Annotated in this window: 52 protein-coding genes and 1 pseudogene (1 of these 53 only partly in view); 26 read left to right on the top strand and 27 right to left on the bottom strand. The window is 72.4% G+C overall.

Annotation, left to right across the window (positions count from 1 at the left end; all coding sequences use genetic code 11):
• Nucleotides 1-156: the start of a DUF2252 domain-containing protein gene (locus ACH4N1_RS32485; protein ID WP_398103495.1), read on the bottom strand. It extends 1260 nt beyond the left edge of the window; 156 of the gene's 1416 nt are visible here — the first part of the coding sequence; it begins with the start codon at nt 154-156; its stop codon lies off the left edge, out of view.
• 213 nt (nt 157-369) lie between these two features.
• Nucleotides 370-1710 (bottom strand): hypothetical protein, encoded by a 1341-nt coding sequence (locus ACH4N1_RS32480; RefSeq protein ID WP_398103492.1) that lies wholly within the window; start codon nt 1708-1710, stop codon nt 370-372.
• A gap of 155 nt (nt 1711-1865) precedes the next feature.
• Between ACH4N1_RS32480 and ACH4N1_RS32475 the strand changes: the two genes are divergently transcribed.
• On the top strand, nt 1866-2309 hold the full coding sequence (locus ACH4N1_RS32475) for a DUF6325 family protein (RefSeq protein ID WP_398103489.1): 444 nt from the start codon (nt 1866-1868) through the stop codon (nt 2307-2309).
• 38 nt (nt 2310-2347) lie between these two features.
• Complete coding sequence (locus ACH4N1_RS32470; protein WP_398103486.1) at nt 2348-2620, top strand: SHOCT domain-containing protein; 273 nt, start codon at nt 2348-2350, stop codon at nt 2618-2620.
• A gap of 160 nt (nt 2621-2780) precedes the next feature.
• On the opposite strand, the gene ACH4N1_RS32465 is transcribed toward ACH4N1_RS32470, so the two are convergent.
• Nucleotides 2781-3509 carry an ABC transporter ATP-binding protein gene (locus tag ACH4N1_RS32465; RefSeq protein ID WP_398103483.1) on the bottom strand — a complete coding sequence of 243 codons (729 nt, stop codon included), beginning with the start codon at nt 3507-3509 and terminating at the stop codon, nt 2781-2783.
• Nucleotides 3506-4594 (bottom strand): ABC transporter permease, encoded by a 1089-nt coding sequence (locus ACH4N1_RS32460; protein WP_398103480.1) that lies wholly within the window; start codon nt 4592-4594, stop codon nt 3506-3508. Before ACH4N1_RS32460 ends, ACH4N1_RS32465 begins: the two co-directional genes overlap by 4 nt.
• A 172-nt stretch (nt 4595-4766) precedes the next feature.
• Here ACH4N1_RS32460 and ACH4N1_RS32455 point away from each other — a divergent pair, with 172 nt between their 5' ends.
• Both ACH4N1_RS32455 and ACH4N1_RS32450 read left to right on the top strand, forming a co-directional pair.
• Complete coding sequence (locus ACH4N1_RS32455) at nt 4767-5981, top strand: sensor histidine kinase (RefSeq protein WP_398103477.1); 1215 nt, start codon at nt 4767-4769, stop codon at nt 5979-5981.
• Nucleotides 5978-6613 carry a response regulator gene (locus tag ACH4N1_RS32450; RefSeq protein WP_398103474.1) on the top strand — a complete coding sequence of 212 codons (636 nt, stop codon included), beginning with the start codon at nt 5978-5980 and terminating at the stop codon, nt 6611-6613. The genes ACH4N1_RS32455 and ACH4N1_RS32450 overlap by 4 nt, the downstream gene beginning before the upstream one ends.
• A 28-nt stretch (nt 6614-6641) precedes the next feature.
• Here the strand turns inward: ACH4N1_RS32450 and pntB are convergent, their stop codons facing one another.
• Both pntB and ACH4N1_RS32440 read right to left on the bottom strand, forming a co-directional pair.
• Nucleotides 6642-8108 (bottom strand): Re/Si-specific NAD(P)(+) transhydrogenase subunit beta, encoded by a 1467-nt coding sequence (gene pntB / locus ACH4N1_RS32445; protein WP_398103471.1) that lies wholly within the window; start codon nt 8106-8108, stop codon nt 6642-6644.
• Between the two features lie 6 nt (nt 8109-8114).
• The gene (locus tag ACH4N1_RS32440; RefSeq protein ID WP_398103468.1) at nt 8115-9671 is read right to left on the bottom strand and encodes a Re/Si-specific NAD(P)(+) transhydrogenase subunit alpha; all 1557 of its coding nucleotides are present in this window, start codon (nt 9669-9671) and stop codon (nt 8115-8117) included.
• 694 nt (nt 9672-10365) lie between these two features.
• On the opposite strand from ACH4N1_RS32440, the gene ACH4N1_RS32435 reads away from it, so the two are divergent.
• From ACH4N1_RS32435 to ACH4N1_RS32425, 3 genes are all read left to right on the top strand, one after another.
• Nucleotides 10366-10941, top strand: coding sequence for a DUF5994 family protein (locus tag ACH4N1_RS32435; RefSeq protein ID WP_398103465.1), 576 nt, complete (start codon nt 10366-10368; stop codon nt 10939-10941).
• A gap of 5 nt (nt 10942-10946) precedes the next feature.
• Nucleotides 10947-11135 carry a hypothetical protein gene (locus tag ACH4N1_RS32430; protein ID WP_398103462.1) on the top strand — a complete coding sequence of 63 codons (189 nt, stop codon included), beginning with the start codon at nt 10947-10949 and terminating at the stop codon, nt 11133-11135.
• Between the two features lie 241 nt (nt 11136-11376).
• Nucleotides 11377-12771 carry a hypothetical protein gene (locus tag ACH4N1_RS32425; RefSeq protein WP_398103459.1) on the top strand — a complete coding sequence of 465 codons (1395 nt, stop codon included), beginning with the start codon at nt 11377-11379 and terminating at the stop codon, nt 12769-12771.
• A gap of 131 nt (nt 12772-12902) precedes the next feature.
• Here the strand turns inward: ACH4N1_RS32425 and ACH4N1_RS32420 are convergent, their stop codons facing one another.
• Nucleotides 12903-13103, bottom strand: a complete 201-nt coding sequence (locus ACH4N1_RS32420) for a hypothetical protein (RefSeq protein WP_398103457.1) — start codon at nt 13101-13103, stop codon at nt 12903-12905.
• 308 nt (nt 13104-13411) lie between these two features.
• Between ACH4N1_RS32420 and ACH4N1_RS32415 the strand changes: the two genes are divergently transcribed.
• Nucleotides 13412-14266: a family 16 glycosylhydrolase gene (locus ACH4N1_RS32415; RefSeq protein ID WP_398103454.1), complete on the top strand. Its 855-nt coding sequence runs from the start codon at nt 13412-13414 to the stop codon at nt 14264-14266.
• Nucleotides 14267-14332: 66 nt separating this feature from the next.
• On the opposite strand, the gene ACH4N1_RS32410 is transcribed toward ACH4N1_RS32415, so the two are convergent.
• Nucleotides 14333-15088, bottom strand: a complete 756-nt coding sequence (locus ACH4N1_RS32410; protein WP_398103451.1) for a tetratricopeptide repeat protein — start codon at nt 15086-15088, stop codon at nt 14333-14335.
• Nucleotides 15089-15482: 394 nt separating this feature from the next.
• Nucleotides 15483-16715 carry an amidohydrolase family protein gene (locus tag ACH4N1_RS32405; RefSeq protein ID WP_398103448.1) on the bottom strand — a complete coding sequence of 411 codons (1233 nt, stop codon included), beginning with the start codon at nt 16713-16715 and terminating at the stop codon, nt 15483-15485.
• A 115-nt stretch (nt 16716-16830) separates the two neighbouring features.
• Between ACH4N1_RS32405 and ACH4N1_RS32400 the strand changes: the two genes are divergently transcribed.
• Nucleotides 16831-17289, top strand: coding sequence for a MarR family winged helix-turn-helix transcriptional regulator (locus ACH4N1_RS32400; protein WP_398103446.1), 459 nt, complete (start codon nt 16831-16833; stop codon nt 17287-17289).
• A 281-nt stretch (nt 17290-17570) separates the two neighbouring features.
• Complete coding sequence (locus ACH4N1_RS32395) at nt 17571-17924, top strand: VOC family protein (protein ID WP_398103443.1); 354 nt, start codon at nt 17571-17573, stop codon at nt 17922-17924.
• 210 nt (nt 17925-18134) lie between these two features.
• Here the strand turns inward: ACH4N1_RS32395 and ACH4N1_RS32390 are convergent, their stop codons facing one another.
• From ACH4N1_RS32390 to ACH4N1_RS32380, 3 genes are read right to left on the bottom strand one after another with little or no spacing between them, the layout of a single operon-like run.
• Complete coding sequence (locus ACH4N1_RS32390) at nt 18135-18473, bottom strand: STAS domain-containing protein (RefSeq protein ID WP_398103440.1); 339 nt, start codon at nt 18471-18473, stop codon at nt 18135-18137.
• Nucleotides 18474-18523: 50 nt separating this feature from the next.
• Nucleotides 18524-19630, bottom strand: coding sequence for a B12-binding domain-containing protein (locus ACH4N1_RS32385; RefSeq protein WP_398103437.1), 1107 nt, complete (start codon nt 19628-19630; stop codon nt 18524-18526).
• The gene (locus ACH4N1_RS32380) at nt 19627-21246 is read right to left on the bottom strand and encodes a PP2C family protein-serine/threonine phosphatase (protein ID WP_398103434.1); all 1620 of its coding nucleotides are present in this window, start codon (nt 21244-21246) and stop codon (nt 19627-19629) included. Before ACH4N1_RS32380 ends, ACH4N1_RS32385 begins: the two co-directional genes overlap by 4 nt.
• Before the next feature lie 457 nt (nt 21247-21703).
• On the opposite strand from ACH4N1_RS32380, the gene ACH4N1_RS32375 reads away from it, so the two are divergent.
• Nucleotides 21704-22210, top strand: coding sequence for a MarR family winged helix-turn-helix transcriptional regulator (locus tag ACH4N1_RS32375; RefSeq protein ID WP_398103431.1), 507 nt, complete (start codon nt 21704-21706; stop codon nt 22208-22210).
• A 6-nt stretch (nt 22211-22216) separates the two neighbouring features.
• Here the strand turns inward: ACH4N1_RS32375 and ACH4N1_RS32370 are convergent, their stop codons facing one another.
• The 4 genes from ACH4N1_RS32370 to ACH4N1_RS32355 form a co-directional block, all read right to left on the bottom strand.
• Nucleotides 22217-23437, bottom strand: coding sequence for a PP2C family protein-serine/threonine phosphatase (locus ACH4N1_RS32370; protein WP_398103429.1), 1221 nt, complete (start codon nt 23435-23437; stop codon nt 22217-22219).
• Nucleotides 23438-23692: 255 nt separating this feature from the next.
• Nucleotides 23693-24112: an ATP-binding protein gene (locus tag ACH4N1_RS32365; RefSeq protein ID WP_398103543.1), complete on the bottom strand. Its 420-nt coding sequence runs from the start codon at nt 24110-24112 to the stop codon at nt 23693-23695.
• A gap of 26 nt (nt 24113-24138) precedes the next feature.
• The gene (locus ACH4N1_RS32360) at nt 24139-24435 is read right to left on the bottom strand and encodes a hypothetical protein (protein WP_398103427.1); all 297 of its coding nucleotides are present in this window, start codon (nt 24433-24435) and stop codon (nt 24139-24141) included.
• Nucleotides 24436-24584: 149 nt separating this feature from the next.
• Nucleotides 24585-25751 carry a PP2C family protein-serine/threonine phosphatase gene (locus ACH4N1_RS32355; RefSeq protein ID WP_398103424.1) on the bottom strand — a complete coding sequence of 389 codons (1167 nt, stop codon included), beginning with the start codon at nt 25749-25751 and terminating at the stop codon, nt 24585-24587.
• A 282-nt stretch (nt 25752-26033) separates the two neighbouring features.
• Between ACH4N1_RS32355 and ACH4N1_RS32350 the strand changes: the two genes are divergently transcribed.
• The 5 genes from ACH4N1_RS32350 (at nt 26034) to ACH4N1_RS32330 (ending at nt 29889) form a co-directional block, all read left to right on the top strand.
• On the top strand, nt 26034-26468 hold the full coding sequence (locus ACH4N1_RS32350; RefSeq protein WP_398103421.1) for a MarR family transcriptional regulator: 435 nt from the start codon (nt 26034-26036) through the stop codon (nt 26466-26468).
• Between the two features lie 401 nt (nt 26469-26869).
• Nucleotides 26870-27697 (top strand): DUF4397 domain-containing protein, encoded by an 828-nt coding sequence (locus ACH4N1_RS32345; protein ID WP_398103418.1) that lies wholly within the window; start codon nt 26870-26872, stop codon nt 27695-27697.
• An 86-nt stretch (nt 27698-27783) separates the two neighbouring features.
• Nucleotides 27784-28476: a class F sortase gene (locus tag ACH4N1_RS32340; RefSeq protein WP_398103415.1), complete on the top strand. Its 693-nt coding sequence runs from the start codon at nt 27784-27786 to the stop codon at nt 28474-28476.
• Nucleotides 28473-29084, top strand: coding sequence for an RNA polymerase sigma factor (locus ACH4N1_RS32335; RefSeq protein WP_398103412.1), 612 nt, complete (start codon nt 28473-28475; stop codon nt 29082-29084). Before ACH4N1_RS32340 ends, ACH4N1_RS32335 begins: the two co-directional genes overlap by 4 nt.
• Nucleotides 29068-29889, top strand: a complete 822-nt coding sequence (locus ACH4N1_RS32330; RefSeq protein WP_398103409.1) for an anti-sigma factor — start codon at nt 29068-29070, stop codon at nt 29887-29889. Before ACH4N1_RS32335 ends, ACH4N1_RS32330 begins: the two co-directional genes overlap by 17 nt.
• Before the next feature lie 103 nt (nt 29890-29992).
• Here the strand turns inward: ACH4N1_RS32330 and ACH4N1_RS32325 are convergent, their stop codons facing one another.
• The 3 genes from ACH4N1_RS32325 to ACH4N1_RS32315 all read right to left on the bottom strand — a co-directional run bounded on the left by ACH4N1_RS32325 (nt 29993) and on the right by ACH4N1_RS32315 (nt 32658).
• Nucleotides 29993-30619, bottom strand: a complete 627-nt coding sequence (locus tag ACH4N1_RS32325) for an RNA polymerase sigma factor (protein ID WP_398103406.1) — start codon at nt 30617-30619, stop codon at nt 29993-29995.
• Between the two features lie 274 nt (nt 30620-30893).
• Nucleotides 30894-31142, bottom strand: a complete 249-nt coding sequence (locus tag ACH4N1_RS32320) for a WhiB family transcriptional regulator (protein WP_398103403.1) — start codon at nt 31140-31142, stop codon at nt 30894-30896.
• Between the two features lie 322 nt (nt 31143-31464).
• A complete protein-coding gene (locus ACH4N1_RS32315) occupies nt 31465-32658 on the bottom strand; it encodes an acyl-CoA dehydrogenase family protein (RefSeq protein ID WP_398103400.1) in 1194 nt (397 codons plus the stop codon).
• A gap of 409 nt (nt 32659-33067) precedes the next feature.
• On the opposite strand from ACH4N1_RS32315, the gene ACH4N1_RS32310 reads away from it, so the two are divergent.
• The 3 genes from ACH4N1_RS32310 to ACH4N1_RS32300 all read left to right on the top strand — a co-directional run bounded on the left by ACH4N1_RS32310 (nt 33068) and on the right by ACH4N1_RS32300 (nt 35396).
• Nucleotides 33068-34126, top strand: a complete 1059-nt coding sequence (locus ACH4N1_RS32310; RefSeq protein WP_398103397.1) for a MerR family transcriptional regulator — start codon at nt 33068-33070, stop codon at nt 34124-34126.
• Nucleotides 34127-34246: 120 nt separating this feature from the next.
• Nucleotides 34247-34828, top strand: coding sequence for a sugar O-acetyltransferase (locus ACH4N1_RS32305; RefSeq protein WP_398103394.1), 582 nt, complete (start codon nt 34247-34249; stop codon nt 34826-34828).
• A 10-nt stretch (nt 34829-34838) separates the two neighbouring features.
• Nucleotides 34839-35396, top strand: coding sequence for a TetR/AcrR family transcriptional regulator (locus ACH4N1_RS32300; protein ID WP_398103392.1), 558 nt, complete (start codon nt 34839-34841; stop codon nt 35394-35396).
• 15 nt (nt 35397-35411) lie between these two features.
• Here the strand turns inward: ACH4N1_RS32300 and ACH4N1_RS32295 are convergent.
• Nucleotides 35412-35944 (bottom strand): annotated as a pseudogene (locus tag ACH4N1_RS32295) (NAD(P)-dependent alcohol dehydrogenase); the annotation flags it as partial.
• Nucleotides 35945-36174: 230 nt separating this feature from the next.
• Nucleotides 36175-36417, bottom strand: a complete 243-nt coding sequence (locus ACH4N1_RS32290) for a DUF5302 domain-containing protein (RefSeq protein ID WP_398103390.1) — start codon at nt 36415-36417, stop codon at nt 36175-36177.
• 664 nt (nt 36418-37081) lie between these two features.
• Here ACH4N1_RS32290 and ACH4N1_RS32285 point away from each other — a divergent pair.
• Together ACH4N1_RS32285 and ACH4N1_RS32280 are read left to right on the top strand one after the other, a co-directional pair.
• Nucleotides 37082-37450, top strand: a complete 369-nt coding sequence (locus tag ACH4N1_RS32285) for a YbjQ family protein (RefSeq protein WP_382785778.1) — start codon at nt 37082-37084, stop codon at nt 37448-37450.
• Between the two features lie 864 nt (nt 37451-38314).
• Nucleotides 38315-38740, top strand: coding sequence for a cupin domain-containing protein (locus tag ACH4N1_RS32280; protein ID WP_398103387.1), 426 nt, complete (start codon nt 38315-38317; stop codon nt 38738-38740).
• 42 nt (nt 38741-38782) lie between these two features.
• On the opposite strand, the gene ACH4N1_RS32275 is transcribed toward ACH4N1_RS32280, so the two are convergent.
• From ACH4N1_RS32275 to ACH4N1_RS32265, 3 genes are all read right to left on the bottom strand, one after another.
• Entirely contained in the window at nt 38783-39010 is a 228-nt protein-coding gene (locus tag ACH4N1_RS32275) for a hypothetical protein (RefSeq protein ID WP_398103385.1), read from the bottom strand.
• 1 nt (nt 39011) lies between these two features.
• Complete coding sequence (locus ACH4N1_RS32270) at nt 39012-39185, bottom strand: hypothetical protein (protein ID WP_398103382.1); 174 nt, start codon at nt 39183-39185, stop codon at nt 39012-39014.
• 62 nt (nt 39186-39247) lie between these two features.
• Nucleotides 39248-39565, bottom strand: a complete 318-nt coding sequence (locus tag ACH4N1_RS32265; protein WP_398103379.1) for a UBP-type zinc finger domain-containing protein — start codon at nt 39563-39565, stop codon at nt 39248-39250.
• 197 nt (nt 39566-39762) lie between these two features.
• Here ACH4N1_RS32265 and ACH4N1_RS32260 point away from each other — a divergent pair, with 197 nt between their 5' ends.
• Nucleotides 39763-40272, top strand: coding sequence for a DinB family protein (locus tag ACH4N1_RS32260; protein WP_398103376.1), 510 nt, complete (start codon nt 39763-39765; stop codon nt 40270-40272).
• Between the two features lie 204 nt (nt 40273-40476).
• Nucleotides 40477-41160 (top strand): DUF5701 family protein, encoded by a 684-nt coding sequence (locus ACH4N1_RS32255; RefSeq protein ID WP_398103373.1) that lies wholly within the window; start codon nt 40477-40479, stop codon nt 41158-41160.
• 680 nt (nt 41161-41840) lie between these two features.
• Here the strand turns inward: ACH4N1_RS32255 and ACH4N1_RS32250 are convergent.
• Entirely contained in the window at nt 41841-42473 is a 633-nt protein-coding gene (locus ACH4N1_RS32250) for a TetR/AcrR family transcriptional regulator (RefSeq protein WP_398103370.1), read from the bottom strand.
• A 169-nt stretch (nt 42474-42642) separates the two neighbouring features.
• Between ACH4N1_RS32250 and ACH4N1_RS32245 the strand changes: the two genes are divergently transcribed.
• The 3 genes from ACH4N1_RS32245 (at nt 42643) to ACH4N1_RS32235 (ending at nt 47857) form a co-directional block, all read left to right on the top strand.
• On the top strand, nt 42643-44196 hold the full coding sequence (locus ACH4N1_RS32245) for an MFS transporter (RefSeq protein WP_398103368.1): 1554 nt from the start codon (nt 42643-42645) through the stop codon (nt 44194-44196).
• Nucleotides 44197-44241: 45 nt separating this feature from the next.
• Nucleotides 44242-46929 (top strand): family 78 glycoside hydrolase catalytic domain, encoded by a 2688-nt coding sequence (locus ACH4N1_RS32240; RefSeq protein ID WP_398103365.1) that lies wholly within the window; start codon nt 44242-44244, stop codon nt 46927-46929.
• Between the two features lie 148 nt (nt 46930-47077).
• Nucleotides 47078-47857: a DUF4097 family beta strand repeat-containing protein gene (locus tag ACH4N1_RS32235; protein ID WP_398103362.1), complete on the top strand. Its 780-nt coding sequence runs from the start codon at nt 47078-47080 to the stop codon at nt 47855-47857.
• Nucleotides 47858-48100: 243 nt separating this feature from the next.
• Here the strand turns inward: ACH4N1_RS32235 and ACH4N1_RS32230 are convergent, their stop codons facing one another.
• Both ACH4N1_RS32230 and ACH4N1_RS32225 read right to left on the bottom strand, forming a co-directional pair.
• Nucleotides 48101-52714: a peptidoglycan-binding domain-containing protein gene (locus tag ACH4N1_RS32230; protein ID WP_398103360.1), complete on the bottom strand. Its 4614-nt coding sequence runs from the start codon at nt 52712-52714 to the stop codon at nt 48101-48103.
• A 28-nt stretch (nt 52715-52742) separates the two neighbouring features.
• Nucleotides 52743-55625, bottom strand: a complete 2883-nt coding sequence (locus ACH4N1_RS32225; RefSeq protein ID WP_398103358.1) for a hypothetical protein — start codon at nt 55623-55625, stop codon at nt 52743-52745.
• Between the last annotated feature and the right edge of the window lie 754 nt (nt 55626-56379).

The following is a 56379-nucleotide window of genomic DNA, read 5'->3' as shown; positions in this document are numbered from 1 at the left end:
CCGTCCGATGATCTCCAACGGGTCGGGGCGTTTGCGCCCGGGCTCGAACTCCGCGTGGCTGGAGCGGGGTACGGTGGCCCGCGCCGTCCTGCCGAGCGCGGCTCGCTCCTGCGGGGTGCGGTGCACCGCGTGTGCGTCCAGGTGGCTCTCGGTCATGGCAGTGGCTCCAGTGCGAGGTCGCCTCCGGGCAGGGCGGTTGTGAGGCGCTCTGCCGCGCGGGGGAACGGCCGGTCCCGGCAGACCGCCGGGACGGGTTCTCGGAGCGGACTCCGCGCCCACCGTGCCGAGGGATCGGCGCCGCGCGGCACGGCCGGCTCACAGGGCTCCCGCACCCAACGTATCCCCGGCGGGGGAACCCGGCGAGCCGGGTCACAGGGCGGTGGCCCGGCCCGCAGGCCGGGTGGAGGGGTCAGCGTGGTCGTCGTCCAGGAACTCGCGGATCGCGAGGCCCACCAGTGTGACGACCGCCGTCCACACCACGACCGCGGTGGTCGGGTAGCTCCAGGTGAACAGGACGACGGCCGCGATCGCCAGGATGGCCACCCCGATCCAGCGCTTGAAACGGTGGACGAACCGTCCGACCGCACCCAGACGCAGCCCCGCCGAGGTCGCCGTGCCGCGCAGGGCGCCGATGCTCCTGCGGCAGCCGGTCCGGGTGAGGACGGCGATCCGGGACGGCCCGGCCAGGAAGGCGCCCGCGGCGGTGAAGAGGGCGACCGCGGCGAGCGCCCGCACGCCGGCCCGCAGGAACCTGACCAGCGCGTCGTACACGGACCCCGCGGCGGCCTGGGACACACCGGCCGGCAGACGGTCGAGGTAGACGTCCCGGGTCACGGTGAGGGCGACGCCGAGAACCAGCATGGCCACGAACACGGCCAGCGCGGTCCCGATCAGCGCGTGCCGGCGGTTGAACGCCACGTACACCCCGGCGGCGGCGACCAGCAGGGCGACGAGGGGCAGCCAGCCGCCGAGGATCTCCAGCACGCGCACATAGGTCCTGATCTCGCCGATGTCCTGCGACGCGAACACCACGAAGTCGGTACGGACGTCCGGGATCTTCGCGGCGGGCGAGAAGCCGGCGGCGACCAGCCGGTCCTTGACCTCGGCGACGATCGGCCCGAGGTCGACGACGACCTGGTCGTTCTTCAGCTCGACCGGTCCGTCGGCCTGTCCTGTCAGGGCCTTGTCGAGTGCCGAGTGCGCCCTGCGGTTGGCGTTCACCCAGACGGTCTCGAAGGCGCTGCTGGTGACCACCCGCTCCACGGTGCTGCCGACCAGCTGTTTGAGCCCGTTCTCGATCGGGCCGTCCAGATCGCCCAGCAACCGGGTCACCCGGGGCGGGACCCCCTGCTGCGCGGCCGCGTCGGTGAGCTGTTTGACCAGCGCGTCCACGTCGACCTGCGCCAGCACCGCGTCGGTGACCCGGTCGGTGACCGCCTTCTGCACATCGGGATCGCTCGCCAACGGTGCGACGGTGGCGACGTAGCGGTCCGTGTCCTGCACGATGCTGTTCGCCCACACCGCCACGACGGACAGCAGCGCCAGCAGGGCCGCGACGAGGATCAGCAGGGCCGAGCCGAGGGAGCGCAGCGGATGGTGCCGGTGGGCCCCCGCGGGCCCGGCGGCTTCCAGTGCCCTGACCCGGCGGCGCAGCTCGCCGAGCTCACCGCGCTCCCCTGCCGAGAGCTGTTCGCCACCGCTGTCGCTCATGGTCACCAGCAGATCCGTCCGACGCGGAACGTGCGACCTGGGCGAACCAGGCGGGTGAACGGCGTACCGAGGTGCGGGGCCGGTGGGGCGGTGCTGCAATGGGGGCGGGGGCGGGCGACCGGGGGGAGCGAGCCGCACACCTCGGAGATGACGCCATGAGCGACGATTTCGAAGAAGTGGGACCCATCGACTACCTGGTCGTCGAGTTCCCCGGGAACCGCATGACCGGCGAGGGTCTCCCTCTCCTGGTCGACCTGGTGGACCGCGGCATCATCCGGATCCTGGACCTGACGTTCGTCAGGAAGGACGACGACGGATCCGTGACCGGAATGGAGGTCGCCGACCTCACCGGCGACGGCGAACTCGACCTGGCCGTCTTCAAGGGCGCGTCCTCGGGGCTGCTGGGCCAGGACGACATCGAGGAGGCGGCCACCGCGCTGGAACCCGGCTGTTCCGCCGGCATCCTGGTCTACGAGAACGTGTGGGCCGCGCCCTTCGCCGCCGCCCTGCGCCGCGGCGGAGCCAGGCTGGTCGCCTCCGGGCGCGTCCCCGTCCAGGCCCTCGTCGCCGCCCTCGACGAGACCGAAGCCGCGCACTGACCGGCCACCGAGGTCCCCGACGCAGAAGGGAACCAGTCATGCCAGGACTCATCCGCGGGGTCGCCCGCACCGCCGTCGTCGCCGGAACGGCGACCGCCGTGTCGAACCGCGTGTCCCGACGTCAGCAGGGGCGATGGGCGGCACAGCAGGGATACGGGACGACGCCCCAGCCGCAGGCCCACGCCGAACCGCCGGCGACCGACATGACGAGCAAGATCGAACAGCTGAAGCAGCTCGGTGACCTCAAGGCCCAGGGGGTGCTCACGGAGAGCGAGTTCGAGGAGCAGAAGCGCCGGCTCCTGGCGTCGTGAGGCGGACCTCGCACTCGCGGTGCCCCCGCGACAGCAGGGCGTGACGCGTGTTCACGTGACGCGTGTTCACGTGACGCATGTTCACGTGACGCGTGTTCATCGGCCCTCCAGCCAGCCGGTGCACCGGGTCGGTCGGTGCACCGGGTGCGGAAGTCGGGGCTCACCGGCGCGAAGCCGCTCCGGTGGGCGGGCCTCCTCCCACCCATCGGCCGGCCGCCGCCGGGAAGGTGAGCCTTCCGTCGCGGACTTCGGCGATCCGGTCGGCGGAGGTGAGGTGGGCGGGGTCGTGGGTGACCAGGACGGTGGCGGTGGCCCGCTCGTGGGTGAGACGGGTGATCAGGTCGATGACGGCGGCGCCGCGTTCGTGGTCGAGGGCGCTGGTGGGTTCGTCGACCAGCAGGACGGTGGGGTCGTTCATGAGGGCGCGTGCGATGTTGACGCGTTGGCGCTGGCCGCCGGAGAGCTGGTGGGGGCGTCGGCGGGCCTGGTCGGCCAGGCCGACCGCGTCCAGGAGTTCCCTGGCCCGGTCCCGGACGGTGCGGGGCTTGCGGCCGTCGATCTGGGCGATGACCTGGAGCTGTTCGACGGCGGTGAGCGAGGCGATCAGGTGGGGCTGCTGGAGGACGATGCCGATCCTGCGGCGGCGCAGGCGGGCGAGTTCGCCGCGGCTCAGGCCGGTGGTGGGGGTGCCGTCGATGGTGACGGTGCCGGCGTCGGGCGTGACGAGGGTGGCGGCGACGGCCAGGAGGCTGGACTTGCCGGAGCCGGAAGGGCCGACCACGGCGGTCAGGCTGCCCCGGGGGACCTCCAGGCCGACCTTGTCGAGAGCGGTCAGCCGGGTGTCGCCGTCGGCGTAGGTGAGGGTGACGTCGGTCAGGTCGAGGCTCATCGGGCGCTCCCCAGGGCGGTCAGCGGGTCGACGGAGGTGATGCGCTGGACGGACAGCGCGGCCCCGAGCGCGCCGAGGAGGATCATCACGGCGGCCGGGAGGAGGACGGTGGCGGGGCTGAGGAGGAACGGCACGGCCGGTCCGGCGACCAGTGCTCCGAGCGCGGCGGCGAGGCCGGTGCCGAGCAGGGTGCCGCCCGTGAGCAGGACGACGGCCTGGCCGAGGGCGTCCTCGAGGAGGCCGGCGGTCGAGGCGCCCAGGGCCTTGAGGACGGCGACGTCACCGCTGCGCTGGATCGTCCACACGGTGAAGAAGGCGCCGATGACGAGGGCGGAGATGGCGAACAGGAAGCCGCGCATCAGTTGCAGGGAACCGTTCTCGGAGGCGTAGGAGCCGATCGCGGGCAGTGAGTCGTCGAGGGAGACGGTCCTGGTGCCGGCCTGCTCGTCCGTGGCCGCCACATCGGCCCGGGAGTCGGTGTTCAGGGCGATGACGGTGGCGGTCGGGCCGGCACCGTCCTCGGTGGGCGGCGCGGTCCGCCGCCAGGTGTCCAGGCTGGTCCAGATCACCGGGGTGTGGCTGAAGTGGGCGTCGCCCCGCACGGCGGCCACCCTCAGCTCCCGGCCGGCCAGGGTGAGCGGGTCGCCGGCCTCGACGCCGAGGGCGTCGGCGGCCGCGGTGGACAGCACCACCGACTCGTCGTCGATCCTGCCGCTCGCCGGGGCGAGGCGGGAGCCGCGCTCGACGCCGAACGCGGAGACCCCGGTGCTCCTGTCTCCGGCGGTGGCCTTGGTGAGGGTGATCCCCAACGGTTCGGCGCTCTCGACTCCGGGCGCCTCGGACCACTGCCGCCACTGCTGCTCGGTGACGGTGGAGTCGGAGTACGACAGGTCCTGCCCGCCGGCGGGAGCGCGGAAGGCGATCCTGTCCGCGGGCAGGGACGTGATCGCGGAGGTGTTCTGCCGGCCCAGACCGGCGGTCAGCCCGGACAGCAGTCCGACCAGCAGGGTGATCAGCACGATGACGGTCCCCATCAGGGCGAAGCGTCCCTTCGCGAACTTGAGGTCTCTCCAGGCGACGAACACGGCCGTTGTCGGTCCTTTCCCACGGCGGAAGCGGTACGTCCCCACTGTCGCCGTCGGCTCCCGGCGTGCGCGTCCGGCGCGGGACCGCATTTCACGGGCCGGAAGACGGCATGCGGTTTGTACCTTTCGATGGAGGCCCCCGGGAGCTCGTCTTCGTAGCCTGGGAGGCACTGTGAACATCGCTGCCCCCACCCCGACCCCGATCACCCGGGCGCTGGCCTGGTGCCTGCACCTGCTGATCGCCTGCCTGCTCGCCCTGGCCGCCGGCCGGGCCCTCACCGCCGGCCGGCCTCATGCCGGGGTGGTCGTCGCCGCGGCCGCGGCCTGCGGCCTGGTGTACGCCGCCGGGCCGCTCGTGCCGCGCGTCCGCTCCTCCCGGCCCGCCGCCGCCTGGTGGCTGGCCGCCGTGGGCACGGTGTGGCTGGTGCTGCTGGCCCTGTCCCCCGACGCCGTGTGGGTGGCGTTCCCGCTGTACTTCCTCCAGCTGCACCTGCTGCCGCGCCGTGCCGGGCTCGCCGCCGTGGCCGCCACCGCGGTGGCGGCCGTCACCGGCTTCGCCGTCCGTCAGGACTCCTTCAGCCCGGCCATGGCCATCGGCCCCGCGCTCGGCGCCGCCGTCGCCGTCGCGGTGGTGTGGGGGTACGAGGCCCTGTACCGGGAGAGTGAACGGCGCAGGCGCCTGATCGAGGAGCTCACCGCCACCCGCGCCGACCTGGCCCGCGTCCAGCACACCGCCGGGGTGCTGGCCGAGCGCGAACGCCTGGCCCGCGAGATCCACGACACCCTCGCGCAGGGCTTCTCCAGCATCCAGCTCCTGCTCCGCGCCGCCGAACGGGCCCTCCCCCACGCGCCGGAGAACGCCGCCCACTACGTCGACCAGGCGCGGCAGGCGGCCGTCGACAACCTCGCCGAGGCCCGCCGCTTCGTCGTCGCCCTCAGTCCGCCCGCCCTGGAGAGCGCCACCCTGGCCGGCGCCCTGGAACGGCTGTGCGCCACCACCGGCGCCCGGCACCGGCTCACCGCACGCTTCCACCTCACCGGCACCCCGGTACCGCTGGCGACCGCGCACGAGGTCGCGCTGCTGCGCATCGCCCAGTCCGCCCTGGCGAACACCGTCCGGCACGCCGGGGCCACCGCCGTCGACGTCACGCTCGGCTACGCCGGCGACGAGGCCGTCCTCGACGTCGTCGACGACGGACGCGGCTTCGACCCCGCCCGTCCGCCCGAACCCGGCCCTGAGGGCGGCGGGTTCGGCCTGGCCGCCATGCGCGCCCGCGTCCGGGCACTCGGAGGCACCCTCACCGTCGACTCCGCCCCCGGCCACGGCACCGCCCTGGCCGCCCGGCTGCCCCTCGTCCCCCCTTCCGAACCCGAGGCCCGTCCGTGACCGACCACCCCATCCGCCTGCTCGTGGCCGACGACCACCCCGTGGTCCGGGCCGGGCTGCGCGCCGTACTGCAGACCGAGGACGGCATCGACGTGGTGGCCGAGGCCGCCACCGCCGAGGAGGCCGTCGCCCGCGCCGCCCGGGGCGACATCGACGTGGTCCTCATGGACCTCCAGTTCGGCGGGGGAATGAACGGCGCCGAGGCCACCGCCCGGATCACCGCCCTGGCGGACGGCCCCCGCGTACTGATCGTCACCACCTACGACACCGACGCCGACACCCTCCCCGCGATCGAGGCCGGTGCCACCGGCTACCTCCTCAAGGACGCCCCGCCCGAGGACCTGGCCACCGCCGTGCGCACCGCCGCGGCGGGACGCACCGTCCTGGCGCCCAGCGTCGCGGACCGGCTGATGCACCGGCTGCGCACCCCCGGCGCCGCCTTGACCCGGCGCGAGACGGAAGTCCTCACCCTGGTCGCCGGGGGCCTGTCCAACCAGGCCGTCGGCGCCCGCCTCCACCTGACCGAAGGAACCGTCAAGTCCCACCTGGCCCGTGTCTACGCCAAGCTCGACGTCGACTCCCGCACCGCCGCCGTCGCCGTCGCCACGGAACTCGGTCTGATCCGCCGCTGACGGGGCACTCGCCCCGGCCCTCCGCCCGTCAGTGGCCGGCCACGGTCGTCTGGCGGGGGGCCGGGGGCGCGTCGCGTCGGCCGTCGGTGCCGAGCGCGTGCAGGATCTCCTCCACGCTCTGTCTGGCGTCGCCGAAGAGCATGCCGCTGTTCTCGCGGAAGAAGAGGGGGTTCTGCACGCCCGCGTAGCCGGAGGCCATGGAGCGCTTGAAGACGATGACCTGCTCGGCCTCCCAGACCCGCAGCACCGGCATGCCGGCGATCGGGCTGCTCGGGTCGTCGGTGGCGGCGGGATTGACGGTGTCGTTGGCGCCGATCACCAGGACGACCGAGGTCTCGGTGAAGTCGTCGTTGATCTCGTCCATCTCCAGGACGATGTCGTAGGGCACCTTCGCCTCGGCGAGCAGCACGTTCATGTGACCGGGCAGGCGCCCGGCGACGGGGTGGACGCCGAAGCGGACCTCGACACCCTGCTCGCGCAGCCGCCGCGTCAGTTCCGCGACCGGGTGCTGGGCCTGCGCGACCGCCATGCCGTATCCGGGCGTGATGATCACCGATCGGGCCTGGGCCAGCATCCGGGCCGCCTCCGCGGCCCGCACCTCGCGGTGCTCGCCGTGGTCCTGCTCGCCGCCGGACGGCGCCTCGATGCCGAAGCCACCCGCGATGACGGAGAGGAACGAGCGGTTCATCGCCTTGCACATGATGTACGACAGGTAGGCGCCGGAGGAGCCCACCAGCGCGCCCGTGACGATGAGCAGGTTGTTGTCGAGCAGGAAGCCGGCCGCGGCCGCCGCCCAGCCCGAGTAGCTGTTCAGCATGGAGACGACGACCGGCATGTCGCCGCCGCCGATCGAGGCGACCAGGTGCCAGCCGAGCGCCAGCGCCAGTACGGTCACCGCGATCATCAGGGGCAGGTTCGGGCTGATCGTGAACCAGACGGTCAGCCCGGCGAACGCCGCGAGCGCGCCGATGTTCAGCGCGTTCTTGCCCGGCAGCATCAGGGGAGCGGACCTGATGCGCGCCGACAGCTTCAGGAACGCGACGACCGAGCCGGTGAACGTGACCGCGCCGATGAAGACCCCGATGAGCACCTCGGCGTGGTGGATGCCCAGCAGGTCGGCACCGACACGGGTCTGCGCCGCGCCGTGGGACTCCACTTCCAGGTAGCTGTTCCAGCCCACCAGCACCGCGGCGAGGCCGACGAAGCTGTGCAGGACGGCGATCAGTTCGGGCATCTGCGTCATCTCGACGCGGCGGGCCCGCCACAGGCCCGTCGCCGCGCCGAGGGCCATCGCCAGCACGATCAGCGCGACCGCCCCGGCGGTGATGCTCTGCGCCGCCACGACCACGGTGGCGACCAGGGCGAGGGCCATCCCGGCGATGCCGTAGACGACGCCGGCGCGGGAGGTGCGGTGCTGGGACAGGCCGGCCAGGCTGAGGATGAACAGCAGGGCGGCGACCAGGTCGGCAGCGTGTGAAGCCGTCAGGGATGTCATCTCGGCTCAGCCTTTCGAGAACATGGACAGCATGCGGCGGGTGACGGCGAAGCCTCCGAAGATGTTGACGCTCGTCAGCAGGATCGCCACGAAGGACAGCGTGGTGACGATCCGGCTCTCGTGCCCGATCTGCAGCAGGGCGCCGATCACGACGATCCCGGAGATCGCATTGGTCACCGACATCAGCGGGGTGTGCAGCGCGTGGTGCACCTTGCCGATGACGTAGTAGCCGATGACCACCGCCAGCGCGAACACCGTGAAGTTTCCGGCGAGTTGCGCGGGAGCGAAGGCCACCAGCAGGAACAGCGCGAGCATCCCGAGCCCGATCAGGCCGAAGCGCCGCGCGGGCGTCAGCCTCGGCTGCTTCGGTTCGGGTGCCTCGGGCGCGGCCGCGGGCTGCGCGGCGGGCGCGGCCGAGACCGCGACGGGCGGCGGCGGCCAGGTGACGTCACCGTCGCGCACGACGGTCACCGCCCGCTGCACGACGTCGTCGAAGTCGATCGTCAGCTGCCCGTCGTTGCCGGGGGTGAGCAGCTTCATCAGGTTCACCAGGTTGGTGCCGAACATCTGCGACGCCTGGGCCGGGAGCCGGGAGGCCAGGTCGGTGTAGCCGATGATGGTGACGCCGTTGTCGGTCACCACCGTCCGTCCCGGCACGGTGCCCTCGACGTTGCCGCCCATCGCGGCGGCCATGTCGACGATGACGCTGCCCGGCTTCATGACGGCCACGTCCTCGGCCGTCAGCAGGCGCGGTGCCGGCCGGCCGGGGATCAGCGCGGTGGTGATCACGATGTCCACGTCCTTGGCCTGCTCGTGGTAGAGCTCGGCGGCGGCGCGGTCGTAATCGGCGGAGGTCGCCTTGGCGTAGCCGTCGGTGCTCGCCTCCTGAGCGACTTCCACCGGCAGGTACTCGCCGCCCAGCGACTTCACCTGGTCCGTGACCTCCGGCCGCGGGTCGGTGGCGCGCACGATCGCGCCGAGGCTGGAGGCGGCGCCGATCGCCGCGAGCCCGGCCACGCCGGCGCCGGCCACCAGCACCTTCGCCGGCGGCACCTTGCCCGCCGCGGTGACCTGGCCGGTGAAGAACCGTCCGAAGACGTGCGCGGCCTCGACGACCGCGCGGTAGCCGGCGATGTTGGCCATCGAGGACAGCACGTCCATCGACTGGGCCCGCGAGATGCGCGGCACCGCGTCCAGCGCCAGGGCGGTCACCCCGGCGTCGGCGAGCGCCCGGAGCAGCTCGGGGTTCTGGGCCGGGCTCAGCAGGGCGACCACGGTGGCGCCCCTTCGCAACCGGCGGATCTCCGTCTCGGAGGGGGCGTTCACCTTGAGGACGACATCCGCGTCCCAGGCCTCGCCGATCCCCGCGCCGGCGTCGGCGTACGCCTGGTCACCGAAGCCGGAGGCCTCGCCGGCCCCGGACTCGACGACGACCTCGTAGCCGAGGCCCAGCAGCAGTCGCGCCGTTGCCGGGGTCGCCGCGATCCGCGTCTCCCCGGAGACGGACTCGGCGACCACGCCGATACGCCGGGGAGGACGCTGTGAGCGTTCTTGAGCAGACATGTCCTGTATCTCTCGTCAGAAGAGGGTGCGGAAGGGAAATCTGCGCTCGGGGCGGTGGGAATGTCCTCCCCCGTGATCGCTGGAACCTACCCGCCGGACGGGTACGGGCCAACGCGAACGGACGGTGACGTGCTTCACCTTGCGCTGACGGCCGAGGACGAACGGAGCGGGACGCGACCCGCGGGGACCGGCGGAGACCCCGACAGCAGCGAGATCGCCGGCCGCGCGGGCGCTGTCGGCGTCGGTGACGGCGACAGCGGCGCCGGGGCGTGCCCCGAGGGGCGGCGCCGGCAGCGGGTGACCCACGGCCCGCGGCGAGGCCCGGCGGGGGCCGTACTGGTTCGTGAGCCGGACCGGCCGGGTGCCACCGCTCAGCAGGCGTTCCAACGCCGCTGTCACGTGCGGCTGTTCGCCCGCGACTCGGCACGCCGGGGTGGGTGGAACGCCGGTGGGTGCTGCCGGAATCCGCCGAGGTCTTCGGGGAGTCGGCGGCCACCGCGGCGGAACCCGCTGTGGCCGGGTGAGGGCGTCTCGACATACGACAGACACCTGGTCGAGACGGCCTTGTCCCGCCGAACGGATGTACAATGAAAGTACCGGGAGCACTTCGCACACCGGCCTTCATGCGGGTGTCGTTTCCGGCGATCACGAAAAACCGGGCTGCCGACGGGCAGCCCGGGGGCAGGTCCGCACCATGACCACCACCCTCGACCGGACCGCGCCGCGCGACCTCGCCGCAGAGCTCCCGGCACGCTTGTCGCTCACCCCGAAGACCACCCTCGCCGGCCGGCTCGACGGCGCCTGGTGGCCCTACTCGCGCGATCTCGAGGCGGAGCTTCCGCCGCTCGCGGCCGTACTCGACGAAGTCTGGGGACGCATCACACGCGTCACCGTGAACCCCACCCGCTGGCCCGTCATACCGCGCAAGGTGCCTGTGGCCGGGCACGCCGTGCATGTGGGCTGGTTCACCGAACAGCACCCCGACAAGCTGATTCTGCTCTCCTACACCGCCGGCCGCTGGGACCTGCTGGTGATCCCGCCCGAGACGGAGCCCGCCGCCGCGGCCCGCCTGATGGCCGCCGCGGCGATCCCCGGGAGCGTCCTCACCGCCGGAGACCTGATGGCCGACGAAGCCGCGATCGGGCGCGGTATTCGCGACGGCCTGCGCCGGGAAGCCAGTTGGGAGGGCGAGGGCGGGGCCTGCATGTCCCCCTTCGGGAGCCTCGCAGGCCGACGCGCCCTCCCGCTGCCCGGAAACACCTGGAGGTGAGTTTCGTGGAAACCCTCGTCCTCATCGCGGCGATCGTCCTTGCGATCGGCATCGGGGTCCTCCTGATCCGCCTGCTCAACGCACAGCACGACGCCCGGATCGCCGCCCACCGCTACAGCGACCCCCTGCCGAGACCTCCCGGTCAGCCGGACGACACCGGTCGTCGAGCCCCTCGTACGCGCGCCGGACGGTGAGGAAGCACTTCCGGCCGGGGGCGGCGGGTGGGGCGTACAGCGCCGCACCCGCCGGCTTCTCGCCCACCGGGAAGAGGGCACGTCGGGCCCGAGGTCCGGGTGATCGACCAGGCTCCCCCGACGGAAGTGGCCGGGCGGTTCCGGAGGGGAGCGGAGCGTGTTCGCCGACGTTGACCCGGTACACGTGGCATGCCCACAATCCATGGGCCGCGACGCTCGCCGGCGAACGGGGGGGGCCACCATGTCCGGAGATCGCGGTCACCGCGGCACCCTTGACGCGATCGCGCGAAATCCCGCGGCCCCGGCAGAGGTGCTGACGAGACTGCTGTGCCGGGAGGCGAAAGCGGCGTGGGACGCGATCGCCTGGCGCCCTCTGCCGGACGAGGTGGTCGACGCCATCGTCACACATCCCGACCACAGGCTGCGGGCGGTGTTCACCGGGAACGGCGCGGTGACGGCGGAGCAACGCGCACGGCTCGTGGACGATCCCGATCCACGTGTCCGCCATCATCTGGCCATCGGACCCGAATGGTTGCGCGACCCCGCGCAGCCACTGCCCCCGGCCGCTCAGCAGCGCCTGCTCGCTGATCCGGAACTGCCGGTCCGCCGAAGCGCGGCCTTCTCCCGCCACACGGCACCGAGCCTGGTCGCCGGGCTTGCCGACCACCGGGACGCGGTCCTCCGGCAGGCAGCCTGCCGCGAGTGGGCCCTGCTTCCCGAGGACACGCGAAGCCGTCTGCTCCGCGACTCCGATGACGGGGTCCGTCAGGCGGCCATGATGAAGGCCTGCCGCGATGAGGCGAGTTGCACGGACCTCCTTCTCGGCGGGGAAATCAGCGACCTCGCCAGGCAGGAGGTGATCCGGCACGGCGCGATGAGAAAGGCGACCGCCGAACAGCTCGCGGCAAGCCCCGCAGTGGGGGACCGCCGGGAGCTGGCGGCCAACCTCAACGTTCCCCTCGACATCGTCAGGCCGTTGGCGAACGACGAGGCGCACAGCGTCCGGCTGGCGGTCTCGGTACGCCCCGAGCTGACAGAGGCCGAACGCACCGCCATCGACGTCACCATCGGCCCGCTGGATCGTTTCGCTCCCGTCGAATGGGTTCGTCTCTGCACCGACCCCGACGTCCTTCGGCGATGCGCCGGGTCGGCCAACATCCTGCTGCGGCGCAGCGCCGCCCACAGCCGGCACCTGCCCGCCGACGCCGTCGACCTGCTCTCGAGGGACGACGACCACCCGGTGCGACTCCTGCTGTGTGAGAACCAGCCGACCGTCGACGGGGAGGTGGTGCTGCAGACGTATCTGGACTGCGACGTCATCACGAAGGGTGATCTGCTGCAGCACCCGAATTTCCCGCGTGCGGGCAGTGGACGACGTTTCGCCGACGACCCGGATCCGGAGAAACGACGGCTGGTGCGGCTCGATCCCGAAGCGCCCGTCGACACCGTGGTCCGGTTGCTCGCCGACCCCGACGATCGTGTACGTGCCATGGCGGCCGAGCACCCCGCGCTGCCCGTCGACCTCATCCTCCGAAGCTGCGGGAACGCGGAGACCTCCTCCCACGCCCTCAGGAACCCGAGCCTTCCCACGGAAGTCATGCACCGATACCTCGATGACGCGGGCATCCCGCGCTGACCGCAGGAGCGTTCGCCGCAACAGGACTCCGGGCGCGGGGCGACGGCGAGAAGGCGGCCCCGGAGCACTCTGGTGGCGCGGCAGGCACGCCGTTCAGCGGCGGTGTGCGCGGCCGGTCTCCCTCAGGGGCTTCAACAGGGCCCCTTGTCCTGGCCCGTTCCGCACACCGGGCCGGGGTCCTCGTAGATGGAGACGAAGAAGATGACGAGGGCCGTGAAGAAGATCGCGATGCCGATGCGCCAGAGCAGTTCCCGGCGGCTCCGCGTTCCCCCGCCGTGCCCGTCGTCGCTGCCCTCGTCGCTGTCGCTGCCGCTGTCCTTGTCGCTGCTCATGGTCCCCTCCCCGACGCATACGGCGAGAGGCATACCCCAGCGCGTTCGCGGCAACCGGGCGGGCGGCCGTCGCGTCGGCGGGCCGCCTTCCGGGGCGCGGGACGGCCGGCTCCGAGCGGCGGCGGCCGAGGCCGAGGCCAGCGGAGGCCGAGGCGGGCGGAGCCGGACGCCCGCCGCGTCCTCCGAAGCAGTCGTTCAGTAGGGTCTGCGCATGGCGCACAGCGTTCGCCCCGGCGCTTCGGTCACCCCTCGCAGGCGACGAAACCGGCTGTGCCGACCTCCCTGCACGACCTCTCGGAAGCGACGCGATGAATCGACGGACCCGCCTGGCACTCGCGCTGGCGCTGGGCGGACTGCTGTGCGGATGCGCTTCGGCTCCGGACACGGGTTCCCCCGCGGCCGGGGAAAAGCCTTTCTGGCGGGCGGAGTTCGACGGGGCGGCGGCCACCCGTCCGTCGGAAAGGTCGTGGAACACCGACATCGGGAACCGGGACGCCGAGGGGTGGGGCAACGACGAACTGCAGTACTACACGGACGACGTGGCCAACTCCGCCCTCGACGGCGCGGGTCACCTCTCGATCTCGGCGCGGCCGGCCCCCACCGACTCCGAACTTCCCTGTTACACACAGGAGTTCTGCACCTGGACGTCGGCCCGTCTGACCACCGAGGGGAAGGTCGCGCTCACGCACGGACGCGTGGAGATCCGCGCCAAACTGCCCACCGGCACAGGACTGCTGCCGGCGATCTGGATGCTGGGCGACAACGGCGTCGAATGGCCCGGGCAGGGTGAGATCGACATCTGCGAGGTGGTGGGCGGAGAACCACGAACGGTGTACGGCACCGCGCACGGGCCGACCTACTTCAACGAGAACGGGATCGGCGGCTCCACCACCCTCCCGGCCGACGCGTCGCAGGCGTTCCACACCTACGCCGTCGACAAGCAGCCGCACCGCATCACCTGGTCCGTCGACGGGAAGCCGTATTTCACCCTGACCCCGTCGAAGCTGCCCGCACCACGCGACTGGGTCTTCGAACAGGACATGCACCTGCTGCTCAACGTCGCCGTCGGAGGCGACTGGCCAGGCCCTCCGGACACCTCGACGCCCTCTCCGGCGACGATGACGGTCGACTACGTGCGCTTCTACGGCACCGGCCGGAGGTGACCGTCCGCAGCGCCGCACCTCATGTGCCCGTCGGCCGCTGCCCGCTGCCCGCTGCGCATCGCCTCTTCAGCCCTGCGCGCCGCTGCCCGCCTGCGTGCTCTGCCACTGTGTGAGAAGCCGCCGGGTGGAGGCCGCGGTCGGATCGGCGGGACCGAGGGCTCGTTCCATGGCGGCGACGATCGTGGTCATGTCGTCGACGGCCGCGCCGTTGTCGGGGCTGGTGCGGTCGTAGCGCAGGATGGTGAGGGAACTGCGGGCGATCAGGACGAGGTTGTGGTCGGCGCCCAGATGCTCGGTGCCGGTGGCGATGACGTCCTCGTACGCCGCTTCGGCCTCGTCCGTGCGGCCGTCCTGACCGAGCCACTCGGCGAGGCAGTGGCGGGCGGCCAGGGTGTCGGGGTGGCCGGGACCGAGGACCGGTGTGATGTCGTCGATGAGGTGACGTATCGCGGCGAGACGATCGGGCAGGTTCCCCGTCTCGCCGCGCACCTGCAGGCTCAGCAATCGGGTCGACAGGGTCTCGGGGTGGTCCGGCCCCAGCACACGGGTGAGGTCCGGGAGGACGGATCGCAGGCGGGACAGCGTGAGATCGGGCCGGCCCTGCGTCAGACACGCGACCGCCGACAGGACACGGGCACGCAGAACGGCCGGATGGTCGCCGCCCAGACGCAACTGCGCCAAGGCCACCGGGAACGGGACCTCGCGATGCGCCAGTCGTACGAGCACCGTGACGGCGCACAGCGCCACGAGCAGGTGCACCCACAGCATCCCGCCGATCGGCACGAAGAGCGCGCCCACACCGGCGAGGAGCAGTCCCCCCAAGGGCCAACGCCATGATTTCGATATTCGCCGCATCCGAGCATCATTGCGCCCCACCCGCACCGGAAGGAAGCCTTCGAAGCGCTCATGTGGCCCAGGAAAAAGCGTAGTTGGCGCACGGGCGTGCTCGGGTGGCCCGCAGCGGCCGGAGGTGGCGGCCCTGCCGGCCGGCACCCGGTACTCCCCGCACGCGGTCGACGCGCTGGTGGCCATGGGGCCGGCCGCGCGGTCCGCCGAGGCCGCCGAGTCGCGGTCGACCGGTCGCGCGTCTCGGCGGAACCGGACGGGCGCCCGCTCCGCCGACGAGGGCGGGGCGGGGCGGGCGCACCACGCCCTCGATACGGTGTGCCGAGGCCGCCGCACCACGGAGAAGGCCGGGCAGCCGGCCCAGGCGCGGTCACTGCGTGACGAGTCGAGTGCCCCTGCGCCAGACGGCACGGATGTCGAGGGTGCGGTCGATGTCGGTGGTGGGGTCCCCGTCCACCAGCAGCAGGTCGGCGCGCAGTCCCCCGGCGATCCGTCCGCGGTCGTTCAGGGAGAAGCGCCGCGCCGGGGTGGCGGTCGCCGCGCGCAGTGCCTCGAGCGGTGACAGCCCGGCCTGGACCAGGTGGCGCATTTCCTGGTGGACGCTGGCGCCGTGGGCGACGCCGCCGAGGAAGGGGACGGGCACGGAGGCGTCGCTGCCGACCAGGAGATCGACACCGGCGTCGTGCAGCGCCTTGACGGTGGCGAGGACGTCCTCCAGCTTTCCCTGGGGATAGCGGTCGAAGCTGGCGCGCAGTGTCGTCAGCCAGGCCCCGTCCAGCCGGGAGGCGACCCGGTGGTCGTCAGCCTGGGCCGCCCCGGTGATGCCCATCATGGAGGCGTTGAGGACCACACAGGGGACCACGAAGGCGCCGGAGTCGGCGATCAGACCGATGATCTCGTCGGTGTGGGGCCGGTCCATGAAGACGTGGACGAGGCCGTCGATCCCTGCCTCGATCGCCATGCGGGTGGCATCCAGGGTGAGGGCGTGGGCGACGGTGAGCATTCCGTGCCGTCGTGCCTCGGCGACGCCCGCGTTCAGCGTGGCCTGGTCCAGACAGGGCAGGCCGGGGTGGCCCTCGACCGTACCGTCGTCGACCATGAACTTGATGTAGTCGGAGCCCGCCTCCACGAGTTTCGGGATGAACCCGGCCGCCTCCTCGGGGGTGGTGGCGAAGGGCATGACCAAGTCGCCCAGGCCGTCGCGGGCGGGCCCGCCGTCACCTCCGGGGCGCTTGCCCTCGGGGAAGAGTTCGCTGGGGTGCCCGCCGGGCGGGGTGATGCCGAAGCCCGCCGAACGGACGTCGGCCACCGTGTCGTCGTCCTCGATGTGCGCGCGGCGCGCCTTGGTCAGGGCACCCTGCATCTCCAGTTCGGTCGTCACGCCGAACTTCAGGGCGAGGGCCAGGGCCTGTTGCGAGGTGTGCGTATGGGCGTCGAACAGGCCGGGCAGCAGTGTGCCGCCCCGTGCGTCGACGACATCCGCCTCGGCAGGCACCGCTCCCCCGACGGCCACGACGGTCGGACCCTCGATCAGGACGGTCGTTTCGTCCCGAACCCGCTCTCCGTCGAAGACACGTGCGTGGGTGATGGCGGTGATGGTCATCGATGGGCCTCGCTTCCGTAGGCGGCGACAGGTGTCCGCCGCTCGCTCATTTATATGCAGAAGAGCATGTATTTGCAAGGTGTACTGCATATTCCTGTGTCGGTACAGTTGTGTCATGACGAACCACGGGCATCACGACCACCCGAACGACGACGCGGTACTCGACGCCGTCGGACCGGCCTTCTCCCGGCTCAGGCGCCGCACCCCCTCCTCCGGCAAGGACCTCTCCCGCAACCTGGTGCTCAACGTGGTGTCCGAGCGCGCGGGCGAGACGACCGTGGGCGCGGTCGCCGAGGAGCTGGGCATGGACCAGTCGGTGGCCAGCCGCATGGTGTCCGACTGCATCAAGCAGGGATATCTGCTGCGGGAGGCGTCGCAGCAGGACGGCAGGCGCATCGTCCTGCGACTGACGCCTGCCGGCGAGGACCTGCGCGCCCGCTTCGCCGCGGAGCAACGCCAGGGGTTCGAACACATCACCGCGGACTGGCCCGCCGAGGAACGGCTCCAGTTCGCCCGCCTGTTGGTCAAGTACGCGGAGGCCGCCGCCGCTCTGCGCAAGCGGGAACAGGGCTGACGACCCGCACGTGGACAGCCCTGGAGGCGGGCGGGGAAGGGGGGCGACGAACACCAAGGGGGGTGCGCAGCCGTCGAACGGGTGGGCGGCACCACGGCTGGCACAGGGGCGCGCGCCGGAGTGACGGCCTCGCCCGCCCTGCGCAGATCCGCCCCTGGGGCGCCGGATTCCCGCCCGGTCGGCCGTGACGCGGTCCCGTGGTCGAGGCGGGGGGGCCGAGGGGGGAGCGTGATCGTGCACCGCCCGTCCGGCCGATGGACGGCCCCTGACAAGATGGCGGCATGGAACATGTGCTGGGAATCGGCGGGTACTTCATGCGGGCCACCGACCCGTCGGCCCTGAGTGCCTGGTATCGCGACTGCCTCGGCCTGGACGCGGACGAGAACGGCCTGTGGAGTCAGGGAGCCGGACCGACGGTGTTCGCCACGTTCGCGTCCGAAACCGACTACTTCGGGTCCCGCGCTCAGCGGACCATGCTCAACTTCCGGGTCCGCGACCTGGATGCGATGCTCGCGCAACTGCGCGCCGGGGGAGCGGACGTCGACGAGGAGACGCAGGACATGGAGGGGGTCGGCCGGTTCGGCTGGGTCACCGATCCCGAGGGCAACCGGGTCGAGTTGTGGCAGCCCGCATGACCGGGTCTCCACACAGCCGGTGACGTGGCGGTCGACCACCGGGCCGCCGAAGACGGCGCCACCCGGCACCAGGGGGCTCCGCAGGGCTTGCGGCCCTGCGGAGCCCCCTGAGGACGGCCGGCCCTCTCCCCCGGCAGGCCCTGCCGAGCCCGGCCTCACCCGGGCCGGTGGTCACCCTCCGGCGGGAGTCCGGGCGGCACGGTCGTCGTGTCAGGTCGGGCCGGGCCGGCTGCCGCCCTCGGGGGAGGCGGTCAGGTGGTCGTAGGTGCCGGTGAGTTCCAGCAGACGCCGCAGTGCCGGTCCGATGTTGTCCAGGTGGAAGCGGACGCCGTCCTGCTGGGCGGAACGGTGGATCTGCAGCAGGGTCGACAGCCCCATGGAGTCGACCACCTCCAGCTCCCGGCAGTCCAGGCGCAGATCCTCGACGTGCTCACGGTCCAGGAGGGCCAGTCTCACCTGGTGGAGCACGTCGCCGCTGGTGTCGTAGTCCAGGTCCCCTTCGAGGGCCAGGCGTACGGTGTGGCGGCCGGTCGGAGAGGAGGTCTCCACGGGGTCTGCGTCGGGTGAGGTAGTCACAGGGTTCGTCCAGCGTCTCGGGGTCAGGGACAGGGGGCGAGCGCGGCTCGTCCGGCATCGATGAAACGGCGAGCACGAGGGAAGTCGCGCAGTTGCTCCTCCAGCAGATCCAGGCCGGGCACGAGGGACCGCGCGGGCACTCCGCGGGCGGTGAGGAGGTCGGCGGTCCAGGTCAGGAAGTCGGTGAAGATCTCGGGGGCGTCGACGTACAGGGCGGCGGTCAGGAAGTCGACGATGTGGGCGAGGTCCTCAGCTGTCCGTTCCCGCTGCTCGTCGTTGTAGGCCTTCATGGGCGGAAAGCGCTGTTCCAGGGAGCGGAAGGTCTCGCGCACCAGTCGGGTGGAGGCGCCCGCGACCATGGTGTACTCCTGGTCGCCCAGATGGGGCAGGTCGTCGATCGTCTGGTGGGCGGCCGCCGGCCGGGCCGGGAGGCCGGAGGCGAGCCGGTCGGCGGCGGCCCGCGCGTCGGGCTCCCACGCGTCGGCGCCCAGCATGCGGGCGTACCGGCCGTCGGCGCCGAAGGCGGGACCGCCGGCCATGACCGGGGTTCCGGTGGCCTGGACGGCGGTGATCGCCGTGTGGGCGAGGGGCAGGCGCGTCGGCAGGGAGCTGGACAGGCACACCGCGTCCGGTCCGGTGCGGTGGATGTGGCTGATCAGATGAGGGGTGGGCACCTGCGCGCCGAGGTAGTCCACTCGGCAGCCGCGGAGCCGTAGCGTCTCCGCCACCAGGCGTGCGGGCAGTGCATGCCACTCCTGGTCCACGCAGGCGACGGTGACGCGACCGCGCGGTACGGCCGGCCGGCTGCTGGGCAGGGCGGCGATGACCCGCTCGTTGATGGCGGTGGCGATGTGCTCGTCCGCCACGCTCATGCGGCCGGCCGCCCACTCGGCACCGACCTTCCGCTGGACGGACCCGATGACGTCCAGCAGTACCGCCTCGGGCTCCAGCCCGGTGTGCAGGGCTTCGGTGACGACGTCGACGGCCGCGTACTCGTCCCCCGCCCGGACGGCCGCCCAGAGCCTGTCCGCCCAGGGCGAGGCCTGCGCGGCGTCGTGCGGCGGGGTCCGGCCGGCGTCGACGCCGTGGCCGCGCGCGCCCTGCCGGGTGTCGGTGCTGTGGCTGGTCATGCCGTGTACCTGCCCCGGGTCGTTCCGTCCACGGCGCTGAGGTGGGCGCCGCGCGGAGCGGTGATGGCCATGAGGGCGATGTCGTCGTGGAGTCCGCCGCCGATCCACTGCGAGGCGACCATCTGGATGTGCTCGACGACGGCCTCGGCGGGCATGCCGGCGCAGTCCTGTGCGGCACGCCGGAGGCGCTGCTCGCCGAACATCGTGTCGCCCAGGGGGCCGCCCCTGGCTTCGGTGACGCCGTCGGTGAACATCAGGCACGTCTCCCCCGGGGCGAGCCTGATGTCCGCGGTCCGGGAGGTGATGGTCGGCATGACGCCGATCAGGGTCCCCCGGGTGTCGGCCTCCTCGACCGTTCCGTCACCGCGCACGATCAGTGGTGTGGGATGGCCGGCCGAGGTCAGGCGCAGCAGCACGTCGCCGTTCTCGCGGCGGACGGAGGCCAGCACCAGGGTGGTGAAGCGGGTGTGGTGGCTGTTGCGCATGGCGTTGTTCAGCAGCCGCAGCATCTTGTCGTGGTCGTCGGCCATGGGCAGCAGGGCGTGCAGCGTGTTGCGGATCTTGCCGGTGAGCACGGCGGCTTCCAGCCCCTTGCCGGCCACGTCCCCGAGTACGGCGAGCGTCTCGGGAGAGTCCTCGGTCGGCGGATGGACGTCGTAGAAGTCGCCGCCCACGCGCTCGGAGTCCTTGCTGGGCCGGTAGCCCCCGGCGAACTCGACGCCCTGTACGTGCCGCAGGGTGGGCGGCAGGAGTTCCCGCATGAGCGTGTCGGAGATCGAGTTCTGCTCCGCGTAGAGGCGGGCGGCCGACATCGCCGCGCCGGCCCGGGCGGCGAACAGCCCGGCCAGTGCCTCCTCCGCGGCGGTGAAGGCGGCTTTGTGGCTACGGCGCAGCAGGACCAGCGCGCCGGCCGGCACGCCGTGGCCCGGAAGCGGCGTGATGACCAGCGAACCGACCTCGCCGAATCCCTGGGGGACCAGCCAGTGCGGTGCCGCGGCGGGATCTATCCACCGCGAGGGCACCGGCGGGAAGCCGCGCAGCGCCTCGGCCAGGCCCGGCACGGTCTCCGGCGCCCCGGCGGCCGTGGTGTGGGTCACCTCGCCCAGATGGTCGCAGACGACCAGGGGCAGTTTCTTGGCCGCGGTGGGGGCGACGACCAGCGCGGCGTCCGCCAGATGCTCGGTGGCCAGGCGGGCGGTGACCTCCATGCAGCGGCTCACGTTCAGCGAGGCGAGAAGAGCACTGGAGGCCTCGGTGAGGAACCGGGTGCGCCCGCGCTCCGCCTCCAGTTCCTCGAGCGCCGACCGGTGCGCGGTCTCGTCCACGAGCCACCACGCGGTGTTGCCGTCGGGCAGGACGGACGGGTGGGCGGAGAAGAAGCGGTCGTCCACCGCGCCGCTGACGGGTTCCGGGGGGAGGCGCTCGTCGACGGCGGCGAGCCAGGGCGGTGCGGACAGGCTCTGGCCGGATCGGGCCGCGGGCAGGAGATCGGAGGCGGCGGGGTTGAGTTCCACGACGTGCCCGTCCGGGGCCAGGACGATCAGTGGATGGGGGGCGGTGGCAGCGCTCGGTGTGCTGGCGCCGTCGGTGCTGGGGGCGTCCGGGAAGGAAGTCATGCCGCGGGGCCCCTGCGCGTGGACCCTCACCTCACTCAGCGAAGAAGACAGTTGTCGAAGAACAACAATCGCGCAGGTGAGTGCGTGGTGCAACCACGGGGCTCGGGATCGGTCGGGCACCGCGTCCCCCCGAGTCGCCAATACCCCGGAAAATGGGGGCTACCGCCCTCTTCGCCCCGCCCGGGACCCGGTGAACCTTCACCCTTCGTTCACATGGGAGCTCAAGAGCCGGCCGCCCGGGCGGCTTGGCATCCGGGCCCCGGCGCACCGGACCGCGCGCCATCGAGGTGCCGCCACCGGGGTGGACCCGGAAGCCGCACACACTTTTGACATATGAGCACACATTCATCTGCGATCGCACACACCAGCGGTCGCTTGCTCCTCCGCTCCTCGGGTACTGCGTTTGAATGAGCATGGGTGTTCACAGTGCCTCAGGCTTACCGAAAGTGACTGATCAGTGACGCATCTCGACGGCCCCGGCGACGATCAAGCCCACGGACCCTTTGACGGCCCGGAGGCGACGGCCCTCGAGATCGCCGATGCCGTGGAGAACCTGACGGACCTCTGGTCCGCCGCCGCGCACGACGCGACGCTGCGGTTGTCGCCGCATCAGCTGCGGGCGCTGCGCGCGCTGCAGGTCACGCCGGGCCTCAATCTCACCGCTCTGGCGGAGTGCCTGGACATCGGACTGCCCACGGCCAGCCGGCTGTGCGACCGCCTCGAGGCGGCCGGCCTGCTCGACCGTTCGTTCCATCCGCGCAAACGCCGCGAGGTCCAGCTGATGCTGACCGCCGCCGGTCAGGAGGTGCTCGGGGAGGTCGCCGGGCGTCGCGCCCGGGCTCTCGCCGTCGTTCTGCGAGTGATGGAACCCGCCGACAGGGACGCGTTGCGCCGTGGGCTGAGGGCACTTCTCAGGGCACGGCGTGCCGGACCGTCACCGTCGCGGCATCCCGGCCCCGGGTGACGGAGGTCAGCGTGCCGGTGGCGTCTGCCGTGCCGTCCCACTCGTGCGGCCGTACCAGTCGAGGCAGACGACCGCGGCGTCGGCCGGGAGGCGCCTGCTTCCGAAGTGTTCGATCACACCGGAGACCATGGCGCGCGCAGCCTCGTGCGGGGACTCCCGTCGCGTGGCGCTGAGGGTCTGCCGCAGGGCACGGTCTCCGAACGATCCGCCCTCGGCGTCGCGGGCGCCGTGCATGCCGGTGCTCACCACGACGAGCCGGTCACCGGGTTCCACCGTGAAGGTCTGCTCCTCGTAGAGCGTCTCCTCGAGCATGCCCAGCGGCAGCTGCGCCTCCAGTTCGATCTGCTCGATCGTGTCACCGCGCTGACGGTAGAGCAACGGCGAGCCGGCGTCGACGGCGTGCACGGTGCCGGAGTCCAGATCGAACCGCAGCAGCAGGGTCGATGAGTACATCTTGCCGCGGTACTGGGCGAAGAGAGCCTGGTCGGCGAGGCAGGCTTGATCGGCAAGCCCGATCCCGGCGCGGCGTGCGTTGCGCAGGGCTCCGACGGTGAGGCTCGTGAGCAGGGAGGCGTCGATGCCCTGGCCCATGCCGTCGGTCACGCTGAGCGTCAGATGGTCGGCACCGGTCGACCAGTCGAAGTTGTCGCCGCCGACGCTGTAGGCGGGCTCCAGATGGGCGCCGATGACGTACTCCTGGCGGGCGCAGCCCCGGCCGGGAAGAAGCTGCCACTGCATCTCGGCGGCGAGGGTGAGACGCCGGGTGCGGCGAGCCTGGAGATACAGGTCGGTGTCCCGGTCGGCGGTGGTGACCTCGTGGGCCAGCGCGGTGGCGAAGTCGCCGAGCTGGAGCACGGTGGCGGAATCCGTCATGTCGCGGGGCAGGCGGACGGACAGGATGCCGAGCCGGTCGCCGCGCACGGTCATCGGCAGATGAACGCAGTGGGTGGGGGTCGGGTCGTCGGTGACTTCGACGACCGGGGCCTGGCTGAGGAAGGCTCGCCCGACGGGCCCTTCGTGGGCGGGGACGGGATCGCCGGTGTGCGGCAGGTCGGTGACCGGCTGCAGAACGCTCAGCCCGTAGTCGGCCAGGAACAGGGTCACCTGCTCGGCGCCGACCCGGTCGGCGAGCAGGCGCCGGGCCGTGGCGACCAGCGCGTGGGGCGGCGCGGCACGCAGTTGGCTTTCCGCGGACGGGACCGGTTGCGACGTGCTCAAGGCGTTCACCCTCTCCCCTACCCCCTCGATCTCTCTACGTTATCCCGGTCGCCTCCCGGCCCGGGATGCTTCCGGACGAACGGCGGCCCGGAGGCGTACCCCCGGACACGACGCCCGGATGCGGCCGGCCCGTTCGCGGCCCGAAAGGTCCGGGCGGCACCCCGCGCGGCCGTCCCGGGGAGGCGGGCTGGACCGCCGCAGGCATCGCCTCGCATCGCGAGCCGCGCCCGACCGGCACCCGCCCCCGCCCCCGCCCCCGCGAGGTCATTCCGGAGCAGGCCGGGGCGACGGCATGCCGGAGACCCAGGCGCTGACGGTGACGGTGGTGCCGTGACCCGGGCGGCTGTCGACGGCGAACTCCTGCACCAGCCGTCTGGCTCCGCTCAGTCCCAGGCCCAGGCCGCCGCCGGAGGTGTAGCCGTCGGTCATGGCCCGGTCGAGGTCGCGGATGCCCGGCCCCGTGTCGATGAAGGTCAGCTGGAGCCCGCGGAGCGCCCCGCGGTCCACCGTGGCGATCTCCACCTGTCCGCCGCCGCCGTGGACCAGGGTGTTGCGGGCCAGCTCGCTGGCCGCGGTGAGCAGCTTGGTCAGGGGCACCAGGGCGAAGCCGCGTTCGGTCGCGGCCTGCCGCACCTGCTGCCGCACCCGGGCCAGGTCGGCGTCCGACGCGATGGGCAGGCTCATCGTGACGGTGCGGCGCGGGGCGTCGTTCACCGGCGACCCTCCGCACCCACGGGCGGGGTGCCCGTCACGAAGCGCGTGAGCGGCCCTCCCGCGCGGTCGACGTCGTGGGCGGCGGGCAGGGGGCGCGGGACGGGTCCCGCTTCCGTGCGGATGCCGGTGCGGACCGCGGCGGGTGGCGTGCCGACCGGGTTCCTGCGCACGGCCGGCGAGGGGGCGGCGGTGACGGCGGGGAGGATCCGCACGGGGAGCCGGGTCCGGAGCCGGCCGAGGAACACACCCGCCCGCCGTGCCGTCGATCCGGCGGCCACTCCCGGTGCCGGCATCTGCATCTTCCCCTCTGAGCGGGGCCGCTCGGCCACTTCGCGGAGGGCGATCAGCCAATACTTGCCGTATGACAAACATTAGCGGGTGAGGCGGGGCGCGAACAACAACACCATCGCCGGAATCCGGCAAAGGCCCTCACGGCCGGTCCTCACGACCGCCGGCCGCGCCAGTCCAGGCAGACCACCAGGGCATCGTCGCTCGGAACCGCGTCACCCCGGTGGCCCGTCAGTTCGCGCAGGACGGCCCGGGGCACCTCGGCGGCGGGGAGCAGCCGGGTGGACAGGATCGCCCGGGCCAGGGCGGCGTCGCCGTACGTCTCGCCGCCCGGGGAGGCGACCGCGTAGACCCCGTCGCTGACGAAGACGAGACGGTCACCCGGCTCGACCTCGAACTCCTGGGGCACGTAGTCCGTCTCCTCGAACATGCCGAGCGGCAGCTGGGCCTCGAAGGTGACGCGCTCCACCTTGCCGTTGCGCAGGCGCAGCATCTGCGGGGAGCCGGCGTCCACCACCTGGACCCGTCCGCCGACGAGATCGAACTCGAACATGAGGACGGACAGGTAGCGGTGCCCCCGGTAGTGGGCGTAGACCGCCTGGTCGGCGAGCGCCGCCTGGTCGGCGAGCGAGAGGCCCGCCCGCCGGGCGTTGCGCAGCGCGTTGACGGCCAGGTTCGTCAGCAGGGAGGCCTCTATGCCCTCGCCCATGCCGTTGGAGAGGTAGAGCATCAGCCGGTCGGCGGTCGACGACCAGTCGAAGTTGTCGCCGAAGATCGCGTACGCGGGCTCCAGCTGGGCCCCCAGTTCGAACTCCGGGCGGGCGCAGGAACGGCCGGGGAGCAACTGCCACTGCATCTCCGCGGCCAGGGTCAGCCGGTCCTTGCGCCGCGCCTGGAGGTAGAGATCCGTGTCCCGTTCCGCCACGACCACCTCGTGCCCGAGGACCTCCGCGATCTCCGTCAGTTCCTGGAGGCTGTCGCGCGCGTGATCACCGCCCGGCAGGGTCACCGACAGGACACCGAGACGGTCCCCCCTGACGGTGACGGGCAGGTGTACGCACACCAGGCCGTCCGAGACGCCCTCGACGAAGGCCTCCTGGGCCCCGAAGGCACGGCCGACCGGGCCGTGGTGCGCCGGCACCGACTCCTGGATCTGCGGCAGCCCGGACACCGGTTGCAGAACGGTCAGGCCGTAGTCGGCCATGAAGAGTTCGACGGATTCCGCCGCGTAGTGCTCGACGAGAACGCGTCGGACCGCCTCGAGCAACTTGTCCGGCGCCGCCGCGCGCAGAGCGCGCTCCGCGGTCACGAATCTCTTCACGTTGGGAAATACACCAATCTTTTGTCGGATGGAGCGGGCCTCGCCCGCCTGACGGGCACCCGCTGCGGAGCAGCCGTGCCCGTGGTGGTCACCTCTCCGGCCGGCTCGATCGCCTAGGGTCTTTCGTTTGGATCATGCCGGGCTCGCGGGGCCTGGCACCGCTCCCTGATCCGGCCTGATCCAAACGAAAGACCCTAGTACGCTGACGGCTGTCCCGGTGCCTACGAGAGGGTGACTGTGGCTTCCTTCCGCCCCCACCCAGAGCCAGACGGGGTCGCGCGCGTGGCCGCCACGGCCGCGGAGCTGCTGGAAGTCCTGTGGGGCAGGGCCTCGACGGCGCCCGTGTCGGCGTCGCAACTGCGCGTCCTGCTCATTCTGGAGCATCACGAAGGAATCAACCTGCGCACTCTCGCCGACGCTCTCGCCTCCACGCCGCCGTCGGCCAGCAGGCTGTGCGACCGTCTTCAGGCGGCCGGCTTCGTCGAACGGACGGTGGGCCGGAGCGACAGGCGCGAAGTGCGCCTGTACCTCAGCGGTCGGGGCACCGCGTTCCTCGCCGACCTGCGCGCGCGCAGGGAGAAAGTGCTGCGGGCGGTGCTCGACCAGATGTCCCCCGCGCAGCGCGCAGCACTGCTGCAGGGGCTCGAGGCGTTCTGCGACGCGGCAGCGGTGCAGATACACGACGACGCCCAGGACGTCGGCAGCCGAACCGCCTGAGTGACGCACCGCGGCGTCCGTCGCACCGCCCTCCGCCCGGCGCCGGTTGCCAGCGAGCAGAGCGGCCCCCGCCCACTGGAACATCCCTGGATCCCTCCTGCCCACGTCCCGTTCCACTCTCTTGTCTCACGACTATAGTTGTCAAATGGCAACTGTCCGCACCCCCGGACGGTGACGGCCCGCACCGCTGATCCCGACGCCGGTGAAAGAGACCGGGCGCGGCCGGACGGAGGGCGTACGGGCTCGCGCCGGCCCCGTCGGGTCGGCCCCGTCGGGCGGTGGTTCTCCCCCTGAGTGCGGGGCCGGAGAAAAAATCGACCGGAAGTGAAACCAAGGCACCACAGGCGGCGGAATGCGTCCTCACAGATTCGAGACGAACTCGAACGAAGGGAAGAGCCGCCATGACCGCACGTGTTGCAGGTGCCGCCCTCGTCGTCGGTACCGCCGTCGCCCTGTCCGCCGCCGCCCCCGCACTCGCCCAGCCGCGCGCAGCGGGCGACCAGGCCACCGTGTCCGTGCTCCACGGAGTACCCGGCCTGACGGTCGACGTCTACGCGGGAGACAAGGAGCTGATCCCCGACTTCAAGCCCGGAACGCTCACCGATCCGATGAAGCTGGACGCCGGCTCGTACGACATCAAGGTCTTCAAGGACGGTGAGGGGCCGGACGGCACCCCGGCCATCGAGAAGACGGTCGACGTGCCCGCCGGCGCGAACGCCACCCTGGTCGCCCATCTGACCGCCGACGGCAAACCCGCGCTGGACGCGTTCGTCAACGACACCTCCAAGGTGCCGGCCGGCAAGGCGCGGCTGACCGTCCGCCATGTCGCCGCCGCCCCGGCGGTGGACGTCCGGGCCGACGGGACGCCGGTGTTCAAGGGCCTGGAGAACCCGAAGGAGGCCAAGGGCGAGGTCGCGGCCGGCACCGTGTCGGCCGACGTGGTCCTGGCCGGCACCGACACGGTGGCGATCGGACCGGCCGAGCTGAACCTGGCCGAGGGCACCAACACCGTCGTCTACGCCTGGGGCAGCGCCCAGGACAAGAACCTGGCGCTCAAGACCCAGACGCTGACGGGCATGCACTCCGCCCCGGGCGGAGTCCCGGCCGGTGAGAGCGGCCAGGCCGCGGCGCACAACGAAAGCCTGCCGCTCGGCGCCCTGTCCCTGGGCGCCGTGTCCGCCCTGGCCGCAGCCGGACTGCTGCTCAGGCTGCGCGCCTCGGCGCGATAGGCACGCCGGGCACAGCCCTCGTCACAGCAGGGGTGCCGCCGCGCGGCGGTGGCACCCCGCAATCTCAGCGCAGGGAGGACTTCTCCATGGGCAAGCGGTCGTCACGGCGGCCCGTCCTCGTCGGGCTGGCGTTCGCGCTGGCGGGGCTCATCGTCTCCACCGTCCTGCTCACCGGCTCCTGGTCCGGAGAGGGGACCCCCGTCGCCGACGACTTCGGCGCGGCGCCGGCCACCGGCGTCCCGACGGCCGGCCCGGCGCGGGAGACGGTTCCCGCAGCGGTCGCCGGCGGGCGTGCACCGAGCGCCGCCGCCTCGGCCACCGGACCGGCCGCCGGGCCGACGTCGCTGGCCCTGCCCCGGCTCGACGTCCGCGCCCCGGTCGATCCGGTGGGGGTCGCGGGCGACGGGCAGGTCGCGGTGCCGAAGGATCCCGACCGCGTCGGCTGGTACCGCTACTCCCCCGCACCGGGCTCCCCGCAGGGCTCCGCCGTCGTGGTCGGCCACGTCGACGCCAAGGGGCACGGCCTGGGCGTCCTCGACGCCCTGAACGACGTCAGGCCGGGCGACGAGGTGCTCGTCGGGAGCGGGGACGGCGACACGATCGCGTACCGCGTCACCGCGCGCCGCACCGTCGGCAAGCGGGACCTGCCCTCCTCGGACGCGTTCCGCAGGGACGGTCCGGCCGTCCTCACCCTCATCACCTGCACCGGCCCCTACCTCCCCGACCGCGGCGGGTACCAGAACAACCTGGTGGTCACCGCGGTGGAGGCACCGAAGTGACGTCACGATGGGGCGGGTCCGAGGTTCTGGCCGCCGGTGTGGCGGCCGCGGCGCCCCTGTCCGACGCCCGCCTGGGAGACGGCTTCGCGGTCGGTGACGAGTCGTGCCTCGGCGAGGCATACCGAAGGTGGGGTGCGCTGGTGTTCACGGTGGCGACGCGGAGGCTGGGAGATGCCGAGGAGGCGAAGGACGTCACGCAACAGGTCTTCGTGGGGGCCTGGCAGGGCCGCAAGGGGTACGACGCCGGGCGCGGGTCGCTCAAGACGTGGATCATGGGCATCGCCCACAAGAAGGTCGCCGACGCCCTCACCAGACGCTCCCGGCACTTGAGGGACGTGGAGGCCGTCACCTCGGCGTCGTCGGCCGCGCCCGGGCAGCCCGCGACCCCGGCCGACTCCGTCCTGGACCACGTCCTGCTGACGGACGAGTTGGACAGGCTTCCCGAACAGCAGCAGACGGTGCTCAGATTGGCGTTCTACGAAGATCTCACCCAAGCGCAGATCGCCGAGCGGACCGGTCTCCCGCTCGGCACCGTCAAGAGCCACACCCGGCGCGGACTGATGCGGATGAAGAACCGATTGGAGGTGGACGGTGGAGCACACGGATGACGAAACGCTGGCGCTGATCGCGATCGGGGAGGAGCCGTCCCCTCCCACCGCGGAGCACCTGCTCGGGTGCGCCCGTTGCGCGCGGGAACTCCGGGCCCTGCGCCACGTGGTCGCGAGCGCCAGGGCGTCCTCGCTGGACGAGCACGACCTGCTCCAGCCACCGGCCGGCCTGTGGGACTCCATCGCCGCCGAACTCGGCATCGCCGCCCGGCAGGAGCGCGATGCCGGAACGGCCCCGTCCCCCGTCCGCGTGCCACGCGACGCGGAGGAGGAGGAAGAAGGCGTCTCCGGCGGGGTGAGGAGCCACCCGGCACCGCGGAGCGCGACACGGGCCGCGGCGCTGACCGCGGCGCGGGCAAGGCTCCGCGGGCCGGGTCGCTTTGCCGTGGCGCTGGCCGCGTGTGCCGCTCTGCTCGGCGCGGCCGGGGGGAGCACCGTCACCTGGTGGATGACCCAGGAGAAGTCCGCGAGTGTCCCGTCGGCCGCCTCCGAGCGGCTCGACTCACTGCGCGCGGACTCGGCCGGCTACGCCCGGCTCAGCGACGGTGGCGGGCACCGCACCCTCGACATCACGGTCGAGGGTCTCCCCCGTACGTCCGGCTACTTCGAGGTCTGGCTCATGGACCGCACGCACACCAAGTTGGTCTCCATGGGCGTCCTGGGGCCCGACGGCCGCGCCGCACTGCCCGTCCCCGACAACATCGACCTCCAGGAGTACTCCGTGGTCGACGTGTCCGTTCAGCCCTACAACGGCAGACCGGACCACTCCGGCGACAGCGTCGTCCGCGGCCCGTTCGCCGGCTGAGCGTCCGCTCCCCGCACCGGGCACCGGCCCGGCAGCGGGAGCGGGGGCAAGGACGGACCGATGTCGCGTCGTCAGTGCGTCGTTCGTGTCGTCAGCGCATCGTTCACGCGAGGTGGCGAAACGTCTCGCTGTCCCGCAGACAGCGGCTGAGCCGGTGCAGGCCCCGACGGGCGTGACTCTTGACGGTGCCCAGCGGCCAGCCGGTCACCTCGGCGATCTGCTTCTGCGTCAGGTCGTCGTAGAACGTCAGGCCGAGAACGCGGCGCTGCGGGGCGGGGAGTCTGGCCAGCTCGTGACCGATGATCACCCGGTCGATCACGGCGTCCGGCTGGGCGTCGGACTCCGGCGCCCAGCCGGGCAGCAACGAATGGGCCGCGGCGCTGAGTTCGGCCCGTCGGGTCCTGGCGGACAGCGCGTCCGCGATCTTGCGACGGGTGATCCCGGTGAGCCAGGCGGCCAGGGTGCCGCGCTCCGGGGCGAACCCGGAGCGTCCCCGCCACGCCGCCAGGAACACCACCTGGGTGACGTCCTCGGCCTCGCGGGCGTCCCCGAGGGAGCGGCGCGCCAGGGTGTAGACCAGCGGGCCCCACCGCTCATAGACGGCGGCCACACCTGCTTCGTCACCCGCCATGAAGGCCGCGAGGACCTCCTCGTCGGCCGACGGTTCCTCGGCCGGAGCGCGTGGCGGCGTGGACCGGGGGGTCGGTTCGATGGCCTGCCGTGCAGTCATGGCGATTACTCCTCGTACAGGAGGGACCGGTTCCGGCTCGGAGGGCCCGGGCCACTGCGCGGCCGTGCGGAGCCACGGACTCCGCAGGGCCGGCCGCAGGAAGCGATTCGACGCGTCCAGCATGCGAGCCGTACACCCGTGCGGCAACTTGCATCGACTCTGCATCGGATCAGCGCCGCGCCGTCGGCACCGCGACCGGCCGCCCTCGGCGGCCCGCTCCCCGCCCCAGGTCAGGGGCGTGCGCCGCGGAGGGCACTGCGGGGGTGCGCCCGGCTCAGGCGGGGTGATTCCCGCCGACCCGCCTGAGCCGCAGGGTCCGGCGTTCCCCCGGGGTCATCCCGCCCCACATCCCGTCGGACTCTCCGTTGCGCAGCGCCCAGGCGCCGCAGGCGCCGACCACGGGGCACCGGTTGCACACCGAGCGGGCCTGCTCGATCTGCCGCCGCCACGGGCCGTCCTCACGGATGGGGAAGAAGAGTTCGGGGTCTTCGTAGCGGCAGGCCGCCGACTCACGCCAGTTCATACGCCTTCCGCCGTCCCGGCCGTCGCACGAGAGGTGCCGCCGTGGAGCACGGGACGGACCTCGCCGCAGGGTGAAGACAACATGGGATCCTCCGCCGGTCGCCTGGCCGCCCGTTTTCGGGCAGTCCTGTCCCCGGCGCGCGAAGCGCCGCGGGACCCGGCAGGGGTAGACAGGAATATAGACTTTTCGGTTCTTTTCGGCCACCCCTGTGGCTCCCCGCACCCCGGCCGTCCGGGCCGTCGGCGGCGGCGACCCGGAGCGCGGCACCCGTGCCCGCGAGGAGGTCACCGCGCGACGATCGCCGGTGACGCGTCGCCGGCGATCAGACGAAGGCGCTCTGCCCGGTGATCGCCTTTCCCACGATCAACGTGTTCATCTCCCTGGTGCCCTCGAAGGAGTAGATGGCCTCCGCGTCCGCGAAGAAGCGCGCGACGTCGTACTCCAGGACGATGCCGTTCCCCCCGAAGATCTCCCGGGCCCAGGCCACCACCTCACGCATCCGGGCGGTGACGTGCGCCTTCGCCAGGGACGAGTGCTCGTCGCGGAACACCCCCGCGTCCTGGAGCCGGGCCAGCTGGAGCAGCATGCCCCAGCTCGAGGTGATGTTGCCGAGGCTCTTGACCAGGAGGTCCTGCACGAGCTGGAAACCCGCGAGCGGACGGCCGAACTGCTGCCGCTCGGAGGCATAGCGGAGGGCGAGTTCATAGGCGCCGATCATGACGCCGAGGGCCTGCCAGGCGACACCGCTGCGCGTGGCGCGCAGGGTCTCGGCGACGTCGCGGAAGGAGGACGCGTTCTGCAGCCGGTCGGACTCCGGGACGCGGACGTCCTCGAGGGTGATGTCGGCGTTCTCGACGATGCGCAGCGACGTCTTGTGGGCGATCTTCTCGACCTTGAGTCCAGGCGTGTCACCGCCGACGACGAACCCCTTGACCTGGTCGTCGTCGACGTCGCGGGCCCAGACGACGATGTGGTCGGCGAAGGTGGCGTTGCCGATCCAGCGCTTGGCGCCGTCGAGGACCCAGGCGTCGCCCTCGCGCCGGGCGGTGGTGTGCATGCCGGCCGCGATGTCGGAGCCGTCGAGCGGTTCCGTGAGCGCGAACGCCCCGACGGTGTCCATCCTCGCCATGCCGGGCAGCCATCGGTCGCGCTGGGCCTGGTCGCCTCCGGTGTGGATGGCGTGCATGGCGAGCCCGTTGTGGACGCCGAAGAAGGTGGCGACCGAGGCGTCGACCCGGCTCATCTCCATCGCCATCATCCCGGTCAGCAGATGGCTGGCGGCGGGCCGGTGATCGCCGTAGCCCTCGTAGGGCAGACCGACCAGCCCGCTCTCACGGAAACGGGCGATCAGCTCCCTGGGGAAGGAGCCGTCGGCCCACTGGCCGGCCACCAGCGGCTGGACCTCGTCGCGCATGAACGCCCTTGTCCTGAGGAGGACTTCGCGCTCGTCCTCGGTCAGGGCGGCCTCGAAGTCGTAGAAGTCGGCGGCGTTCTGCTGTTCCGTGAGTGAAGTCATGGGGCCCTCCTTCCACGCTCGCGCCGGGCAATGCGCGCCGCGGGGCGTCACCTCGGCGGGTCCGCGTCCGGGGCCGGCGGGCCACGGCGGCCTCCCGCCGCGGCCGGGTGTCCGCAGCCGACAGCCGGGTGTCCGCAGCCGACGGCCGACGCCTGCGTCCGGCCGTCGGCGCCTGCACTCGGCTGTCGGCGTCCGTAGTCGGCTGCCGACGTCCGTAGTCGGCTGCCGGCGTTCTCGGCGCGGGAGACACACCGGGAGCGGCGGTGCATCCGCGAGCGTCCTTTCCGGCGAAGAGCGTGCAGGTCCCGTGAGGTGGCGGGATCCCGAAGCAACCGAGACAAGGCAGGTGCCCCTTGCCGTCCCCCGTGTCCTCGCTGTCCGGCCTCGCCACTCCGGAACGTGCGGCGCCGTGCCGCGCGACCGCTCGGAACCCGTGATGGGCCTCGACGCGCGGGGCGCCGCGGAGACGTCCGACGCCGGAATCACCACCGGCTGCCTGGCGCGCAGGCTCGGGGTCTCCCCCACCACCCTGCGCAGCTGGGACCGGCGGTACGGCCTCGGGCCCGCGGTGCGCGACGAGGGCAAGCACCGTCGCTGGACGCCGGAGGACGTCGCCACGGTCCAGGAGATGTGCCGGCTGACCGCGAGCGGCGTCCCTCCGGCGGAGGCCGCTCGCATCGCGAGACAGCGCCCGCCCACCGGAGCCGCGCTCCGGGCCGCCCTCCACGCGACGCCCGCGGCAGGCGATCGGGAAGAGCCGGAGCGGTCGGACGCCGCGCCGTCCCCTGCTGTGCCGCACCACGAGAGCGCGGCGCCGTCCGAGCATCCGCGGCAGGCATGCGTGGGACTCGCGCGCGCCGCGGTGCGCCTGGACGCCGCGGCCGTCCAGGAGCGGCTCACCGACGCCATCAGCACCTACGGGCTGATCGGCGCCTGGGAGAAGGTCATGGTCCCCTCGCTCCGGGCGGTCGGTCGCAGGTGGGAATCCTCGGGCGACCGGTACATCGAGGTGGAGCACCTGCTGTCCTGGCACATCTCCGCCACGCTGCGGCACGTCTACGTCACATCGACCCTGCGGCACGTTCCGCACGCCGCGCCCCCCGTGCTGCTCGCCTGCCTGCCCGGCGAGCAGCACACGCTGCCGATCGAGGCGCTCAGCGCGGCGTTGGCCGAACGGGGTGTTCCCGCCCTGGTGCTGGGCGCCGCCGTCCCCACCGAAACGGTCGTGGCCGCGGTCCAGCGCGTCGGGCCGGTGGCGGTGGTCCTCTGGTCGCAGTCGCGGTCCACGGCGAGCCTCCCGCTGGCCCGCCACCTCGCGGCGACGCGCTGGGGAGTGCGCGGCGCCCGCACGCAGAGCCTGGTCATGCTCTGCGGGCCCGGCTGGAGCAGGCCGACGGAGCCCGGCCTGACGCGTCCGGCCGGACTGAGCACGGCGGTCCGGATGCTCAGCTCGGCCGGGTCCGCCTGAGGGGCCCGGCCTCCGGCCGGCCGACACGTTCGCCACGTTCGCCACGTCCACCGCGGCCGTTCGCCGCCCCGCCCCGCCCCGTAGCGTACGTTCGTACACTACGAGTGTACGATCGTACGCATGACGACGGACCACTTCGCGGACGACCCCCGTACCAACCTGGAGCGCATGCTCGCGGGCGATCTCTACATCGCCGACGACCCGGAGATCGCGCGCCGCCAGCAGCAGGCCGTCCGCCTGGCCGCCCGCTATCAGGCCGCCTACGCCGAGGACACCGACGCCGCCCGGCCGCTCCTGGCCGAACTCCTGGGCGCGCTGGGCGAAGAGGCACACGTGCGGCCGCCGCTCCACGTCGACTACGGCAGCAACATCACGATCGGCGCACGCACCTTCGTCAACTACAACCTGACCGCACTGGACGTCGCGGCCATCACCATCGGCCAGGACTGCCAGATCGGCCCCAACGTCCAACTGCTCACCCCCACGCACCCCCTGGAACCGCAGCCCCGGCGGGACAAACTGGAGGCGGCGAAGCCGATCACCATCGGCGACAACGTCTGGCTCGGCGGTGGCGCGATCGTCCTGCCCGGTGTGACCATCGGCGACAACTCCGTGGTCGGCGCGGGCGCCGTCGTCACCAGGGACCTGCCCGCGAACGTCGTGGCGGTCGGCAATCCGGCCCGACCGGTGCGGAGCCTGTGAGCCCGCCGCCATGGCCACCGGACACACCGACCCCCGCCGCCGCGCGCGCATCCTCGACGCCGCCCTCGACCTCATCGCCGACGAAGGGGTCGCGGGTGTCTCCCACCGCAAGATCGCCGCACGTGCCGGCGTGCCCCTGGGGTCGATGACCTATCACTTCGATGGCATGGACGAGGTGCTCCGCGAGGCGTTCCGTCGCTTCTCGGACCACATCGTGGCGCTGTTCGACGCGTATCTGGCGCCCCCGGCCGACCGCGACGAGGCCAGGGCGGCGGTGACCGACCTCGTCCACGCGCTGTCCGAGGGGAGCCCGCGCGACCTCGTCCTCACCCAGGAGCTCTACACCCTCGCCGCGCGCCGGCCGGCCTACCGGGAACTCACCCAGGAATGGATGGCGGGCAGCCGCACCCACCTGGAGAAGCACTTCGACGCCGACACGGCCCGCCAGCTGGACGCCCTCGTCGAGGGCCTGATCCTGCACCGCGCCCTGGCCCGGGAACCCCACGACCGCGCCCTCACCCTGGACGCCGTCACCCGCATCACCACCGTCGGGCGGGGGGACGGCTAGGCGGTTTCGTCTGCATCAGTCGGTCGTCGGCCCGGGTGTGCCGATGCCCGCTGGCGGATGGGTACGGATCAACCGGCCGAAGGGGAACCGCTCGGCCTGCCACAGTCCGGCCAGCCGCGGTATCAGCAGGCCTGGCACCGCCTCCCCCTCGCAGATCTGGGAGATCTTGCGGCCCCGCTCCAGTGCTCCCGGCTGAGGCGGCAGCGCGGTGTGGGGGCGTGCCGCCGGGCCGAGGTGGCCGGTCGGGCGCAGGGCCCGGAGCGCGTCATTGATCAGCTGGGCGGAGCCCGCGCTGTCCAGCGTGTACCGCGCACCGTCGGTCAACCGCCGGATGCGGTCGCACGGGTCGGCCGATGCGGCGTGCAGGGGTATCACACGGAACCGCGCGGCCAGGCCGGCCGTCCGGGGTACCGGTCGGCGGTCACCGCCCCGGCGGCGACCGCCGTCACCGCGGCCAGGCCCACCGCTCCCGCCCCGAAGACCGCAACAGTGTCTCCGGGGCCGAAGGTGTGGAAGACCGCTCCGGCGCCGGTGAGGAAGCCGCACCTGACCAAGGGCCACACGATCGAGATCTGTCGGGCGGACCGGCGCACAGTCGTATTCACCGTCGACGCCGTAGAGGGCTACGACAAGGAACACTCCCGAGCGCGAAGGTGTACGGCAACTCCGAGCGGGCCGGGCCACAGGTGGTGACCCGCGGCGGTGACTACGCCGAGCACACCGGACACCAGGGCAACGTCGTGGTCTGCGCTACCCTCACCGCGGTGGGATCCCGGACTCAGCCGCCGCTCTTCCGGCGGAACGACCGCTGACTCGCGGCCGGGCCGTGCGTGCCGCGGATCTTTGACGCCTCGGTGTTCGCAGCGGCGTCGGCGGCGTCCGCCTTCACACCACGCTTGCGCGCCAGGGCCTCCCGGAACTTGCGCTTCAAGTCGTACTGGCCGTCATCGTCGGGCGCGAGGGGACGGCTCTCGCCGTCCAACGGCTCCGAGCCTTCGGGCGATGGAGACTCTGCGGTCACGGCGACCTCCTGGGACTGGGTGGTGGAAGGCACAGCTTGTCATGGTGGGCACCCGCCGAGGGCGGCGTACCGGGTCGGCGGGCTCATCGGCGGGCGGCGAGGGGTCGGCTTCGCCCGTCGGCCCGGTCCTTGCCCGGCAACCGCCACGACGCCCGCGCCCACCGCGGATCAGAAGCAGACCGGGCCGTGAAGGACGCATCCCTCCTCGGCGAGGACGGCTGTCGCGGCACCCCGCATCCCGCACCGCCCGTGCGGGGGCCGATCACTCACCTCACAGCAGCAGGCCGACCACCCCGTCCACGGCCGAGCCGGAGGCCGCGTCGAAAACGCCTTTTCCGGAGGAAGACCTACAAGGTACTTCGCGGCTGCCGGCTACCCGGCGGCAGTGTCGACCATGCCGTCCTCGGCGTGGTCGACCGCACGAGCCTGCCCTCGCCGGACAACTCCGGCTCGGCCGAGGGCCCTTTCGGCGCGGCCCCGACACCCGCTTGCAGAAAGTCGTTCGGTCTCAGCCACCGGCCGGCACGAGACGGCAGCGTATTGCGGGCCGCACGGGCACGTATCTCGAAAAAAATCCGCGGCACCGGGTGAACCCGCACCACACCGGCACCGTTGCGGCAGGTGTCCGGTTCTTTTTCTCCTTCCCACCTGTAAGGCGGAACCCATGCCCATCGATGACTACACAGGAGGCCCGGCACAGGGCTCGAACGTTCTGGTCGTGACCACCAACGAAGTGCCGGGACACGAGGTGAAGCAGGTGATCGGAGAGGTCTTCGGCCTCACGGTGCGCTCCCGCAACATCGGTTCCCAGCTGGGCGCCGGGCTGAAGTCGGTGATCGGCGGTGAGTTGAAGGGCCTGACCAAGACACTGGTGCAGACCCGGAACGAGGCGATGGAGCGCCTCGTCGAGGCGGCCGGTGCCCGCGGCGCGAACGCCGTACTCGCCATGCGCTTCGACGTCACCACGGCTCAGGACGTCGGCACCGAGGTCTGCGCCTACGGAACGGCCGTGATCATCGCTCCGGCGCCGTAGCCCGTCGTTCACCCTCGAGCGCCGGCGGTGCGCCGTGCTCGAGCATCCGGTGCGGCAAGCGGTCCACGCCGGCGTGAGGGGTGCATGTGCTTCATGGGCCGGCGCCGCCCGGCCCATGAACGCCGGCTTGCAGGTGGACCGCACCGGCGTGCTGCGCAGGCCGTTGCGACGACGGAAGGAACCGACGGACGCCTCGACGCCCTCACCACCTTCGACGACGACACCGACCTGCGCGCCGTCTTCTCGTGGTCCTACCGGGCCCTGGACCAGACCTCCGCCCGGCTTTTCCGTCTCCTCGCCCTCCGCCCCGGGCCCGACATCACCGCTCCCGCCGTCGCCAGTCCGGCCGCGCTCCCCCTTTCCCGAGTCCGCCGCCTGCTCGCCGAACTCGCCCGGGTCCGCCTCGTCGAACAACCCGTCCCGGGCCGCTACACCCTGCACGATCTGCTCCGTGAGTACGCCGTGGGCCTGGGTTTCTTTCCCGACGTCTTCCAACCCGTTGACGCATCCGACCTCATGGACACTGTCGAGGGACTGCTACGTCATCACCGTGACTCGGTACTGGCGCCCTCCGGCACGCCGCGCCGAACTCCACCACGCCTTCGCCTCCCTCGCCTGCCGCCTCGTCGGCGGTCCGCTGCACGAGACGCCGTGTTGCAGGGTGAACCATCACACTGTTCCGAGCGTTCACAGGGGAGGAACGCAGATTCGAAGATCACTGCACATGATTCCTGGCCGGACTCTCCGCCCCGTCTTCCGAGGAAGCGTTCCCGAATCCACGATGTCCCGGCTCTCCCGCCGGTGTCGAATCATGAAAAGGAGCTCATCATGTTGGATCGCCGCTCCCTTCTACGGTCCAGTGGCGTGGCGGCAGCCAGTGCGCTCGGCGTCGCTTCTTCCGTCTCGGCTGCCGAGGCCTCTTCCACGACGCCCCACGGTCATCACTCGTTTGTTCCCGACCCGACCGCCGGCGTGACGCGCACCCTGCTTCAGGAGAACCCCTCGCCGGCCGAAGGCTGGAAGACTGTGCAGACACTCGTTGAAATTCCCCGGCGTAAGGAATCGGGACGCCACAGCCACCCGGGAGTGGAGGTCGGATACATCGTCCGCGGTGACGTGTCGATGGAGTTCGACGACGGGACCACCTTGCGACTTCGCACCGGTGACCCCTTCTTCATCCCTTCTGACACCATCCACAACGCCCGCAACATCGGGACGGTGACGACGATGATGCTGTCCACCTACGTCGTCGACGAGACCAAACCTCTGGTGACCACCCATACCCACTGATCGAACCGTTCTCATCCTGTCCTGCGAGTGCGACGGCGCGGGTCAGCAGGACGGTGTGACAAGACGGGGCTCCTGGTCGTTGCGGTGGTGTTCTCCGTGCACCGCGCTCCGTCCGAGGAGCCTCGCCCGGTCACGCTTCGTGCTCAACCGAAACCTCGGATGACGCCCCTCCAGGGCCTCCAGGAGGCGGTAGGCCGTCGCCCGGCCGGGCAGGTCCTCCTCCTCGAACCCTCTGACCAGCAGCCGGGTCCCGGTCCGCTCGATGACCATCTCAGCCGCCTTCGCCGCGTACCGGCTCTCCAACGGGCTCGCCCGCCGCGCAGGCGGCGCGGGGCTCCCACGACGCCGGCAGTCCCTCGCTGCCGCTGCGGAACCCGGTGAGCACCTCCCTGACATGCGCGGCCCGCTCCAGCATCTGCTTCCGCTCGCCGGCGTCCAGCACCACCGACCGCCGTCGTCTCCCACGGGTCGTCGCAGGCCGACCCGGACCCGTCCGGGATCACGCGCTCAGGTCGCGTGACGTGGTCGGAGGTAGACCTCGTCGACGAAGCACCAGGCCCACTCGTCACCGCCTCCGAGGCCCCGTATCAACGGGTGGCCGGTGGCGTCGAAGTGAGCGGTGGCATGGCCGTGGCGCGAACTGTCGCAACAGCCCACGTGGCCGCAGGTGAGGCACACCCGCAGGCCCACCCAGTCGTGTCCGAGAGCCGTGCACCGCAGACACACCTCGCTCCGCGGTTCGTGCTCCCGCTCGAGTGTCTCGATGTGTGCGCAGCCGCGTCCCTCCGGCCGGCCGCCGTCGGGACGCGGTGTCCACCTCGTCATGTCGTCTCCCCTTCCCCGGCCTTCTCCGGCCTTTCCTCACCGTTCCTCTCTTCGACCGCCGTGGGGCCGTCGGATGCGACCCGCGCGAAACGCTCCGAAGGCAGGTGCGCAGGCCGGTGTTCGGCTGCGGGGGCAGCGGTGCCGGTCGGCGCGCGGACCGGCACCGCCACGGGGCCCGCCGGACTATCGTTGCGGTCATGGTCTTTCCGACATCGACGTGTCCCGCCGTCTTCCACGCCCCCCTGCGCGACCAGTTCGAGGTGTTCCTCGACGAGCATCGGTCGGCGCTGCACGACAGCCTGAGCGGACTGACCAAGGAGCAGGCACGCAGGTCGCTGGTCACGTCCAGGACCACCCTGCTGGGCCTGGTCAAGCATGCCGCGTTCGTCGAGAAGGTCTGGTTCGACGAGGCCATCACCTGCCGGTCACGTACCGAGATCGGCATTCCCGCCTCCCCCGACGAGTCGTTCGAGCTCCGCGACGACGACACGATCGCCTCGGTCCAGCGCGCCCACCGGGAGGCCTGTGCGGCGTCCCGTCGGGCGACGGCGGATCTGGCCCTGGACGACCTCGTACGGGGCAACCGCCGCGGCCCGCTGCCGCTGCGTTGGGTCTACCTGCACACGCTGCGCGAACTGGCCCAGCACTGCGGCCACGCGGACATCCTGCGCGAACAGATCCTCGCCGGTACGACGCGTCCCCGCTGAGGCCGGGACCGTCCTGCGGCAGCCGCGGCCGGGCGCGCGGTGCCGGAGGGGGCGCCGCATCGCGCGCGGGTCGAGTCGGACCGGGTCGGGGCGCGTCGGCGTCCGGGTATCCGCGACAAGCGCACGCCCGCCCGGCCCGGGGAACGTCCCGGCGGCTTGCCGCGTTGTCCCTGGGCCGACGACATCGCCGACCCTGGGAGTACCGTGCCCGAGACCTCGCAGACCACCTCCACCGTCGTGCCCACGCTCCCGTCCCCGAGCGCGCAGGCCGAGCGCCTGATCGAGCTGGGGGTGCACGAGATCGCGGAGCTCTCCACCGCCGACCTGCGCTCGTTCGCCGAGACCGCCGAGGCCGCCGAGGCTTCCCGGGACGGTGAGGGCGCCCTGCTCGCCGTCCACCCCGACCGAGCACCGGCCTCCGCCCTGGCGCCCCTGCTCCGCCTCGACGGCAAGCCGGGTTTCGTCGTCACCGACATGGCCGACGTCGACCTCTTCGCGCCGCTCGACGGCGCCGCGCCGCCCGACGCCCCGCTCTACCTCGTCTCGGGCCTCGACCGGGGCGACCGCATGGCCAACTGGAGCCCGGACGAGGCCCTGCCCGCTCTCGCGACGGAGGGCCGCACCCCGTTGCTGCTCACCGAGGGCATCCACTGGGTGATGCAGCTGCCCGCCGTGCTGGAACGCAACCGCTGCTTCATGACCATCGGCTCCCGGCTGCGCAAGGCCGACGGCGCGCTGGACGCCCGCACTCCGGCGATCTGGATCAGCAACGGCACCGGACGGGACGGCCGCGAGCGCCGCAACGCGCCGAAGGTCGGCTGGTGTTGGGCGGGCAACCGGCACACCTGGCTGGGTTTCGCCTCCGCGACGGGCCGCTGGGGCCGCTAGGGCGTGTTTCGAAAGTCCCTCCCCCAGAGGGGGTGCCCCAGCCCGGCGGCGTCTGGCACGCACTCCCCCGGAGGGGGCACCCCCAGCCGCGTTGTCGGGATCGCCCCGATACAACCAGTATCGGGACGACCCTCCGCCTTGCGATCGCACGCACCAGACGCCGCCGGGCCTGCCCTTCGGGCAGACGACGCCACTTTCGAAACACGCCCTGGTGACCTGAGTCGGAAGTTCTTCGCCAGATGGGCGGCCGTCAACCTGATGCCGTGCTGCCGCCAGGTCCGGCCCGGCCTGCTGAAGTCCGGTCTCCGGCACGTCAGGCAGCCCGCGAGAACTGCTCGAAAACCTCCGACTCAGGTCACTGGGACCTGTCGTTTGGAGCACGCCGCCGACGCGGGGCCCGGCCGGGCCGAACCGATCGTCCGTGGACCGCCGCCGTCCGACGACGCGCCACCCGGCCGGGGACGGCGGCGTCGGTCCGGAGGCCGGACCCGGACACGGCGCACGCCATCCCCTCCCGGGACCGGTGCCCGGCGTCGAGGTGCACCACCGGCGGTTCGGCGGGCGGTCGTGACGACCGGGGACGTCCGGGCCGACGTCACGCCGAGGCCCTCCGGGTCGCCCGGCATCCTCGTGCGTCACCCGGACCCGCGGGGGGGGGACCGGCGACCGCGGCCCGGCCGTCAGAGACCGCCGCCGTCGGCGAGGACGGTGCGGGCGATGCGGTCGGCGTGGGTGTGGACCGCCCCCGCGAGGTCCAGCGTGCCGCCCGAGATCACCCACTGGAGCTGGAGGCCGTCGCTGACGGCGATGCACTCGCGGGCGACCGCCCGGCAGTCGGTGTCCTCGCGCAGCGTCCCGTTGCCCATGGCGGCGCCCAGTTGGCGGGCCAGGGCGTCGACGGCGCGCTCGTAGCGCTCGGCGAAGAGGGCGTGGGCGGCACTGGCCGGATCGGCGGCCTCCGCCGAGGTGAGGACGAACAGCTCGATGAGGCCGGGCTCGGCGAGGTGACGCTCGGTGGCCGCCACCATGGCCCGCAGGATGTCCCGGCCTCCCACGTCACCGGGCAGGCGTGACCACCATTCCGCCTCGGTGGCGAAGCGGTGCTCCATGACGGCCAGGAGCAGGTGCTTCTTGCTGCGGAAATGGTGCAGCAGGCCGCCCTCGGTGATGCCGACGTCCTCCGCGACGCGGGTCAGCGCGGTGCGGTGGTAGCCCTCCTGCGCGAACCGCTGTGCGGCCGCCTCCACGATCTTCTGCCGCCGGGCCACTCCCACCGAGTAGCTGCCGCGCGGGCCCCGGGTGCTGCTGGTCATGCCGCTCACCGTAGTCATCACCCGGCGGGTGAACACCCGTGGGGGGCACCGACGGCAGCCCGGTGTGACGTGGAACACATTCCCAAAACCTAGCGCACTCGGTTTTTGGTTCGCATCATCGGTCGGAAACCTCGGCGTAACGACGCGCCGACCTCTCCTCGGAGCGACCATGAACACTTCACCCGGCCCGGCGCCGCTGCCCGCGGCGCCGGTTTCGACCGGTGACACCGACGCGACCGGCCCCACACGGTTCGTCTCCGAAACCTCCCGGACCTCCCGCTGGACCGGCGCGGAGCTGCGCCGGCTGGCCGCCCTGGTGTGGCCCGGCCAGTTGCTCGTCGTGGCCGGCATCATCGCCGCCAACGCCCAGCCGCAGATCGCCCAGCACTTCCACACCACGCAGATCGCCTGGTTCAGCCTGTCGTTCACGCTGGCGACGATCGTGGCCACCCCGTTCGCGGTGCGCCTGGGCGATGTGCACGGCAAGCGGCGCGTCATGCTCGTCCTGGCCGCCCTCGGACTCGTCGGCGACGTCGTCACCGTCGTGGCGCCGAACTATCCGGTGATGGTCCTGGGCCGGGTGATCGGGGGGCTGTACGGCCCGGTCGCGGTCCTCGTCCTGGCCGCGGTCCGCGATCTGTTCCCGCCCCGCAAGGTCGCCATGGCCCTCGGGACGGTCGCCGGTTCGGTCGGCGTGCTCAGCCTGCTCGCCCCCCTGCTGTCGGGCCGGCTGCTGGACGTGTTCGGCTGGCGCGGTGCCCTGTGGTTCCTGGTGGCCTCGACCGTCGTCGCCATCGCCACCCTGCTCGCCGTCCCCGAGACCCCCCGGCGGACCGCGGCCGGCCCGCTGGACCGGGCCGGCGCCCTCCTGCTCGGCGGCGGCCTCGCCCTGCTGATCATCGGGATCGGCCAGGGCCGCGACTGGGGCTGGAGCTCCGCGGGAGTCCTCCTCACCCTGGTCGGCGGGGTGGCCGCCATGGCCGCCTTCGTCGTCGTCGAACTGCGCGTCGCCGCACCGATCCTGGACCTGCGGATGCTGGGGCGCCGCTCCCTGGCCACCGTCCTGCTCGGCTCCTCCGTGCCGCAGGCCGCCTTCTTCGCCTCCCAGGCGATCCTGATCTTCCTCGCCCTCTTCCCGCCCGTCCCGCACGTCTCCGACGGACTGGGCTGGTCCACCACCCACAACGCCGTCATCGGCATCCCCGCCGGACTCGTCACCTTCGCCGCCGGCATCGGCGTCGGCCGGGCGGTGCGGACCGTCAGCCCCCGCGCCGTCTGGTACGCCGGCCTCGGCATCCTCACCTGCGGGCTGGTCCTGGCCGCCTTCCACCACGGCGACGCGACGCAGATCATCACCACCGGCGTCGTCATGGGACTGGGCGGCGGCATCCTGATGGCCGGGCAGCAGACCATGATCGTGTCGGTCGTCTCCGCGGAGGAGCAGGCCGCCGCCAACGGCATGTCCTCCCTGCTCACCCAGGTCTTCCTGGCCCTGACGAACCAGATGCTCTACGCGGTCCTGGCGGCGGACTCCACCGTGCTGGACGGCACCGCCTTCTACCGCGACCGCGCCTTCACCCACGCCTACCTGGCGATGGCCGCGGTCGTCGCCGTCGGACTGCTCATCTCCCTCGCCATCCCGAGGCTGGCCCGTCCCGCGGACGTCGCGGCCCGCGACCTCGATCCGGCACCCCCCGCGCCCGAGGCGCTCCGGTCCGCCTGACCGCACCTCCCGTTCACCGCCGGCCCCTCCCCGAGAGGACCCTCCTTGTTCAGCACCACACCCACCCACCTGCGGGTCGAACACCTCGACAGGCCCCTGGGCATCCACGTCCGATGTCCGCGCCTGTCCTGGAGACTCCCGCACGGATCACGTACGCAGACCGCGTACCGGATCGAGGCCGGGAACTGGGATTCGGGGAGGGTGGACTCGGCGGTCAACACCTACGTCCGGTACGCCGGCCCCGCGCCGGGGTCGGCCGTCCGGATCCCCTGGCGGGTCAAGGTCTGGACGGACCTCGGCGAGAGCGACTGGTCGCGGGCCTCCTGGTGGGAGACCGGCCTCCTGGAGCCGGACGCGTGGCAGGCCCGGTGGATCGAGCCGGCCGAGCCGGAACCCGCCGCGGCCGGCCTCCGCCCCGCCCACCTGCTGCGCCGCGCCTTCACCCTCGGCAAGCCGGTCCGCGAGGCCCGCCTGCACGCCACCGCCCACGGGATCTACGAGGCGTTCCTCAACGGCCACCGGGTCGGGGACGCCGAACTCACCCCGGGCTTCACCGCCTACCGCTCCCGCCTCCAGGTGCAGACCTACGACGTCACCGGCCTGCTCGTCCAGGGCGACAACGCGCTCGGCGCCGTACTCTCCGACGGCTGGTTCCGCGGCCGCCACGGCTTCGCCCGCGAAGCCGACGGCTTCGGCACCCGCACCGCCCTCCTCGCCCAGCTGACCGTCGGGCATCCCGACGGCACCACCACCGTGCTGGGCACCGGCCCCGGCTGGCGCGGCACCGCCGGCCCCGTCACCGCCGCCGACCTCATGGACGGCCAGGAGAGCGACCTGCGCCTCCACGACCCGCGGTGGGCGACGGCCGGCTTCGACGACCGCCCGTGGCACCCGGCGGACGTCGCCCACGGCGGCCTCTACGACGACTTCACCCGCCTGACCGGCCCCCTCGCCCCACCCGTCCGCCAGGTCGAGGACGTACGACCGGTCGCGGTGACCCGGCGAGGGCCGGGGCGGCACGTGGTGGACCTGGGGCAGAACGTCAACGGCCGGCTGCGGCTGACGAACCTCGGCCCGGCGGGCACCCGTCTCCGTCTGGTGCACGGCGAGGCCCTGGACGAGCACGGCGACGTCACCACCGACAACATCCGCGCCTTCGACTGGACCACCCACCGGCCGCTGCCGGCCGGCCAGATCGACACCGTCACCTCCGCGGGCCGGCCCGGTGAGGTGTTCGAACCCCGCCACACCACCCACGGGTTCCGCTACGTCCGCGTCGAGGGCCACCCCGGCCCCCTGACCGCCGACGACGTCACCGGCGTCGTCGTGCACAGCGACCTGACCCGCACCGGCTGGTTCACCTGCAGCGACGAACGTCTCAACCGCCTCCACGAGGCGGCGGTGTGGAGCATGCGCGGCAACATCTGCGACGTGCCCACCGACTGCCCCCAGCGCGAGCGCGCCGCCTGGACCGGCGACTGGCAGGTGTTCGTCCCCACCGCCGCCTTCCTCTACGACGTCGCCGGCTTCACCGCCAAGTGGCTCGCCGACCTGGCCGCCGACCAGTGGGCCGACGGCACCGTCCCCAACTTCGTCCCCGACCCCGCCGGCGAGGCCGGCCGCCGCGGTTCGCCCGAGGGCGGCATGAACGGCTCGGCCGGCTGGGGCGACGCGGCCGTCATCGTCCCCTGGGAGATCTGGCGCGCCTACGGCGACCTGGACCTGCTGCGCACCCAGTACCCCTCGATGTGCGCCTGGGTGGACTTCGCCACCCGCCGGGCCCGCACCCGCCGCCACCCGGACCGCGCGGCCTCCCGGCCCCGCGCCGCCGCGCACGAGGAGTTCCTGTGGGACACCGGCTTCCACTTCGGCGAGTGGCTGGAGCCCGGCGTCGCCCCCGACCTCGACCCCACCCGGGACCGCGGTGACGTGGCCACCGCCTACCTGCACCGCTCGGCCGACCTGCTCGCCCGCACCGCGGCCCTGCTGGGCCACCGGGACGACGAGACCCGCTACCGGCGCGTCGCCGACGGCGCCCGTACCGCCTGGCAGGCCGAGTACCTCGTCGGCGACGCCTCCCCCGGTGGACCCGTCACCGCCCCCGACACCCAGGCCACCCTGGTGCGCGCGCTGGCCTTCGGACTCGTCCCCGAGGCCGTACGCGCCCGCGCCGCGGACCGGCTCGCCGCCCTGGTCCGCTCCGCGGACACCCACCTGACCACCGGTTTCCTGAGCACCGGCCTGCTCCTGCCGGTCCTGGCCGACCACGGTCACCTCGACCTCGCCCACGAACTGCTGCGGCAGCCCACCGCGCCGTCCTGGCTCGCCATGATCGAGCGCGGCGCGACGACCGTCTGGGAGGACTGGGACGGCGTCGACGAACGGGGCCGCCCCAAGATGTCGTACAACCACTACAGCAAAGGGGCCGTCGTCTCCTTCCTCCACCAGTACGTCGCCGGCATCCGTCCGCACCCGGACCCGGAGCCGACCGCTGCCGGACACCGGCGCTTCGTCGTCGCGCCCCGGCCCGGCGGCGGCCTCACGTGGGCCTCGGCCCGCCACGATTCCCTGCACGGGCCCCTCACCTGCAGCTGGCGGCAGCACGGCGACGAGTTCACCGTGACCGTGACCGTTCCGCCCGGCACGACGGCCGAGGTCAGGCTCCCCGGGAGCGAGCCCGCCCCCGCTCCCCCGGGAACCCACACCTACACCGTCACCCGCCCACCCCGTTGAGGCGGACGCACGGTGTGTCGGCGCACGGCGTGCACCTGCTGATGCCGCATCAACAGGTGCACGGAGCAGGTCGGTCGAGGGCTTCGGCTAAGGCCCGGGCCTGACCGCCGCGAGACGGGGAAGGCGACCCGGCATGGATGCGGTGGCGATGACGACGACGTACGCGCGGCGCCTGGCCGTGGTGCTGGCGGCCCTTCCCCTCGTCGCGGGGTGCGGCGGAACGGGACACGACGGGCGGGACGACGCCCGGGCGGCCGGAGGGCAGCCGATCACCGGCCCGGGGGCGCACCTGGTGATCACCACGGACAACGGGGTGCGTCTGCGGCCCGCGGACGGCGACCGGGTCGTCGTCGACGACCGGGGCGTCGGCCACCGCTGGACGCACCACGACGGCACCTGGGTCATGGACCTGTCGTGCGCCCGGCCGCCCGAGGCGGACGGGCCGTGCCCGCGCATGCCCGAGGTCGACGTCCCCGCCGGCACGTCCGTCACCGTCACCGCCCGCAACGCCGGCATCGACGTGGCGGGCATCGACGCCGCCCTGGACCTGACGACCGTCAACGGCGATGTGACGGTGACCGGTTCCGGGAACGGAGAAACCGCAGAAGGCGCGGAGGGCGCGGCGGTACGGCTGGCGACCCGGAACGGTTCGGTTCGCGCGGACGCCCTGCGGGTGACGACGCTGCGCGCGCAGACGGTGAACGGCGACGTGGTGCTCCACTGCGCCACCGCGCCGACCGGGGTCGCGGCGGCCACCACCAACGGCTCGGTCCGCGTCGTCGTGCCGCACGACGCGCCCCGCTACCGCGTCACGGCGACCACGGACAACGGCCGGCCGTCGGTGGCCCTCCCCACCGACGGCACACAGGACGACCGCACCATGGCCCTGACCACGGTCAACGGCGACGTCGGCGCCGCCCGGGAGTGACACCGGTGCTTGAGGAATTCCTGACAGCCACCCTTTCTTTGCGGTAGTGCGCCTTGATGACGGTTTCCGCCACATCTCCGAACAGCGAGGACATCCTGCGCTCGACGCTGTCGGGAGAACCTTCGTACACCTCGCCAGGTGCGAAGCAGATGCTCACGGTCAGCTCCTTCCAGGGTGACTGCCGTCTGATGGCATCCCGGTTTTCGCGCATCCCGACACGGGGGCACGACGCCGTTCACCTGGTCAGTGCCCGTGGTGATCACCACCCCAGCGGTGGTCCCACCTGCCGTGGTCGCCCCAGTCGTGGTCACCACGGGTGCGGTCGTCACGGTCGTGGTCGCCCCAGTCGTGGTCACCACGGGTGCGGTCGTCACGGTCGTGGTCGTCCCTGTCGTGGTCGTCCCTGTCGTGGTCGTCCCTGTCGTGGTCGTCCCTGTCGTGGTCGTCCCTGTCGTGGTCGCGGTCGTCGTCACCAGGGCGGCGGTCCGCTCCCAGGGGGACGGTGTCGCAGTACACCACCGGCCCCGGCGTGGCGGGCGGGGCGGCGGCGTCGGGCGGTATGCCGTCGGTCTCCATGACCAGCAGACGCAGCCGGTCGCGCGGTACGTCCGAGGGCAGGGGGACCTGGCCGATGTAGGAGGGGGTCCTCGTGGACACCGCGTCGATCGAGGTCAGGGTGACGGTCGTGCCGTCGAGCGACAGCCAGCCGAGATCCTCGTCGGCGACGGTGTCGCTCCGGCGTTGCACCGTGGCCGTGATCAGTGGCGGCGGGGAGTCGGTCGGGTCGTACGACGGGCCGGTGACGCTGACGGTCGGCACGTCGTCCAGCCTGACGCGCAGTTCGCGGTCGGGCAGGGTCCTCACCAGATCGGTGACCACGACCGGCGAGATCTCGGCATCACGGATCGAGTCCGGTTGGAAGCGGACCAGGGCCAGCCGGACGAACGGCAGGTAGGTCGTCCCGGTGTCGAGGTCCACGTCGCAGAACCAGCGGCCCTCCTGCCGGTCGAACTGCGGGGCGAAGCCCGCGACGGTGACGGTGCGCGAACCGGCGGGTGTCGCGGGGGTGACCTGCTCGGCGTGCTGCACCACGTTGGTGAAGGTGGCCAGGGTCGGGGCGACGACCTGCGCGGAGCGGTGCACGGGGTCGCGGCCCATCAGGGTGACCTCCGGGAAGTCGCCCACGGGTGTGCCGGCGGGCGGCGCCTGGCCGAGTACCACGCCGAGGAGTTCGCCGGGCCCGGAGGAGAACCAACCCCGTTCCAGGAACACCCGGATGCCGCCGCCGCGGCGGCGCCTGACGACGGTGCCGGGTGGGCTCTCGACGGTCTCGAGGGACAGGGTGGGGACGCAGTACAGCAGCCGGGGTGCGGTGGGCCGGGCACTGCTGGGCACGGAGTGCCGCACGGGCGCGCCCCGCACCGTCAGGGCGTCCGGGTCGTTCTCGGCGAGTTCGGGCGGGAAGCAGTCACCGAACCGGGTTCCGGCCACCGGGTGGTAGAACACCACGCGGTGCTTGGTGTCGCCGAACTCGTGCTTCCTCGGTTCGGCCTTGTCCGGGTCTCCGGCGGCTTCGGTGTCGAAGGCCAGTGTGCCGTCCTCGAGGGTGGCCGACGGGCTGGACGCGGGATCACCCGGGGGCAGCAGCCTCGATGTCAGCAGGTCGAAGACCGTGGTGGTCATGGGGCGTTCGGTGGGCCCTTCCCCGCCTTCGTCGGACACCTCCGTCCAGTGCGCGACGAGTTCGATCCGGCCGGTGCTGTTCTGGTCCAGTCCGATCGTTCCGGCGAGCTGCTCGGCCGTGGCGTTCGGCGGGCGGGGCGCCGAGGGCCGCAGGTCGAGGACGGGTTGCCGCAGTGGTCGCTGGACCGCGTGCACGAGCGTGAGGGTCTGGGAAGGGCTGAACATCCAGTGGCGGCCGGCGGCGGCCAGGTTCAGGGCGGTGGCTGCGCGGCCGCGCTCCTCCTCGTCCTGCCGCGCCGCCTCCTCCGCCTCCTCCGCCTCCTCCGGCGCGGCTCCGGATCGCGTCCGCCCGCCGGGCAGTTCGCGGCACCAGGAGGCCAGGCCCATGAGCCCCTCGTCGAACCGCATCGCGGAACACACCCGTACGGTGGCCACCTCGGCCTTGGGCAGGAAGACCGTCAGCACCCGTGACGCCTCGTCGAAGCGGGGTGGTGCGTCTCCTTCCGCGAGCCTCAGCCGGACCGAACGGGGCCGGTGCCAGGCACTGCCGCCCCACGGCACCTCGAACGGCTCGCCCGCCGGCATCCCCGGCAGGTCCAGCAGCACAGCCCCGGTGGACAGGGGCTCGCGCAGATACGGCAGTTCGACCTGCTCGCCCGGGTACCGGACGGTCGCCACGGGGTGCTCCGGGTCGGCGGCGGGCGAGGGGACCGTTTCCACTTCCGCCTCCGGCCGGGCCGGATCGCTCAGCGAGCCGCTCTCGCGGGACGCCAGCGCGTAACCGGCCTCCCTGGCCGCCCGGTCCTGCGAACCGATGGCCTCGTCGAGCAGTCCGTGCCGTTCGACGCAGTGCAGGGAGGCCTTCGGCGCCACCAGGTGCCGCTCGTCGACACCGCTGTAGGGCGGGTGGTTCCCCGTCGTGACCTGCGGCAGGCCGTTGAGGTCGGCGGCGTGCTGTTCGGCGGTGCGGGCCGGTTCCCCCTGCCGGGCGTCCCCGCCTCCCGCGCCGGTGGTGCCGGGGGCCGCGTCGCAGTCGACGGCGAAGCCGCCCCTGCGGCCGAGTTCGGTCAGGGACGCGCAGTCGGGAACGCCGTCGGCGGCCGGGCCGCCGATGCCCTGGTCGCGTTGTTCGGCGGCGTACGCCTCGCGGGTCTGCCTGCCGAAGTGGCCGGTCGGCCCCGCCGGGATGGGGTGGCCCAGGGCGATCAGGGTCTCCTGGACGACACGTACGTCGTCGTTGGTCCGTTCCGGCTGCACGTCGGCCAGGACGACGACTCGCGTCCCGGGGCCGGGGGCCGGGCCGTCGGTGGCCGGGCCGGGTGCGCTGCCCGGGGTGCTGCGGATGACCAGCCGGGACACCGAGGTTCCCTCGTGCAGCGGTGACCGGGGCACCACGGCGGGAGCCGGGACGGACTCGAACCGGCGGAAGACCAGCGGCCCGTCCCCCGGCAGGACCAGGTCGCCGCTGCCGTCCCGGTCGACCAGGGCGTCGGCCTCGTCCAGGGTCGGACCGTTGCCCGCCAGGTCGACGGTGCGCAGCCGGACCCGGTATCCGCGACCGAACCTCAGGCGGGGCAGCGAGCCCTGCCTCGCCTTGACGTCGATGCGCAGCGGAAGCCTGGTCTGCGCCTCGTTGGCGGGTTCGACGACCTCGTCGGGCGCCCCCTCGCCGATGCCCAGGACCCGGCCGGGACGGGGTGCGGACAGCGACCAGCCCTCCCACGTCATGATCCGTTCGGGTACGTACACGACGTCACTGTCGGCGTCGGCGGGCGAGGACACCAGGTTGGCCAGGAAGAAGCCCTCGTCCGAGGCCTCCAGGAACGGTTCGCCGGCGCCCGGGGAACGGTAGGCCACCGTGCGCGCGTGCAACGAGTACCAGCGGGCCCGGGTGTCGTCCCAGACGTCCATCCGGTGGCCGCGGACCAGGTCCTCCGCGCACAGTTGCGGCATGCCGGGCGAGTCCGGCCGGTCCGGAACCTGCCCGTCCTCCCGGAGCTGCCGCCCGGCCCGTACGGCGGTGGCGACGGCGTCCTCGTGCCGGACCGCCGTGTCGAAGTCGGTCTGGAGGACCTCTTGGCGACCGTCCCTGACCAGGGACAGTCCCTGTGTCCGGACCGGGGCCAGCCCTCTGGTCTGCGGCGCCGACTCGGCCGGTTCCGGTTCACCGGCCCGTTCGCGGGCGAGGTCCGCCAGCTTCAGCGCGGCACTGTCGATGTCGGCCTGCTCGAGGGAGAAGTCGTTCTCGGGCAGCGCCACCAGGCCGAGTGCCGGAGAGGCCAGCGGGTCGGTCTCGAATCTGCGGGGCGCGGCGACGAACAGCCCGCGGTCGGGCAGGAGGACGTAGCGCGTGCGCGGGGGCACGTCGACCGAGTCCGGCCCGAGTGCGGACACCCAGTGCGGGGTGACGCACAAGAACCGCTCGCCCGAGGAAACGGGGATCTTCTCGACGGGCAGGACGAAGTCCAGGACCAGCCCGAGCTGCCGCAGCAGCGCCGGGTGGTCGCCGAGCGAGGTGAGCATCTGGTGGAAGTCGGGATCGGGCTTCTTCGGTGGTGGCGCGCTTTCGGTGGCCGTCGGCTCGTCGCCGGTCACGGGCCGGTGGAACTCGGCCACTTCGTCGAAGCCCTGGCGCATGGTGGCGGCCGTGTCGGAACGTTCCGGGTCCGCGACCGCGCTCTCGGAGCCCATCATCTGCCGCATCATGGAGCGCATTTCGGGGGGCCGTTCGGGAGACCTTCTGGCCGCCGTGCCGTAAGCCGTGCGGGTCGCTTCACTCACCCGCTTCGCCGAGTAGGTGCGCATCGTTGCGGCCCGGCCGGCCATGCCCTCGAAGACGTAGGGCTCCACCGGGATGGTGCCGCCGAAGAGCTTGTTCCACGACGTGCTGTCGGGAGGAGGTCCGGACGCCCGGACCGGGCCGGTGAAGGAGGGGGAGACGCCGTCGCCCGGGCCGAACTCGAACGTCGCGTCCTTGATCCTCTGCGGCCAGGAACGGAAGTCGTCGAAGGAATCCAGTGTGCCGCGTTCCGGTTCCTCACCGGGCTGCGCCGCCGGGTCCCGGTCGGGTACTCCCAGGCGGGGGCTGACGAAGACGGACACCTTGGCCTGTGTCCCGTCCGCCGACAGGCCCGCCGGGAGCACCGTCCACAGCACTCTCTGTTCGAACTTCATGATCGTCCACCACCGGGTCCGCGGGTTCCTACGAGTCGCCGTCGAAGCTGAGGCAGTACTCCTCCCAGTGGGTGTCCTTGTCGAAGCAGTCGACGAAGGTGGGGTCACCCGGTGCGCCGGAGAAGCTCCGTTCGAGGCTGAGGGTCACGGATTTGCTGAAGAACGCGATCTTGACGCTCACCGTGAGGGTGCCCCTCCCCCGGACCACCGACTGGCCGTCTTTCTTCTCGTACGTGAGCTCCAGGTAGAACTCGACGGACACGGTGACGATGCCCAGCACGCTGAGGAAGCCGTTGCACCGCAGGTAGCCGCCCACGGTGACGGCGTCGCCCTTGAGCTCGAAGCGGACTCCGGCCATCACCGTGACCCCGCCGCTCGCCACCCCCAGGTCGAGCGCCGCGCTGCCGCCGAACTCGATGGCGCCCTCGGCCTCCCTGATCCCCCGCTCCGCGTCGACCAGCAGGGAGAAGTAGCCGCCACCGCCGAACAGGGAGACGGTCACGTTGAAGGGGCGCTGCCGCTCGGAGACCGAGAAGCGCAGGGAGACGGCCTTCGCGGGCTCGAAGGGAATGATCAGTTCGGCTGTCAGGGAGACGTTCGCCAGGGAGAAGACACCGACGCCGATGGCCGGGAGGGCGAGCGTGTAACCGGTGCGGATGCCGGACGGCTGGACGTCCACGAACGCGCCGGAGCCGAAGGCGTCCGCGGGCAGGGCACTGCGCAGCGTGTTGATGAACTCCAGATCGCCGTCGAACTTCAGCTCCAGTCCGGAGGCCGTCACGTCCGGCTTGCTGCCCGGCACGGCCCTGAAGGTCAGTTCGGCGATCTCCACCCGGGCCACCCCGGCGACGTTCAGGGCGATGTGGCGCAGCCGGCCCTCCACCGAGGTCGTCCGGTCGGCTTCCTTCGAAATCGTCGTGCGTGCGTCCAGGGTGAGCACCGTGCCGTTCACGTCCAGCAGGAGCGGCTTGTCCTCCGGTCCGCGAGTCGGCGGTTCCAGGTCCGTCTTCCACACGTAGCGCAGTTCCTTGCCGGCCCCGTCCGCGAGGTCGCGGATGCGCAGGACCGGAGCGGGAAGCCTGCCGTTGTCGTCGTCGAGGACGGCTTGGATGTCGTCGTCCCCGAGTTGCCCGAGCCGGTCGAGGGCCTGGCCTGCGATGTCCCCCACCAGTTCGCCCAGGTCGATGAAGCCGAGCAGTTTCGCCGCTCCGAAGGCCTTTCTGATGTCGGTCATGGGCGCCGTGCCGACGGCTCCCGTGGCGTCGGCCTTGAACATGTCGGGGACGACGCCCGCCTGACTGGTGATCACCTTGACCGCGGCGTTCGGCCGGGCGAGGCCGCCGGACTGCTCCGCCGCGAAGGTGAGGTCGACCGCGGTGTCCAGGTCGAGGTACGCGCGCGCAGGGTGTGCCGTCATGCCGCGGTCGACGTAGACGGTGTTGAAGCGCACCGGCACGTGGCTCGCGTTCGGGGTGAACGGTTCGAGGGCGGGGACCTGGACCTCGGCGCGGGACACGACGAGCGTTCCGGCCAGGGGGTGTTCGCCCCCGTCGGACTTGGGGACCATCTGGAAGACGAGTGAGCCGACCGCGTGGCTGGTGCTGCCGGGAGCGTCGGCCGGCGGCTTCGCCATGGCCATCACCTGGCCTCCCAGCGTCCGCTCCAGGCGGTTGCTCGTCGCCTTCGTTTCTTCCGGCGCGTAGAGCCTCCTCAACTGCTCGAACTCGCCGGCCCGTGAGGCGGGTACGAAGACCAGCGGGATGGTGAAACTGACGTCGCGGCCCTCGTGGTCCGTGCCGATCACGGTGAACTCGTGGTCACGCGAGCCGTCCTGGAGCTCCACCCAGAACGACTCCACGGCCAGCGGCTGGTCCTGGCCGGGGAGTTTCGGGGGCCAGACGGGCTTGATCGGCGGGGTGACCCGGTCGGTGATCCGCAGGGTGCGGAAGGGCATCTCCCGCCCCTGGTGCGGGAACCCCGTGGTTTCCCCGTACCGCACCTCCGGTACCCGCGGGAGGATGCGGTCCTCCCGCTGCAGGTAGGCCGTGACGCCACCGTCGCGGTCGGCGATGAACAGCCGCTTGTACTCGGTCACCAGCAGGGCCGGGTGTCCGGTGCAGAGGAAACCGCGGGTGACGACCCTGACGAACTGGTCACGCCCCAGACCGGTGATGTGATCGTATGCCGCAAGGTTCGGGCGGTTCCTGCGGATCGAGTCCAACTGCGCGGCGGCCTTCCCGGTGAGGTCGTCCCAGGCGCCGTGCAGGTGGGTGGAGGCACCCAGGGGCGTCACGATGAACTGCTCGGCGTGCAGGGGAGCGCTGGGCAGCACGATGGCCGCGTTGTCGGTGTCGAACAGCTGCTGCCGGCAGGTGAGGGTGACCAGGGCCTCCAGGTCGGCCGCGCTCAGCGGAACCCGCTCGGCGACGGGGGTCCGGTCGCCGACCCGGGCGAAGGCACGCAGAAGTGCTTCGCCGCCCCGTTCACCGGTCAGCCGGGCGTGCCACAACCCGGTGCGGCCGTCGGCGCTGCGGGGCTCCGGCGGGCACACCCAGTCGACGGGTTCGTCGTAGGTGAGGAGAAGCCGGGTGGGGAACTCGAGGACGCTTCCGGGAAGCCCGGTGGGGGTGGCGCCCGGCTGGACGACCGGCACGGTCATCGGCACCAGCCGCTCCCAGTCGAGCAGGGACTCCAAGGACAGTTCCAGACCGTCCACCTCGGGCGGCACCGAGAAGACCAGTTGGGACGCACCGGAGGCGAACGCCTTCATGGGGCCGGGCGAGGCGGTGGTGGCGGCCGGCGGCGGGGCGACCTCCTCCAGGACGTGTTGCGGTGGCAGCCCGATCAGGATCAGCGTGGGAGCGGCCGGCTCCCGCCGGACCAGGCGGCGGCCATCCCACCGGAGATTCACCAGGCCTATGTCGGCCACGAGCATGTCCGCCGGGCGCACGACCCGGAACGGGCCCACCGCGCCGTCGTCGCCGGGAGGTTCGGGACGGTCCCCACCGGGGCCGTCCGGGGGGCCGTCACCCCACGGACGGTCCGGACGGTCCCCTCCTCCGGGATGGTCCGGACGGTCCCATCCCCCACGGCGGTCCCATCCTCCGGGCCGGTCGGGAGAACCCCAGCCACCGGGACGGCCACCGCTTCCGGAACGGCCCTCTTGATGACGTTGGCGCACCTCCTGCCGAAGTGTCGGCGCGGCAGGAGAACGGCTGTGGAAGGCCATGACGCGACCCCCTCGTACGAGGGAAAGGGAACGACAGGGGGGAGGGAAGGGAAGGCCGGCCCCGTCCGAGGCCACTCGCTTCTCCTTTCCATGGTGCCCCCGCGAGCGGAACATCACCAACGCGCGCCTGAACCGGTGAGTCCGGAGCAGCTGTGCCCGGGGCACCCGGGGGATCTCCGTCCGCCAAGCGTCATCTGCCCCGCTCCGAAAGCGACTTGGCGCGTCGCGAGGAACCACGCCGAACGGGATCGACGCACCGGTGGTTCGCACGCGTACGCCCGTGCGTCTTCCGGCGACTTCACCGGCCCCCACTTCACGGGGGTCCCCGCCTCCGACGGCTGCTAGGGCCTGTCCGGCGGATCATGCCGGAGACGCGGGGTCCGGCACGCCCTCCCCCGGAGGGGGTGCCCCCAGCGGCGTTGTCGTCGGTCGCCGA

The organism is Streptomyces sp. NPDC017202 (assembly GCF_044331705.1).
In the GTDB taxonomy this organism is placed as follows: Bacteria; Actinomycetota; Actinomycetes; order Streptomycetales; family Streptomycetaceae; genus Streptomyces.
Note: the sequence above shows the minus strand (reverse complement) of the source record. Positions and strands in the feature narration are given on the sequence as shown.

What these genes read in the sequence shown, in the direction of transcription:
- ACH4N1_RS32475 (WP_398103489.1), top strand. Translation starts at nt 1,866, where the DNA reads ATGAGCGACGATTTCGAAGAAGTGGGACCCATCGACTACCTGGTCGTC.
- ACH4N1_RS32470 (WP_398103486.1), top strand. Translation starts at nt 2,348, where the DNA reads ATGCCAGGACTCATCCGCGGGGTCGCCCGCACCGCCGTCGTCGCCGGA.
- ACH4N1_RS32315 (WP_398103400.1), bottom strand. Translation starts at nt 32,658, where the DNA reads ATGACTTCACTCACGGAACAGCAGAACGCCGCCGACTTCTACGACTTC.
- ACH4N1_RS32465 (WP_398103483.1), bottom strand. Translation starts at nt 3,509, where the DNA reads ATGAGCCTCGACCTGACCGACGTCACCCTCACCTACGCCGACGGCGAC.
- ACH4N1_RS32380 (WP_398103434.1), bottom strand. Translation starts at nt 21,246, where the DNA reads ATGACTTCCTTCCCGGACGCCCCCAGCACCGACGGCGCCAGCACACCG.
- ACH4N1_RS32345 (WP_398103418.1), top strand. Translation starts at nt 26,870, where the DNA reads ATGACCGCACGTGTTGCAGGTGCCGCCCTCGTCGTCGGTACCGCCGTC.
- ACH4N1_RS32260 (WP_398103376.1), top strand. Translation starts at nt 39,763, where the DNA reads ATGGTCTTTCCGACATCGACGTGTCCCGCCGTCTTCCACGCCCCCCTG.
- ACH4N1_RS32235 (WP_398103362.1), top strand. Translation starts at nt 47,078, where the DNA reads ATGACGACGACGTACGCGCGGCGCCTGGCCGTGGTGCTGGCGGCCCTT.
- ACH4N1_RS32250 (WP_398103370.1), bottom strand. Translation starts at nt 42,473, where the DNA reads ATGACCAGCAGCACCCGGGGCCCGCGCGGCAGCTACTCGGTGGGAGTG.
- ACH4N1_RS32265 (WP_398103379.1), bottom strand. Translation starts at nt 39,565, where the DNA reads ATGACGAGGTGGACACCGCGTCCCGACGGCGGCCGGCCGGAGGGACGC.
- ACH4N1_RS32385 (WP_398103437.1), bottom strand. Translation starts at nt 19,630, where the DNA reads ATGACCAGCCACAGCACCGACACCCGGCAGGGCGCGCGCGGCCACGGC.
- ACH4N1_RS32435 (WP_398103465.1), top strand. Translation starts at nt 10,366, where the DNA reads ATGACCACCACCCTCGACCGGACCGCGCCGCGCGACCTCGCCGCAGAG.
- ACH4N1_RS32285 (WP_382785778.1), top strand. Translation starts at nt 37,082, where the DNA reads ATGCCCATCGATGACTACACAGGAGGCCCGGCACAGGGCTCGAACGTT.
- ACH4N1_RS32480 (WP_398103492.1), bottom strand. Translation starts at nt 1,710, where the DNA reads ATGAGCGACAGCGGTGGCGAACAGCTCTCGGCAGGGGAGCGCGGTGAG.
- ACH4N1_RS32425 (WP_398103459.1), top strand. Translation starts at nt 11,377, where the DNA reads ATGTCCGGAGATCGCGGTCACCGCGGCACCCTTGACGCGATCGCGCGA.
- ACH4N1_RS32400 (WP_398103446.1), top strand. Translation starts at nt 16,831, where the DNA reads ATGACGAACCACGGGCATCACGACCACCCGAACGACGACGCGGTACTC.
- ACH4N1_RS32275 (WP_398103385.1), bottom strand. Translation starts at nt 39,010, where the DNA reads ATGGTCATCGAGCGGACCGGGACCCGGCTGCTGGTCAGAGGGTTCGAG.
- ACH4N1_RS32365 (WP_398103543.1), bottom strand. Translation starts at nt 24,112, where the DNA reads ATGAGCCTGCCCATCGCGTCGGACGCCGACCTGGCCCGGGTGCGGCAG.
- ACH4N1_RS32320 (WP_398103403.1), bottom strand. Translation starts at nt 31,142, where the DNA reads ATGAACTGGCGTGAGTCGGCGGCCTGCCGCTACGAAGACCCCGAACTC.
- ACH4N1_RS32325 (WP_398103406.1), bottom strand. Translation starts at nt 30,619, where the DNA reads ATGACTGCACGGCAGGCCATCGAACCGACCCCCCGGTCCACGCCGCCA.
- ACH4N1_RS32245 (WP_398103368.1), top strand. Translation starts at nt 42,643, where the DNA reads ATGAACACTTCACCCGGCCCGGCGCCGCTGCCCGCGGCGCCGGTTTCG.
- ACH4N1_RS32230 (WP_398103360.1), bottom strand. Translation starts at nt 52,714, where the DNA reads ATGAAGTTCGAACAGAGAGTGCTGTGGACGGTGCTCCCGGCGGGCCTG.
- ACH4N1_RS32415 (WP_398103454.1), top strand. Translation starts at nt 13,412, where the DNA reads ATGAATCGACGGACCCGCCTGGCACTCGCGCTGGCGCTGGGCGGACTG.
- ACH4N1_RS32340 (WP_398103415.1), top strand. Translation starts at nt 27,784, where the DNA reads ATGGGCAAGCGGTCGTCACGGCGGCCCGTCCTCGTCGGGCTGGCGTTC.
- ACH4N1_RS32420 (WP_398103457.1), bottom strand. Translation starts at nt 13,103, where the DNA reads ATGAGCAGCGACAAGGACAGCGGCAGCGACAGCGACGAGGGCAGCGAC.
- ACH4N1_RS32395 (WP_398103443.1), top strand. Translation starts at nt 17,571, where the DNA reads ATGGAACATGTGCTGGGAATCGGCGGGTACTTCATGCGGGCCACCGAC.
- ACH4N1_RS32440 (WP_398103468.1), bottom strand. Translation starts at nt 9,671, where the DNA reads ATGTCTGCTCAAGAACGCTCACAGCGTCCTCCCCGGCGTATCGGCGTG.
- pntB (WP_398103471.1), bottom strand. Translation starts at nt 8,108, where the DNA reads ATGACATCCCTGACGGCTTCACACGCTGCCGACCTGGTCGCCGCCCTG.
- ACH4N1_RS32405 (WP_398103448.1), bottom strand. Translation starts at nt 16,715, where the DNA reads ATGACCATCACCGCCATCACCCACGCACGTGTCTTCGACGGAGAGCGG.
- ACH4N1_RS32360 (WP_398103427.1), bottom strand. Translation starts at nt 24,435, where the DNA reads ATGCCGGCACCGGGAGTGGCCGCCGGATCGACGGCACGGCGGGCGGGT.
- ACH4N1_RS32300 (WP_398103392.1), top strand. Translation starts at nt 34,839, where the DNA reads ATGGCCACCGGACACACCGACCCCCGCCGCCGCGCGCGCATCCTCGAC.
- ACH4N1_RS32305 (WP_398103394.1), top strand. Translation starts at nt 34,247, where the DNA reads ATGACGACGGACCACTTCGCGGACGACCCCCGTACCAACCTGGAGCGC.